Annotated in this window: 44 protein-coding genes and 1 pseudogene; 15 read left to right on the top strand and 30 right to left on the bottom strand. The window is 63.1% G+C overall.

Annotated features, from left to right (window positions below; all coding sequences use genetic code 11):
• Nucleotides 1-221: 221 nt before the first annotated feature.
• The 8 genes from NKH33_RS28685 to hutI form a co-directional block, all read right to left on the bottom strand.
• Nucleotides 222-974, bottom strand: a complete 753-nt coding sequence (locus NKH33_RS28685) for a heme ABC transporter permease (protein ID WP_352449240.1) — start codon at nt 972-974, stop codon at nt 222-224.
• A 347-nt stretch (nt 975-1321) separates the two neighbouring features.
• A complete protein-coding gene (locus NKH33_RS28680) occupies nt 1322-3091 on the bottom strand; it encodes a glucan ABC transporter ATP-binding protein/ permease (RefSeq protein ID WP_352473659.1) in 1770 nt (589 codons plus the stop codon).
• A 363-nt stretch (nt 3092-3454) separates the two neighbouring features.
• Nucleotides 3455-12025 carry a glycoside hydrolase family 94 protein gene (locus NKH33_RS28675; protein ID WP_352922683.1) on the bottom strand — a complete coding sequence of 2857 codons (8571 nt, stop codon included), beginning with the start codon at nt 12023-12025 and terminating at the stop codon, nt 3455-3457.
• Between the two features lie 267 nt (nt 12026-12292).
• Nucleotides 12293-12880, bottom strand: coding sequence for a HutD/Ves family protein (locus NKH33_RS28670; protein ID WP_352922680.1), 588 nt, complete (start codon nt 12878-12880; stop codon nt 12293-12295).
• An 8-nt stretch (nt 12881-12888) separates the two neighbouring features.
• On the bottom strand, nt 12889-14559 hold the full coding sequence (hutU, locus tag NKH33_RS28665) for a urocanate hydratase (protein ID WP_352922678.1): 1671 nt from the start codon (nt 14557-14559) through the stop codon (nt 12889-12891).
• Between the two features lie 32 nt (nt 14560-14591).
• Complete coding sequence (gene hutG, locus NKH33_RS28660) at nt 14592-15410, bottom strand: N-formylglutamate deformylase (RefSeq protein WP_352922675.1); 819 nt, start codon at nt 15408-15410, stop codon at nt 14592-14594.
• 385 nt (nt 15411-15795) lie between these two features.
• Nucleotides 15796-17331 (bottom strand): histidine ammonia-lyase, encoded by a 1536-nt coding sequence (hutH, locus tag NKH33_RS28655; protein WP_352473653.1) that lies wholly within the window; start codon nt 17329-17331, stop codon nt 15796-15798.
• Nucleotides 17328-18563 (bottom strand): imidazolonepropionase, encoded by a 1236-nt coding sequence (gene hutI, locus NKH33_RS28650; protein WP_352922687.1) that lies wholly within the window; start codon nt 18561-18563, stop codon nt 17328-17330. The genes hutH and hutI overlap by 4 nt, the downstream gene beginning before the upstream one ends.
• 98 nt (nt 18564-18661) lie before the next feature.
• Between hutI and NKH33_RS28645 the strand changes: the two genes are divergently transcribed.
• Together NKH33_RS28645 and hutC are read left to right on the top strand one after the other, a co-directional pair.
• Nucleotides 18662-20014 carry a formimidoylglutamate deiminase gene (locus tag NKH33_RS28645; RefSeq protein WP_352922672.1) on the top strand — a complete coding sequence of 451 codons (1353 nt, stop codon included), beginning with the start codon at nt 18662-18664 and terminating at the stop codon, nt 20012-20014.
• Entirely contained in the window at nt 20011-20772 is a 762-nt protein-coding gene (gene hutC, locus NKH33_RS28640) for a histidine utilization transcriptional repressor HutC (protein ID WP_352682124.1), read from the top strand. Before NKH33_RS28645 ends, hutC begins: the two co-directional genes overlap by 4 nt.
• Before the next feature lie 117 nt (nt 20773-20889).
• On the opposite strand, the gene NKH33_RS28635 is transcribed toward hutC, so the two are convergent.
• Entirely contained in the window at nt 20890-21234 is a 345-nt protein-coding gene (locus NKH33_RS28635) for a RidA family protein (protein ID WP_023674415.1), read from the bottom strand.
• A 211-nt stretch (nt 21235-21445) separates the two neighbouring features.
• On the opposite strand from NKH33_RS28635, the gene aztA reads away from it, so the two are divergent.
• The 4 genes from aztA to NKH33_RS28615 all read left to right on the top strand — a co-directional run bounded on the left by aztA (nt 21446) and on the right by NKH33_RS28615 (nt 24559).
• Nucleotides 21446-22258 (top strand): zinc ABC transporter ATP-binding protein AztA, encoded by an 813-nt coding sequence (gene aztA, locus NKH33_RS28630; protein ID WP_352922669.1) that lies wholly within the window; start codon nt 21446-21448, stop codon nt 22256-22258.
• Nucleotides 22258-23133, top strand: a complete 876-nt coding sequence (gene aztB / locus NKH33_RS28625; RefSeq protein ID WP_352922685.1) for a zinc ABC transporter permease AztB — start codon at nt 22258-22260, stop codon at nt 23131-23133. The genes aztA and aztB overlap by 1 nt, the downstream gene beginning before the upstream one ends.
• 22 nt (nt 23134-23155) lie before the next feature.
• Nucleotides 23156-24097 (top strand): zinc ABC transporter substrate-binding protein AztC, encoded by a 942-nt coding sequence (gene aztC / locus NKH33_RS28620; RefSeq protein ID WP_352473647.1) that lies wholly within the window; start codon nt 23156-23158, stop codon nt 24095-24097.
• A gap of 123 nt (nt 24098-24220) precedes the next feature.
• The gene (locus tag NKH33_RS28615) at nt 24221-24559 is read left to right on the top strand and encodes a protein tyrosine phosphatase family protein (RefSeq protein ID WP_352699058.1); all 339 of its coding nucleotides are present in this window, start codon (nt 24221-24223) and stop codon (nt 24557-24559) included.
• A gap of 262 nt (nt 24560-24821) precedes the next feature.
• On the opposite strand, the gene NKH33_RS28610 is transcribed toward NKH33_RS28615, so the two are convergent.
• Nucleotides 24822-25289 (bottom strand): Lrp/AsnC family transcriptional regulator, encoded by a 468-nt coding sequence (locus NKH33_RS28610; RefSeq protein ID WP_352922665.1) that lies wholly within the window; start codon nt 25287-25289, stop codon nt 24822-24824.
• 141 nt (nt 25290-25430) lie between these two features.
• On the opposite strand from NKH33_RS28610, the gene hppD reads away from it, so the two are divergent.
• The 3 genes from hppD (at nt 25431) to NKH33_RS28595 (ending at nt 27214) form a co-directional block, all read left to right on the top strand.
• The gene (hppD, locus tag NKH33_RS28605) at nt 25431-26546 is read left to right on the top strand and encodes a 4-hydroxyphenylpyruvate dioxygenase (protein WP_352922662.1); all 1116 of its coding nucleotides are present in this window, start codon (nt 25431-25433) and stop codon (nt 26544-26546) included.
• 69 nt (nt 26547-26615) lie between these two features.
• Nucleotides 26616-26840 carry a type II toxin-antitoxin system Phd/YefM family antitoxin gene (locus NKH33_RS28600; RefSeq protein WP_352473643.1) on the top strand — a complete coding sequence of 75 codons (225 nt, stop codon included), beginning with the start codon at nt 26616-26618 and terminating at the stop codon, nt 26838-26840.
• Nucleotides 26837-27214 (top strand): type II toxin-antitoxin system VapC family toxin, encoded by a 378-nt coding sequence (locus tag NKH33_RS28595; RefSeq protein WP_352542356.1) that lies wholly within the window; start codon nt 26837-26839, stop codon nt 27212-27214. The genes NKH33_RS28600 and NKH33_RS28595 overlap by 4 nt, the downstream gene beginning before the upstream one ends.
• On the opposite strand, the gene NKH33_RS28590 is transcribed toward NKH33_RS28595, so the two are convergent.
• The 6 genes from NKH33_RS28590 to hmgA are packed head-to-tail and all read right to left on the bottom strand — an operon-like array spanning nt 27215 to nt 31641.
• On the bottom strand, nt 27215-27769 hold the full coding sequence (locus NKH33_RS28590; protein ID WP_352873211.1) for a DinB family protein: 555 nt from the start codon (nt 27767-27769) through the stop codon (nt 27215-27217).
• Between the two features lie 4 nt (nt 27770-27773).
• Complete coding sequence (locus NKH33_RS28585; RefSeq protein ID WP_352922659.1) at nt 27774-28067, bottom strand: hypothetical protein; 294 nt, start codon at nt 28065-28067, stop codon at nt 27774-27776.
• Complete coding sequence (locus NKH33_RS28580; RefSeq protein ID WP_352922656.1) at nt 28064-29086, bottom strand: fumarylacetoacetate hydrolase family protein; 1023 nt, start codon at nt 29084-29086, stop codon at nt 28064-28066. The genes NKH33_RS28585 and NKH33_RS28580 overlap by 4 nt, the downstream gene beginning before the upstream one ends.
• A 17-nt stretch (nt 29087-29103) precedes the next feature.
• On the bottom strand, nt 29104-29457 hold the full coding sequence (locus NKH33_RS28575) for a DUF7660 family protein (RefSeq protein ID WP_352922653.1): 354 nt from the start codon (nt 29455-29457) through the stop codon (nt 29104-29106).
• 2 nt (nt 29458-29459) lie between these two features.
• Complete coding sequence (locus NKH33_RS28570; protein WP_352922650.1) at nt 29460-30317, bottom strand: MBL fold metallo-hydrolase; 858 nt, start codon at nt 30315-30317, stop codon at nt 29460-29462.
• Between the two features lie 10 nt (nt 30318-30327).
• Nucleotides 30328-31641 carry a homogentisate 1,2-dioxygenase gene (gene hmgA, locus NKH33_RS28565; protein WP_352922647.1) on the bottom strand — a complete coding sequence of 438 codons (1314 nt, stop codon included), beginning with the start codon at nt 31639-31641 and terminating at the stop codon, nt 30328-30330.
• 153 nt (nt 31642-31794) lie between these two features.
• On the opposite strand from hmgA, the gene NKH33_RS28560 reads away from it, so the two are divergent.
• Entirely contained in the window at nt 31795-32301 is a 507-nt protein-coding gene (locus NKH33_RS28560; protein ID WP_352922644.1) for a MarR family winged helix-turn-helix transcriptional regulator, read from the top strand.
• Here the strand turns inward: NKH33_RS28560 and NKH33_RS28555 are convergent.
• Genes NKH33_RS28555 through NKH33_RS28545 form a run of 3 tightly spaced genes read right to left on the bottom strand, consistent with a single transcriptional unit; the run spans nt 32262 to nt 35174 of the window.
• The gene (locus NKH33_RS28555; protein ID WP_352922641.1) at nt 32262-32885 is read right to left on the bottom strand and encodes a DUF4304 domain-containing protein; all 624 of its coding nucleotides are present in this window, start codon (nt 32883-32885) and stop codon (nt 32262-32264) included. The two genes, NKH33_RS28560 and NKH33_RS28555, sit on opposite strands and share 40 nt — an antisense overlap.
• An 18-nt stretch (nt 32886-32903) precedes the next feature.
• The gene (tdh, locus tag NKH33_RS28550; protein WP_352922638.1) at nt 32904-33938 is read right to left on the bottom strand and encodes an L-threonine 3-dehydrogenase; all 1035 of its coding nucleotides are present in this window, start codon (nt 33936-33938) and stop codon (nt 32904-32906) included.
• Between the two features lie 48 nt (nt 33939-33986).
• On the bottom strand, nt 33987-35174 hold the full coding sequence (locus tag NKH33_RS28545) for a glycine C-acetyltransferase (protein WP_352922635.1): 1188 nt from the start codon (nt 35172-35174) through the stop codon (nt 33987-33989).
• Between the two features lie 265 nt (nt 35175-35439).
• Here NKH33_RS28545 and NKH33_RS28540 point away from each other — a divergent pair, with 265 nt between their 5' ends.
• Complete coding sequence (locus NKH33_RS28540) at nt 35440-37512, top strand: putative bifunctional diguanylate cyclase/phosphodiesterase (protein WP_352922632.1); 2073 nt, start codon at nt 35440-35442, stop codon at nt 37510-37512.
• A 12-nt stretch (nt 37513-37524) separates the two neighbouring features.
• Here the strand turns inward: NKH33_RS28540 and NKH33_RS28535 are convergent, their stop codons facing one another.
• The 3 genes from NKH33_RS28535 to NKH33_RS28525 form a co-directional block, all read right to left on the bottom strand.
• A complete protein-coding gene (locus NKH33_RS28535) occupies nt 37525-37962 on the bottom strand; it encodes a type II toxin-antitoxin system VapC family toxin (RefSeq protein ID WP_352922629.1) in 438 nt (145 codons plus the stop codon).
• Between the two features lie 17 nt (nt 37963-37979).
• Nucleotides 37980-38222 (bottom strand): type II toxin-antitoxin system Phd/YefM family antitoxin, encoded by a 243-nt coding sequence (locus NKH33_RS28530; RefSeq protein WP_352473667.1) that lies wholly within the window; start codon nt 38220-38222, stop codon nt 37980-37982.
• Between the two features lie 79 nt (nt 38223-38301).
• Complete coding sequence (locus tag NKH33_RS28525) at nt 38302-38727, bottom strand: MarR family winged helix-turn-helix transcriptional regulator (protein WP_352473629.1); 426 nt, start codon at nt 38725-38727, stop codon at nt 38302-38304.
• A 117-nt stretch (nt 38728-38844) separates the two neighbouring features.
• On the opposite strand from NKH33_RS28525, the gene NKH33_RS28520 reads away from it, so the two are divergent.
• The gene (locus NKH33_RS28520; protein WP_023674396.1) at nt 38845-39252 is read left to right on the top strand and encodes a hypothetical protein; all 408 of its coding nucleotides are present in this window, start codon (nt 38845-38847) and stop codon (nt 39250-39252) included.
• A 140-nt stretch (nt 39253-39392) separates the two neighbouring features.
• Here NKH33_RS28520 and NKH33_RS28515 read toward each other — a convergent pair whose 3' ends face one another.
• On the bottom strand, nt 39393-41438 hold the full coding sequence (locus NKH33_RS28515) for an oxidoreductase (protein ID WP_352473628.1): 2046 nt from the start codon (nt 41436-41438) through the stop codon (nt 39393-39395).
• Between the two features lie 113 nt (nt 41439-41551).
• Here NKH33_RS28515 and queF point away from each other — a divergent pair, with 113 nt between their 5' ends.
• On the top strand, nt 41552-42013 hold the full coding sequence (gene queF, locus NKH33_RS28510; protein WP_023674394.1) for a preQ(1) synthase: 462 nt from the start codon (nt 41552-41554) through the stop codon (nt 42011-42013).
• Nucleotides 42014-42027: 14 nt separating this feature from the next.
• Here the strand turns inward: queF and NKH33_RS28505 are convergent, their stop codons facing one another.
• The 6 genes from NKH33_RS28505 to NKH33_RS28480 all read right to left on the bottom strand — a co-directional run bounded on the left by NKH33_RS28505 (nt 42028) and on the right by NKH33_RS28480 (nt 48508).
• A complete protein-coding gene (locus NKH33_RS28505; protein WP_352542346.1) occupies nt 42028-42900 on the bottom strand; it encodes an alpha/beta hydrolase in 873 nt (290 codons plus the stop codon).
• Between the two features lie 23 nt (nt 42901-42923).
• Complete coding sequence (locus NKH33_RS28500; RefSeq protein ID WP_352542345.1) at nt 42924-44108, bottom strand: mandelate racemase/muconate lactonizing enzyme family protein; 1185 nt, start codon at nt 44106-44108, stop codon at nt 42924-42926.
• Between the two features lie 11 nt (nt 44109-44119).
• Nucleotides 44120-44677, bottom strand: coding sequence for a hypothetical protein (locus NKH33_RS28495; RefSeq protein WP_352542344.1), 558 nt, complete (start codon nt 44675-44677; stop codon nt 44120-44122).
• Between the two features lie 4 nt (nt 44678-44681).
• Nucleotides 44682-45161 carry a DUF3828 domain-containing protein gene (locus tag NKH33_RS28490; RefSeq protein ID WP_352542343.1) on the bottom strand — a complete coding sequence of 160 codons (480 nt, stop codon included), beginning with the start codon at nt 45159-45161 and terminating at the stop codon, nt 44682-44684.
• A gap of 105 nt (nt 45162-45266) precedes the next feature.
• A complete protein-coding gene (locus NKH33_RS28485) occupies nt 45267-46916 on the bottom strand; it encodes an ABC transporter substrate-binding protein (RefSeq protein ID WP_352747024.1) in 1650 nt (549 codons plus the stop codon).
• Between the two features lie 41 nt (nt 46917-46957).
• Complete coding sequence (locus NKH33_RS28480) at nt 46958-48508, bottom strand: trimethylamine methyltransferase family protein (RefSeq protein WP_352569798.1); 1551 nt, start codon at nt 48506-48508, stop codon at nt 46958-46960.
• A 91-nt stretch (nt 48509-48599) separates the two neighbouring features.
• Here NKH33_RS28480 and NKH33_RS28475 point away from each other — a divergent pair, with 91 nt between their 5' ends.
• The gene (locus NKH33_RS28475; protein ID WP_352682156.1) at nt 48600-49502 is read left to right on the top strand and encodes a LysR substrate-binding domain-containing protein; all 903 of its coding nucleotides are present in this window, start codon (nt 48600-48602) and stop codon (nt 49500-49502) included.
• A gap of 17 nt (nt 49503-49519) precedes the next feature.
• On the opposite strand, the gene NKH33_RS28470 is transcribed toward NKH33_RS28475, so the two are convergent.
• Nucleotides 49520-50509 (bottom strand): zinc-dependent alcohol dehydrogenase family protein, encoded by a 990-nt coding sequence (locus tag NKH33_RS28470; RefSeq protein WP_352922625.1) that lies wholly within the window; start codon nt 50507-50509, stop codon nt 49520-49522.
• Nucleotides 50510-50612: 103 nt separating this feature from the next.
• Here NKH33_RS28470 and NKH33_RS28465 point away from each other — a divergent pair.
• A pseudogene (locus tag NKH33_RS28465) lies at nt 50613-51516 on the top strand (LysR family transcriptional regulator).
• The last annotated feature ends 262 nt before the right edge of the window (nt 51517-51778 follow it).

Below are 51778 nucleotides of genomic sequence, written 5' to 3'. Positions count from 1 at the left end.
TCGCTCCTTCGCTCAACTGCCTCTCCAAAGAATCCTTTCTCAGCCTAAACTCAACCCCAAAATCGCCATATGCGATTCCCCTGCCTCAAGGGGGGAGATCGGTAGCTTCGCCTCTCTTTCAACATTCGCGATTGGCGAAACGATACGTGACATTCAATCTCCCCCCTTGAGGGGGAGATGTCCGGCAGGACAGAGGGGGGCGCGAAGGAACTCGACGGCGGTCAGTTAGCCTGCCTTGCCGCGACGCGGCGCATCGAAATGACTCGGCGGCGGAGGATTTCCGTGCGCATCGCCGCTAGGTGCAGCGCGAAGAAAAGCACGGTGAAGCCGAGTGCCATCACCAGCAATGGCCACAACAGGCTTGGGTCGATGGTCGGGCCGCCGAGCCGGAACACCGACGCCGGCTGATGCAGCGTGTTCCACCAGTCGACCGAAAATTTGATGATCGGAATGTTGATGAAGCCGACCAGGGTGATGATGGCGGCGGCCCACGCGGCGCGCCCGGCATCGTCGAGCGCGCGGGTCAGCGCGATGATGCCGAGATACATCAGGAACAGGATGAAGACCGAGGTCAACCGCGCGTCCCATACCCACCAGGTGCCCCACATCGGCTTGCCCCAGATCGAACCGGTGATCAGTGCAAGGGCGGTGAAGACGGCGCCGATGGGTGCCGCCGATTTCAGCGCCACGTCGGCCAGCGGATGGCGCCAGACCAGCGTGCCCAGTGCCGAGACCGCCATCAGCGTGTAGCACATCATGGCGAGCCAGGCGAAAGGCACGTGGATATACATGATGCGAACGGTGATGCCTTGCTGGAAGTCCTCGGGCGCCGCGAAGCTCATGTAGAGGCCGACAGCGAGGATGATGGCGGCAACGCTCGCCAGCCACGGCACGACCTTGTCGGCCAGCCCGACGAACCGCGTCGGGTTGGCAAGGTCCATCCAGCCGGAGAGGCGTGAAGTCGTGTCGCTCATGCCGCCTTACATAGACCGCCGGCGGAGTTGCGGCAACCGCAGCGGCGGTACGGCGTCTCCCGTTCTCCCCGTGAACGGCGGGGCAATCGCATTTGGATTCTTACGAAGATGGACCCCCTACCCTAACCCTCCCCACAAGGGGGAGGGAACGCTGCCGCATGCCCTTACTTCCCCTTTTGGCGCCGAAAGGCAGGCAAATTTGCCGAGGTCAGCGCCAACGGAAGTCTCCCTCCCCCTTGTGGGGAGGGGTTAGGGGTGGGGGTACATCGTAGAGCGAAAGCCTCGGCTTTCCACCTGCGATAGCCCGCCTTCCACTGTGGATCTCACAAGGGGAGAAGGGAAAGCGTTCAGGCGGCTTCGTTCACCGGACGGCTGAGGCGGCGGACCTCCTCGTCGTTGAGCAGGCCGCCGGCGCGCAGCAGGCTGGCGAAGCGACCGTTGCGCAGCGACAGTTCGGTGAACCCGCCCATCTCGACCACCCGGCCCTTGTCCATGAACACGACCAGATCGGCGTCGCGAACGGTGGTCAGGCGGTGGGCGATGATGAAGGTGGTGCGGCCGCGCCGCAATTCGTCGATGGCGTCCTTGACGCGGTCTTCCGTCTCGACGTCGAGCGCGCTGGTCGCCTCGTCGAGAACCAGGATGGGCGCGTCCTTCAGCACGGCGCGGGCGATCGCGATGCGCTGGCGCTCGCCACCGGACAGCTGTCCGCCGCGTTCGCCGACGACCGTGTCGTAGCCCTCGCTCTTTGACAGGATGAAATCCTGCGCGGCGGCGGCATTGGCCGCGGCATGGACCTCGTCATAGCTCGCCTCCGCGCGGCCGACGCGGATGTTGTCCTCGATCGAGCGGTTGAGCAGGCCGGCATCCTGGAAGACGGTGGCGATCGAATGGCGCAGCGACTTGCGGGTCACCGTGCGGGTGTCGATGCCGTCGATCAGGATACGGCCGCTGGACGGGGTGAAGACGCGCTGCAGAAGGTTGATGAGCGTCGTCTTGCCGGCGCCCGTCGGGCCGACGATGGCGACGGTCTGGCCGGCCTGGACCTCGAACGACGCGTCGTCGACGCCCTGCCCGGAATTGCCGAACTCGAAGCAGACATTCTCGAAACGCACATGACCGGTGACGTTGACGAGATCGCGCAGCCCATCGGGCTCGGCGGCGTCGGATGCAGAGTCCTCGAGATGATAGAATTCCTCGAGCTTGGCGCGCGCCTCGGAAATCTGGTTGGCGAAGGCCGACATCTGGTCGAGCCGGGCAATCAGCAGCGTGGCAAAGCCGGTAAAGGCGATGACGTCGCCGATGCGCAACTGGCCGTGCGTCACCAGATAGGCGCCGATCAAGAGCACCACCATCATCGAAATCGTCGACGACAGGCGGTGCAGCGCGTTGGCCATCGCCCACCAGTCGAGCACCGGATTCTGTGCGTCGAGCAGGTTCTTGACGTAGCACTTCAGCGCCTCGGTCTCATGGCCGATGCGGTTGTAGCTCTGCAGGACGGCGACGTTGCTGACCGAGTCGGTCACATGCGCAAATACCTTGTGGTAGTGCCGCTCCACGGCCGCCTGGCCTTCCTTGGTGCGCCGCATCACCAGCCGTCCGATGCCGACATAGAGCGCGCCAAGCGCCAGCAGCACCATCGACATGCGGATATCCATGCTGAGCGCGGTGGGCACCAGCAGGACCAACGCAACCGCGGTCGACAGATGCTGCCGCATGAATTCCAGCCAGAGGCTGAACAAGGTCTCGACCGCGCGCAGGAGCGTGTGCAGGGAATTGGAGGTGCCGCGCTGATGATGCCAGGCAAGCGGCATGGTGATCACGCGCTCGAACGACTGGCAAAGAACCTCGCTGCGCCGCTGGTGGGCAAAGCGGTCGGCGCCGCGCGCCACCAGCACGAAGGCGATGATGTTGAACGCGCCGAGGCCGGCCCACATTGCGAGCGTCGCGAATACCGAGCCGCGGTCCGAAATGGCATCGATCACCCGGCCGAACATGATCGGCTCGAGAATGGCGATAATGGCAAGCGCGACATTCGCCCCGCAGATAAACGCAACGCGTTTCCTGTCGGCAGCGAGATAACCAAGGGCTCGCCAGTAGATTTGCAGAAGTGACACTTCAGCTACTCCGCCAATTATTTATGGTGCAGTGCGTCATTTTTTGACTCGTATCGGTTGACGCGTCGCAAAACAATGCTCGTCTAGCTCTTCCGTTCCCATTCCGCGAACAAAAGATGACGACGCTTCGAAATTTGCCGTGATCGTCTAACAGTTTGAGATAAAAGGTGAAATGTCAGCGTTGCGGCAAAATCATGGCAGCTCGAAAGCACTGCCACAATTTTAATCAGCAAGACCCTGGGCACGACGTCTAAAGTCGTGTGCAGGCATTCAGCAAGGTCAAACGCAAATATAACCGGTAGAGGCACTTGGAGCGCCCGTGCGTGCCCTGGGAACGCTAAGCGACGCTCCAAACCCTTGAATCTAGGCCGGTATTCTGACGACCACCTCGGCGCTATCTCCGGCTTTTGGCTCGAAGGACGAAGATTTGGTCTTCGTGCCATTCACTTCAAGTGAGATGGCCCGGGCCTTTTTGTCGCGGACGACGCGTACCTTGATCTCGGCGCCCAGCATCTTCAGAGTTGCCGAATAGCCGTCCCAATGGCTAGGAAGCCTCGGCGTGAACTGGAGGCGCTGTCCGCGGCGCTCTATGCCGAGAATGCTCTCGACCGCGGCGCGATAAAGCCAGCCCGCCGACCCGGTATACCAGGTCCAGCCGCCGCGGCCGCCCTTGTCTTGCCCGGAATAAACATCGGCCGCGACGACATAAGGTTCCACGCGGTAGCGCTCTGCCGCGGCTTCATCGCGCGCATGGTAGACCGGATTGAGCATTGAAAGGCAGCGGTAGGCATCGTCGGTGCGGCCCATTTCGGCGAGCGCAATGACGAACCATGTTGCCGCGTGCGTGTATTGGCCGCCGTTTTCACGGACCCCCGGCGGATAGCTCTTGATGTAGCCCGGGTCCTTTTCCGTCTTCGAGAAGGGCGGGGTGAACAGTTTGATGATGTTGAGGTCGTCGTCGACGAGCGCTTTCATCGCCTGCGCCATTGCCGTGGTCGACCGCGCCGGGTCGCCCTCGCCCGAAAGCACGCTCCAGGACTGGGCGATCGAGTCGATCTTGCACTCGTCCGACTTGCGCGAGCCGAGCGGCGTGCCGTCGTCGAAACTGCCGCGCCGATACCACTCGCCATCCCAGGCGGTGCTTTCCAGCGCCCGTTTCAGCACCTCGGCGTGCTTCGTCCAGGCCTGCACGCGCTTGGCATCGCGCTCAGCCTTGGCGACAGCGGCAAAGTCGCCCAGCGTCTTCAGCAGGAACCAGCCCAGCCACACGCTCTCGCCCTTGCCGTGCTCGCCGACGCGGTTCATGCCGTCGTTCCAGTCGCCGCCGAGGATCAGCGGCAGCCCGGCTGGGCTGCTGCGCTTGACGGCAAGATCGAGCGCCCGCGCGCAATGGTCGTAGAGCGAGGCTGTCTTCTTCGAGATTTCCGGGATGAAGAAAGCATCGTGCTCGCCTTCGCCCAGCGCCTGCCCTTCGATGAAGGGCAGTTGCTCCTTCAGGATCGCGGTGTCGCCGGTCACCAGCAGGTAACGGGCCGTGGCGTGGGCCAGCCAGACCACGTCGTCCGAGATCATGGTGCGGACGCCGGCCTCGGTGCGCGGCAGCCACCAATGCTGCACGTCGCCTTCGGGAAATTGCCGCCGCGCCGCGTTGAGGATCTGATCACGCGCCAGCTTGGGGTCATGCGCCAGCAAGGCCAAGGTATCCTGCAACTGATCGCGGAAGCCGAAGGCACCGCTCGCCTGATAGAACGCAGAGCGGGCACGGATGCGGCAGGCCAGACTCTGATAGGGCAGCCAGTGATTGACCATGGCGTCGAGTGCCTTGTCCGGCGTCTCGACCTGGATGGTGTCGAGAAAGCCGCGCCATGTGCGCTCGTTGTCAGCCAGCCGCTGATCGAAATCCCTGGAGCGATGGGTCTGCACCAGCGCGCTGGCCTCCTCGGGTGAGGCCGCGTCGCCGAGCAGCCAGAGCAGCGTGACGTCGCCGCCGGCAGCGATGTCGATGTCGCGTGCGATGGCCGCGCAGGGATCGTCGCCGGCCTCGACACGGCCGGACAGGCCGGCGCCGCTCAGCACGGCATGCGGAAACTCGCTCGTGCCTTGCCTGCCGATGAACTCGCCGCGGTCGGCGGTGACCGAATGCACAGCACCGTCGGCGGCCAGAAAGGCGATCCGCTCGCCGAAATCGAGCCCATAGGGATTTTGCGTCAGCAATGCGCCGGTTGCGGCATCCCTCGACGGAACGATGCTTGCAGCGGTGCGCGAGCGATGGCCGCCAAGAACCCATTCCGCATAGGCGTAGACGCGCAGCCGCATCGGCACCGAACCCGAATTCTGGATGCGCAGCCGCGATATCTTCACCGGATCGACGGGATCGACGACATGGGTCAGGTCCATCGACAGCGGCCCGCGTTTTGAGCGGAACGTCGAAAAACCCTGCCCGTGCCAGGTTTCGTAGGTCATTGTCGGATCACGCACCACGGCAGCCATTGGCGAGAACGCCCTGCCACTGGCGTGATCGTAGATGTAGATGCCCTCGCCCGGCCGGTTGGTGACCGGATCGTTCGACCATGGCGTCAACTGATAGTCGCGGCTGTTGCGGCTCCAGGTGAAGGCAGCGCCTTCAGCCGAAATGTGGAACCCGAACGATGGGTTGGAGATGACGTTGATCCACGGCTGCGGCGTCGTGCGCCGGCCGGCAAGACGCACGACGTAGTGGCGTCCGCCGCCGTCGAAGCCGCCGAAACCGTTCCATTGGTCGAGCCCGCTGCCGTCGACGCGGCCCTCGATCAGTGCCTGGGCGGCAGATACTTGCGACGTCGGCACCGGCAAGGACGGCTCGCGAAGCGCTGCAAGGTCTGCCGGCTGGAGGGCGGCGTCCCGCGCCTGCAGTGCCGCGGCCTCGGCACGCTCGATCTGGTCGAAGATGGTGCCGTTGCGCGTATGCAGCACCACCCGAGCGACGGCGAGCAAGGTCCTGTAGGTCGTTTCCTCCATCAGATCGCGGCGCACCGCGAAGATGTGCTGGCGGGGTCCGAGCTCCTTGCCGCGCAATCGGCTGTTTTCGCACAGCGTCTCCACCGCGCGCTGCAGGTCCTGCACGTAGGATGACGCCTGCTCGTTGACGACGACAAAATCGATCATCATGCCGCGGGCGCGCATGTATTCCTGGAAGCGAAGCGCCTGGGCGACGATCTCCAGATCGGCGACATCGGCGATCCTGACCAGGAAAATCGGAAAATCGCCGGATATGCTGGTCGGCCACAGGCTGGACTGCCTGCCGAGCCCGGAGACGATGGATTCGCCCGGAAGGCGCAGGAACGGATCGGGATAGATCAGATAGCGCGCCAGCTTCTGCACATTGGCGGCGTCGGACAGGCTGAGGCCAAGGTGCCGGGTCTGCACCTGCGAGCGCGTCCAGGCGAGCATCGCCTGGCGGGCGAAGCTTTCGGGATGGTCGAGCCGTGCGACGGCGGCATCCAATTCGGCGCGATGGGTACCGACGACGGTCCAGAACGTCAGCGAAATCTTCTTGTTGGCCGGCACGCGCACCTGCCGGCGAAGCGATGCAATCGGATCCAGGGTGAAGCCGGAATGGCCGCCAAGCTTGGCGCCGGGATCAAAGGCCGCCGCTTCGGTGATGGTGCGGCCGCGGCCGATGAAGGCGCGCCTGTCGGTTTCCGCCTCGGCGTCTCGCGCCGATCCAGACGGGTCGGTGACGAAATGCACCATGGTGACGTCGGGCTCGTCCTTTTCGCGCTTGCGCCTGGTGGCGAAGATCGCGCCGTTGTTCGGCGCGATCTCGGTTTCCACGAACATCTTCGAAAAAGCCGGATGGGCATTATCCGAGGGCTCGGAGCCCAGCACCAGTTCGGCAAACGAGGTCACTTCGATATGCCGGTCGGCGGGGCCATCATTGTGGAGCGTCACCCGTCGGCCCTCACCATTGCCTTCCGAGATGACTATGCACTCGACTTCCGAACGCAGCGATCCAATCGATTTGACGAAGCTCGCCTTGTCGTCGGAGAACAGCGTCTGCGCACGCTCGCCGGCGGCGCGCTTCGGCTCGGCGGTGGCCGACCACCAGTCGCCGCTGCTGGCGTCGCGCAGGAAAATATAGGAACCAAGGCGGTCCTCGGTCGGATCCGGCTGCCAGCGCGTGACGGCAAGTTCGCCCCAGCGGCTGTAGCCGGAGCCGGTGGCGGTGACCATGACCGAATAGCGGCCATTGGACATGACACTGGTCGAGCGCAGCGCCCTGAGCGGATCGAGCACGATGCGGGTATCCGGGCTTTCCAGCTCGGTCTCGTCCTTCGAGCGCTCGTCGGCCTCGGTCCTGACGGTCGCAGTCGGGATGTCGCGCGGCGCCCTTTCCTGCAGCAGCAATTCGGCCGACTCGATCACCGGATCGCTGTGGAAGCGGTCGCGCAGGCGCCCTTCGAAGATCGCATCGGCAACTGCGGCAATCGACATGCCGGAGTGGTGGGCCATGTAGTTGAGCACGACGGCGTGGTCGGTGCCCTCGGGGACGCGTTGCGGCGTGAAATCCACCGCATCGTAAAAACCGTGCCGGCCCAGTGCGCCCAGCCGCCTCAGCCTGGCCAGGTTCTGCACGGATTCATGCGGCGTGAACTGCGCTGCCAGCACGGTCGCGTAAGGCGCGATCACCGTGTTTTGGCCAAGGCCGCGCTTCAGGCCGAGCCCGGGCACGCCGAAATTGGTGTACTGGTAGGTCAGTTCACGGTCGCGGGCGTTGTAGGCCGCTTCCGAAATCCCCCAGGGAACGTTCTTCGAACGGCCATACTGGATCTGGCGCTTGATGATGAGCTTGCTGGTCTGGTTGAGAATGCTGCCTTGCGGCTCCTTCATCACTAACGGCGGCATCAGATATTCGAACATCGAGCCGGACCAGGACATCAGTGCGCCCTGGAAGCCGATCTCGACGATCGGCCGGCCGAGCCGGAACCAGTGCTCGGTCGGCAAATCGCCCTTGGCGATGGCGAACAGGCTGGTCAGCCGCGCCTCGGACGCCAAAAGGTCGTAGCAGCTTTCGTCGAGCTGATGCTCCTCGACCCGGTAACCGATCGACAGGAGCTTGCGCTCGGGCCGCATCAGGAACGAGAAATCCATCTCGAAGGCGAAGCGGCGCGTGCGCTCGCGCAAGGTCAGAAGCTTGGCCCGCAACGCCGCGACCGCGTTTTCGTCGCTGTGCGCGTCGTGCACATGCGCCTCGCAGGTGGCTTCGAGCCTGGCCGCCCAATCGGCGATGGTGTCGCTCTGGGTCGACGCGGCCTCGGTGTGGATGGCTGTCGCGAGCTTGCGTATCTCGCCGGCCAGGACGGCCAGGTTGATGGTACGGATCGACGCCATCTCCGGCTGCGCCTTGATCAATTCGACCGCCCGCCGCATGCCGTCGAGACGGTCGGCGAGCCGCTGGCGCAAGGGCCGCAATTGACGCCGGTCGTCGGGCAGTTCCTCAAGGCTTTCGTCGAGGATGGTGACGGTGTCGAGGATGCCTTCGAAGTCGCCCTGCACATGCACCGACGGCGCTTCGGCCCATTCGGCGCAGGCAGCGGCCACGGCCACCAGATGGCCGGCGAGATTGCCGCTGTCGACCGCCGAAATGTACAGCGGGTAGAGCGGCTTCAGGGTCGTCGTGTCGTACCAGTTGAAGAGATGGCCGCGGTCGCGCGGCATGCTCTCGATAGTCGACATGGTCGCGTCGATGCGGTTGACGGCGTCGGAGAGGCTGATCCAGCCGAAATCGCGTGCCGAAATCACCGACAGCAGGTAGACGCCGATATTGGTCGGCGAGGTGCGGGGCGCCACCACGGGGGCCGGGCTTTCCTGGAAATTATCCGGCGGCAGATGGTGATGCTCGGCCGTCACGAAGGTCTCGAAATAGTGCCATGTACGCCGCGCCACGGTGCGCAGCGCGTGGATGTCGGCGGCCGATATGCGCAGGCGGTCCTCGGTTTCGGCCGAACGGCTGATCCAGCAGGCGATGGCGGGCGAGCCGATCCAGAACAAGGCAAAGAAGAAGGCGACGAAGGCGCCGGTGGAATCGGCCAGCACCGGCACGGCGAGGCCGACGACGCCGATGATCACCGCGCCGTACATGATGCTGTAATAGGAGCCGAGATCGTTGTCGCCGCCCTTGTGTGCCTGCGAGGCGGTGCGCCATTCGAGCAGGTTCTGGCGGCTGACGAACAGGCGGTAGAGCGTGCGGATGATCGCGTCGCCCATCATCCAGGCAAGATGCGCCATCAGCACGATCTTCAGCGCCACCAGGGCGGTGCCGAAGGCAACGTCGCGTGCCAGTGCCGAGAAATGGCCGCGCGGCGTCTGATCGCCGCTCTTCGGCAGGATGGCGTTGACGATGTCGAAAGTGGGCGCCATGAACAGCGTAAGGATCAGCAGCGCCTGCCATTGCGCGGCCTGCGTGAAGGGCAGCAGCGTCCAGCCGGCGATCGCGGCCATCACCCAGAAGATCGGCGTCACCGAGCGGCGCAGATTGTCCACCATCTTCCAGCGCGACAGCGCCGGCACGTTTGAGCGCGGGCCAAGAATGAAGCCCAGAAGCTGCCAGTCGCCGCGTGCCCAGCGATGGTGGCGCGACGCGTCGACCGAATAGCGGGTCGGATAGTCCTCGACCAGTTCGACGTCGGTGACCAAAGCCGATCGCGCCAGCGCGCCTTCGAGCAGATCGTGGCTGAGGATGGTGTTTTCCTCGATGCGGCCCTTCAGCGCCGCCTCGAAGGCGTCGACATGGTAGAGACCCTTACCGGTGAAGGAACCGTCGCCGAAGATGTCCTGGTAGAGGTCCGACACGGCAAAGACGTACGGATCGAGCCCGCGATTGGCGGAAAAGACACGCTGAAAGAACGACGCCTCGTCGCCACTGGTCAGCGACGCGGTGATGCGCGGCTGCAGGATGGAATAACCTGCCGTAACCTCGCGCCGTGCGACATCGAAATGCGGACGGTTGAGCGGGTGGCAAAGCTTGCCGGCCAGCGCAGCGACGGCGTCGCGGGTGGTGCGGGTGTCGGCGTCCAGCGTCATCACGTGGACGACGCTCTCCGGCAATGGCACTTCCAACGGCAGGAAGGTGGTGTCGCTGTCGCCGCGCAGCAGAAGGTTCAATTCGTGCAGCTTGCCGCGCTTGCGCTCCCAGCCCATCCAGACGCCTTGCGACGCGTTGTAGAGCCGGCGCCGATGCAGCAGATAAAAGCGTGGCGCCCCTTCCGAGGGATAGCGGGCGTTCAGCCTGGCGATTTCGGCGCGGGCGAATTCGAGGATTTCGACATCCGCCGTATCGATCTCGGTCTTGGAGTCCGGCCAGTCGGAAAGCAGCGCGAAATAGACTTCGCCCGCCGTGTTGGCGAGGTGATGCACCTCGATGTTGCGGATGTTCTCCTCGACATCGTCGCGCGAGCCGATCAGCGACGGCACCACCACCAGCGTGCGCGCCTCGGGCGGCACACCGTGCCTGAAATCATAGCCGATGAGACGCGTCGGCTTCAAAAACAGCGAGACGACGGTGTTGAAGAACGCGAGCGCGCCTTCGCTGGCCGGCACCGCGAACAGGGCCAGCATCAGGACGATCGACGGCACCGACAGGCCGAGATTGGCAAGCGCATTGCCGGAAACGACCAGAAGCAGGACCGTCAGCGCAAACACCGGCACGACAATGCCCAGCCATCCGGTCTTGCGGAAGGTCCGGTTGAGCGTCTTGCCGATGGTCGGCCGGTAGCCGATCGACCGCTCGAGCTCCTGCCGGCGCGGGCCGACCAGAAAGAAGCCGACGTCGGTGTGAGCGATCGGACCGGTTTCGGAGCCCGGTGCAGCGGCAGCATGGCCGGCGAGCTCGATCGCCCTTTCGGCAACGCGAAATTCGGAGAGATCGGAACGGCGCGCCAGCTCCTCGATCGCAGTCCGGTACTGGTCGCGGGAAAAGAAATCGAGCGCGGCGAAATCGGTGCGTTCGCGCAGCAAGGTGTCGATGCGACTGACGCCCTCGAACCACACCGTCCAGTCGATGTCGTTGATCAGGCGCAGGCCGCGGATGATGTTGCCGGTGGTCACGTTGCCGCTGGACAGCGTGTGGTGCTCGCTGAGGATGATCTCCTCGGCGTCGGAGCCGGTCCGTTCCAGCTCGCCCTCCAGCCATTCCAGCGCCCTGCCGGCATTTTGCGAGCCGTCACGCAGCCGGTAGAGCAACTGGGTGGCGAAGGTGGTGTCCTGCGCATGGGCGCTGTAGTGGGAAAGTATCGCCTGCCGGTCGGCGCTGTCGTCCGTCGCCAGCACACGGTCGGCGACCTCGTTGGCGATCTGGCGCAGTTCCCGCGTGCGATTGACGCGGACCGCGATCCGGCGAAGGTTCTCGATCAGGACGAAGCGCAGCAGCGACGGCAGCGCCCATAATTCGCCGATCTTCAGCGGCTCGACGGACTGGAAGCCTTCGACGATCGCCTTGAACATGGCCGACGAGACGGAACTGTCGGAATGCGCGACATAGGTCCACGCGACCGCCAGGGCGCGCGGCACGCTGGATCCATCCGACAGTTTCAGCGTCGGCAACTGACGATAGAAGCGGCGCGGCAGGTCGCGCTTGACCTGAAAAATGGTCTCCTCGACCAGGTAGTTGTTATCGAGCAGCCACTGCGCCGCGGGCGTGATCGTTTCGCCCCTCGCCTGGGCAGCGTTCGTGGAACGGTAGACATCGAGAATTTTCCTGGCGCTGTCGCGGATGCGCGCCTGAAAATCGAAAGGCGTCAGACCGAACAAATCCTTGGCATCGCCATTGGCAAGGGCTGCGCCCAAAGCGCGCAGGCGATCCTCCGGCAGGAAATTGGAGCGTATCGGCTCGTCGGTGACAGCCGGGAAGCTGGCGCTCGTCTTTTCGATCTGTGCGAGATTGGTCTGGATATTCATCTAAGGTTCCGTGTTGGGGACGCAGTGCGGCGTCACCGCCACGGCAATGTCCCTAAAACCGGTCCAAATGCAATTGGTTGCATCGCAACACTTGGCCGAAAGTTTGTTTCCGCACCACGACAAGATGCCGTCTTTCGACAACTTCCAGGCGAGCACTATGAGCATCGTTTCGGCTTCTGATCGGCGGAAGATTCAGGCTTTTTCGTGATGCAGCGACCAGCTTACGCGATATTTGGCCGGCGTCACGATCATGTTTGGAAACAGACGTTAATCGTTGCCGGCAATGCGGTCGATGCGGATCACGAACAGCATGGCCGGCCGGACCGGATCGAGGCGCAGTTCCGGCGCTTGCGCCCCAAGCAACAGCGCATCGAGCCGCCCCAGTTGCATGGGCGCCGCGCCGGCCACGCTGAGTTCGCCGTCGACGCAGAGGATGAGTGTTTCATCGGCTTCGGCCGGGATCTTCGTCGGAGCCGAAATCAGCAGGCTCTCGACCGTGTGGATCGCCCGGGCGCGGCGGGTCATAACGTTGAGGTCGGTGATCGGACCGGCGATCAGCGTGGCTTGCGTCGGCACGTCGGCCGGAAAGGCAAGCGGTGCGGAAGCCTTGGTGATTTCGACCGGTAGCCGGCCGGCGATGTCGAGGATCATGCCCTCGCCTTCCAGCAACGCCAAGGTCCGGTCGACGCCGGCAAATCCGGAAAATGGGCCGCTGCTCTCGACGCGCGCCATCGAGACGCGCCAGTCGAAATCGTCGAGCCCGGCACCTGGCGGCGAGACGGCAATCTCCGTCGTCATCCCGCCGCCGTTCTTCCACGGCATCGAGCGGTATTCGGCTGCCCGAAGGATGTGCAAGGCGCGGCTCAACCCAAAATGCCGGGCAGGTTGAGCTGGTTCTCCCGGGCGCACTCTATCGCGATCTCATAGCCGGCATCGGCGTGGCGCATGACGCCGGTCGCCGGATCGTTCCACAGAACCCGCTCCAGGCGCTTGGCCGCCTCGGGCGTGCCGTCGGCGACGATGACCATGCCGGCATGCTGCGAAAAGCCCATGCCGACGCCGCCGCCATGGTGCAGCGACACCCAGGTGGCGCCGGACGCGGTGTTGAGCAAGGCATTGAGCAACGGCCAGTCGGAAACGGCATCGGAGCCGTCCTTCATCGCCTCCGTCTCGCGGTTCGGCGAGGCGACCGAGCCGGAATCGAGGTGATCGCGGCCGATGACCACCGGCGCTTTCAGTTCGCCCCTGGCGACCATCTTGTTGAAGGCGAGGCCGAGCCGGTGGCGATCGCCAAGCCCAACCCAGCAGATGCGCGCCGGCAGGCCCTGGAAGGCGATGCGCTCACGCGCCATGTCGAGCCAGTTGTGCAGATGGGTGTTGCCGGGGGTCAGCTCGCGCACCTTGGCGTCGGTCTTGTAGATATCCTCGGGATCGCCGGAAAGCGCTGCCCAGCGGAACGGGCCGATGCCGCGGCAAAACAGCGGACGGATGTAAGCCGGCACGAAACCCGGGAAGGCAAAAGCATTCTCGAACCCCTCCTCCTTCGCCACCTGGCGGATGTTGTTGCCGTAGTCGAGCGTCGGCACGCCGGCGTTCCAGAACGCCACCATCGCCTCGACATGCTCGCGCATCGACGCGCGGGCAGCTTTTTCGACGGCCTTCGGATCGGAGGTGCGTTTCTCGCGCCACTCGGCCAGCGACCAGCCCTTGGGCAGATAGCCATTGAGCGGGTCATGCGCCGAGGTCTGGTCGGTGACGATGTCGGGGCGCACGCCGCGCCGCACCAGTTCCGGCACGATGTCGGCGGTGTTGCCGACAAGACCGACCGATTTCGCTTCACCGGCTTTGGTCCAGCGCTCGATCTTTTCGAGAGCCTCGTCGAGCGTGTCGGCGCGCTCATCGACATAGCGGGTGCGCAGCCGGAAATCGATGCGGTCGGGATCGCATTCGACGGCCAGGCAGCAGGCGCCGGCCATCACCGCGGCGAGCGGCTGGGCACCGCCCATGCCGCCGAGGCCGCCGGTCAGGATCCATTTGCCCCTGAGATTGCCGCCATAATGCTGGCGGCCGGCCTCGACGAAGGTCTCGTAGGTGCCCTGCACGATGCCTTGCGTGCCGATGTAGATCCACGAGCCGGCCGTCATCTGGCCGTACATCATCAGGCCCTTTCTATCGAGCTCGTTGAATTTCTCCCATGTCGCCCAGTGCGGCACGAGATTCGAGTTGGCGATCAGCACACGCGGGGCGTCAGGATGAGTGCGGAACACGCCGACCGGCTTGCCCGATTGCACCAACAGCGTCTCGTCGTCGCCAAGCGTCTTCAGCGAGGCGACGATGCGGTCGAAATCGTTCCAGGTGCGCGCCGCCCGGCCGATGCCGCCATAGACCACCAACTCGTTGGGGTTTTCGGCGACGTCTGGGTCGAGATTGTTCATCAGCATGCGCAACGGCGCTTCCGTCAGCCAGGTGCGGGCGTTGAGCTCGCTGCCGCGCGGGCTGCGCACTTCACGGATGTTGTGGCGAGGATCGGTCATGATTGTCCCTTTCGAGTGAGGTGCACCGCGCGTCAGCGTTCGGCCCAGGCGATCGCGGTTTCCAGGATCTTCTTCAGCGTGACGCGGATCGGCGCCGCGAATTCGGCCTCGTAAGGCACCGGCCAGTTAGCCGGTTCGCCCTTGCCTTCGGGCTCGCGCATATAGCCGCGGTTGGAGAGTTCCATCTGCAGCGCGTGGACGCCGGCTTGCGGCTGGCCGAAATGGCGCGTGATCCAGCCGCCCTTGAAGCGGCCGTTGACGACGTAACTCTCGCGGGTTTCGGCGAGGATCTGGCCAACCGTCGCTTGCAGCGTCGGATCGGCGCTCTTGCCGTCATTGGTGCCGAGATTGAAGACCGGCAATTTGCCTTCGAAAAGGCGCGGCAGCACCGAGCGGATCGAATGGCAGTCATAGACGACGACCTTCCCATGCAAAGCGTGCAGCCTGTCGATCTCAGCCTGCAGGGCGGCATGATAGGGTACGAAGAACTTCTCGCGGCGCTCGTCGATCTCAGACGGCCCCGGCTCTTCACCCTTGCGGTAGAGCTGATCGCCGTCAAAGGTCTCTGTCGGGCAGAGCCCGGTCGTCGTCTGGCCGGGATAGAGCGAAACGCCGGACGGATCACGGTTGACGTCGATAACGGTGCGCGAAATCGCCGTATGCACGACCGTCGCGCCGAGGCTCTCGGCGAAGTCATAAAGCTTGTCGATCCACCAGTCGGCGTCACGGCGGCCGAGCCAGGGCGAGACCAGCCGGCTGTCGAGGCCGGCGAGATCGATGCCGGTATGCGGGATCGAAACCAGCAGGGGTGCTGTGCCTTGGGTGACGGTGAGCCAGGAGGGTGAGGTCATCGGAAGTCTCCGCGCGAAGGAACGCGACTTTGCAATCGTCCTTGAACACCGACTTCGGTTTTTATCGCTCGCAACGCATTTTGTTCTTGCTTTGTGCCGGCAGCTATGCTACTAAATTCGGTATGGTGCTGATTCGGCCCGACGACCCGCCTTTGAGGCGGGTTTTTTGTTGCCGGGCTGAGGTTGGCGGGACAGCGCCCCACTCTGTCCTGCCGGACATCTCCCCCACGAGGGGGGAGATCGGTAGCTTCGCCGCTTCGCTCAATCCTGCAACGTTGGAGATTGGCGAAAGACTCGATGATGGCCAATCTCCCCCCTTGTGGGGGAGATGTCCGGCAGGACAGAGGGGGGCGCGACAGAACGCGGCCTGTGACGGTACACCGCCTCATGACGCAACGCCCGGCAGTTTCACCGCACCCGCGGCCTTCACCGCCGCGCCGCTGCGTATCATGGCGATGGCCTTCTCCATGTCGGGGTGGAAGTGCCGGTCGTTGTCGAGATGCGGCACCTCTGCCCTGACCAGCCGGCGCACCGCCTCCAGTGCCGCGCTCGAGGCCAGCGGTGCGTGGAAATCGCAGCCTTGCGCGGCGGCCAGCAATTCGATGCCGATGACGGCCGTCGCATTCTCGACCATGCCGATGAGGCGGCGCGCGCCATGCGCCGCCATCGAGACGTGGTCTTCCTGGTTGGCCGAGGTCGGGATCGAATCGACGCTGGCCGGATAGGCCTTTTGCTTGTTTTCAGAAACCAGTGCTGCCGCCGTGACCTGAGGGATCATGAAACCGGAATTCAGACCCGGCTTGGGCGTGAGAAAGGCCGGCATGCCCGACAGCGCCGGATCGACCAGCATGGCGATGCGCCGCTCCGACAGCGAGCCGATCTCGCAGACGGCGAGTGCGATCATGTCGGCGGCGAAGGCGACCGGCTCGGCATGGAAATTGCCGCCCGAAAGTGCGGAGTCGTCCTCGGCAAAGATCAACGGATTGTCGGTGACGCCGTTGGCCTCGGTGCCGAGCGTCTCGGCGGCCTTGCGGAGCACGTCGAGTGCTGCGCCCATCACCTGCGGCTGGCAGCGCAGGCAATACGGATCCTGCACACGCTCGTCGCCGACGCGGTGCGATTCACGGATGGCGCTGCCGGCCATCAAATTGCGCAACGCCTCGGCCGTCTCGATCTGGCCGCGATGTTTCCTGAGCAGATGGATGCGTGGATCGAACGGAGCGTCGGAGCCCTTGGCGGCATCGGTCGACAGCGCGCCGGCGACCAGTGCCGACTGGTAGAGCACTTCCGCCTCGAACAAAGCGGCAAGCGCATAGGCGGTCGAAAACTGGGTGCCGTTGAGCAGTGCCAGGCCTTCCTTGGCGCCCAGTGTCACCGGCTCCAGGCCGTGCGAAACGAAGGCGACCTTGGCGGGAAAGCGGCCGTGCGGGGTAAAGCACTCGCCGACGCCGATCATCACGGCGGTCATGTGCGACAGCGGCGCAAGGTCGCCGGAAGCGCCGACCGAGCCTTGCGCCGGCACCACGGGGATAACGTCGTTGGCCAGCATCGCCTCGAGCAGTTCGATCGTCCGCGGCCGCACGCCGGAGGCGCCCTGTGCCAGGCTGGCCAGCTTCAGCGCCATCATCAGCCGGCAGATTGCGACGGGCATCGGCTCGCCGACGCCGGCGGCATGGGACAGCACGATGTTTCGCTGCAACGTTTCCAGGTCGGCGGCGGGGATGCGGACGCTGGCCAGCTTGCCGAAGCCGGTATTGATGCCATAGACCGGCTCGCCCTTGGCAACGATCCTGGCGACGGCCTCGGCGCTGGCCTTGATCTTCGGCCGGCAGGCATCGTCGAGCCTCAGTGCGGCGCCGCGATAGATGGCGCGCCAATCGGCCAGCGTGGCATTGCCCGGCCTTAGCTTGAGTTCGGTCATTGTCCCCTCCAGATGCGGGCATGCAGCGGGTTGAAGCCCATGCGGTAGACGAGTTCGGCCGGGCGCTCGACGTTCCAGATCGCCAGATCGGCGGATTTTCCGGCCTCCAGCGTACCGGTCTGTCCAAGCAGCCCGAGTGCGCGGGCAGCCTCGCGGGTAACGCCGGCAAGGCACTCATCGACGGTCAGGCCGAACAACGTCGCGGCCATGTTCATGGTCAGCAGCAGCGAGGTCAGCGGCGACGTGCCGGGATTGTTGTCGGTGGCAACGGCCATCCTGACGCCATGCTGGCGAAACAAGGCGATCGGCGGCTTCTTGGTCTCGCGGATGAAGTAGTAGGCGCCGGGCAGGATGGTCGCCACGGTTCCGGCCTTCGCCATCGCCGCCGCACCGGCCTCGTCGGTGTATTCGAGGTGGTCGGCCGATAGCGCACCATAGCGCGCCGCAAGTTCGGCGCCGTGCAGATTGGACAGCTGGTCCGCATGGAGCTTGACCGGCAGGCCCGCCGCCTTTGCGGCATCGAACACGCGGGCGATCTGCTCCGGCCAAAAGGCAATGCCTTCGCAAAAACCGTCGACGGCATCGGCCAGGCCCTCAGCAACGACGGCCGGCAAAATCTCGTTGGCGACAAGATCGATAAAGGCGTCCTTGTCGCCTTTTGCTTCGGGCGGCAGTGCATGAGCGCCGAGGAAAGTGGTCCTGACCGTCACCGGCCGCTCACCGCCGAGCCGTCGTGCGGCGCGCAGCGACTTCTTCTCGTTTTGGAGGTCGAGACCGTAGCCGGATTTGATCTCCACGGTGGTGACGCCTTCGGCGATCAGCGCGTCGAGGCGCGGCTGCGACTGGCCGACCAGTTCGTCCTCACTCGCCGCGCGCAATGCCTTGACCGAGGAAACGATGCCGCCGCCGGCCTTGGCAACCTCCTCATAGCTGGCGCCGGCCAGCCGCATCTCGAATTCATTGGCACGGTTGCCGGCGTGAACCAGATGGGTGTGGCAGTCGATCAGGCCGGGCGTAATCCAGCGGCCTTCGCAGTCGGTCGCCTCGGCGCCCTCGCGGAGAGCCGCCGGCATGTCGGCTTCCGGCCCGGCATAGACGATCCGGCCGTTGCGCACGGCGATTGCACCGTGCTCGACAACGCCTGACCCGGGGCTGCTTTCGGCCATGGTCGCGAGGCGCGCATTGCGCCAGAGGCGAACCTCCCCTGCCCGGCTTTTGCTCTCTGCAGCCATCATCTTTTCCGTTTCAATAGGTGACGATTATGTATATACATATGAAAAGGCACTGCAAGCGCTATCATGGCACGGCAGACCGGGATTTGGAGAAAAACGTGACAGCAATCTTTGCAGAACAGGCGCTTCTGCCCGACGGCTGGCACAGCAATGTGCGGATCGTCATCTCCGACGGCAGGATCGCCACGGTCGAGGCGAATACCTCGCTCCTGCCCGGCGACGAGCGCCGTGCCATCCTTTTGTCCGGCATGCCGAACCTGCACAGCCATGCCTTCCAGCGCGGCATGGCCGGCCTTGCTGAATTGCGCGGCCCTTCCGCCGACAGTTTCTGGAGCTGGCGCGAGGTGATGTACCGTTTCGCGCTGTCGATGACGCCGGACCAGGTCGAGGCGGTCGCGGCCCAGCTCTATGTCGAGATGCTGGAGGCCGGGTTCTCGCGCGTCGGCGAGTTTCACTATCTCCACCACGACCGTGACGGCCGGCACTATGCTGACATCGCCGAGATGGCGCAGCGCATCGTTGCCGCAGCGTCCGAGACAGGCATCGGGCTGACTTTGCTGCCCGTGTTCTACGCGCATTCCTCTTTCGGCGGCGCTGCGCCAAATGAAGGCCAGCGCCGGTTCATCAACGATGTGAACCAGTTCTCGCGGCTTGTTGAGAAATGCCGAGAATCCATTCGCGCGCTGAATCAAGGCGTCGTCGGCGTCGCCCCGCACAGCCTGCGTGCCGTGACACCGGAGGAACTGGAAGACATCACGGTGATGGCGCCGGAGGGGCCTATCCACATCCACATCGCCGAGCAGATGAAGGAGGTCGAGGACTGCCTTGCCTGGTCCGGGGCGCGGCCGGTCGAATGGCTGCTTGCCAACGCCAAGGTCGACCGGCGCTGGTGTCTCATCCACGCCACCCACATGACCGAGACCGAGACGGTGCAAATGACGAAAAGCGGCGCCGTTGCCGGCCTCTGCCCGATCACCGAGGCCAATCTCGGCGACGGCACCTTTGCCGCGTCCTTGTTCATGCAGCATGGCGGCCGCTTCGGCATCGGCTCGGATTCAAACGTACTGATCGGCCTGCCGGACGAGTTGCGGCAGCTCGAATATTCGCAGCGCCTCGCCCACCGCGCCCGCAACGTGCTGGCGGTGGCCGGCGGCTCGACCGGCCGTGCTTTGTTCGATGCCGCGCTCGATGGTGGCAGTGCCGCGCTGGGCGCCGGCCTCTCGCAGATCGCAGCAGGTGCCTCGGCCGATTTCGTCTCGCTCGACGGCAAGCATCCATCGCTGGCCGGCAAGACGGGCGATGCAATCCTTGATGCCTGGATTTTTGCCAACGGCACCAAGGTCGATTGCGTCTGGGTGCATGGCAAGAAACTGGTCAGCGGCGGCATGCATGCCAGGCGCGATGCCATCGCCGAGCGCTTCCGCAAGGTGATGACGGCGCTTTCGGCATGAGCATGATCGGGACAATAAGCGCGGATTCCGGAAGCGCGGACGGCGGCGAGGTTCTTTCGCTGCACCAGCGCATCCTGTCGGACATCAGCGAACGGATCCTGTCGGGTGCCTGGGCGCCCGGCCACCGCATCCCGTTCGAGCATGAACTGACGGCCGAATACAGATGTTCGCGCATGACAGTGAACAAGGCACTGTCGCAACTGGCCAAGGCCGGGCTGATCGAGCGCCGGCGTCGCTCCGGCAGTTTTGTCCGCCAGCCGCAGTCGCAGGCAGCCGTTCTCGAAATCCACGACATCCGGATCGAGGTCGAGGCACTTGGCCTGCCCTACCGCTATGAGCGCATGGCGCGAAACAGAAGGCGCAGCAGCGCCGACGACCGCGCCCTGCTGGAACTCGACGTCGCCGGGCCGGTGCTGGTGCTGGAATGCCGGCATTTCGCCGGCAAGCGGCCGTTCGCCCACGAGCAGCGGCTGATCAATCTGGCCGCCGTGCCGGAGGCTGTCGAAGAGGCGTTTTTCGACACGGCGCCCGGTCCGTGGCTGATCGGGCGCGTGCCGTGGAGTGCCGCCGAGCATCGGATTCGCGCCGTTGCCGCCGAAAAGCACATCGCGGCGGCGCTCGACATCCAGACCGGTGCGCCGTGCCTGGTGATCGAGCGGCGGACATGGAGCGCCGAGCACCCCGTCACCCATGTCCGGTTCACCTATGCGGCAGAGAACCACACGCTGGTGGCGCGGTTCACGCCGTCAAGGGGGTAACCCTCCCCCTCGAGGGGAGGGTCGCGGAGCAAATTGCCGCATGGCGGCATTTTGTGACGCGGGGTGGGGTCGGTGCAACCTCGCCGACCCTACCCTCGAGGGGGAGGGTAAAGACCCTCAAATCGCCGCGGTAACAATAATCTCGACCAGATATTCCGGTCCGGCAAGCTTGGCTTCGCCGGTGGCGCGGGCCGGCGTGTTGCCTTGCGGCACCCATTTGTCCCACTCCGCGTTCATCTCGGCAAAGGTGCTCATGTCGGCCAGCCAGATGATCGCCTGCAGGATCTTGGTTTTGTCGGTGCCGGCCTTGGCCAGCAATTCGTCGATCGCCGCCAGAATGTCCCTGGTCTGGGCACCGACGTTTCCGCCCGGCTTGCCGACCTGACCGGCCAGATAGACGGTGTTGCCGTGGATGACGATCTGGCTCATGCGCGGGCCTACATCGATACGACGAATGCTCATTGGATATTCCTTCTCCTCTTGTCGCTGCGCCTGTTTAGGGGCCGGGTTCGCCGGGGGCAAGGCCGCTCGAGCGGAACTTCTTGAGCCAAGCCAAAGCACACAACAAGACGGCCCGGCCGCAATTCCGCCCGATTGGCTTGTTGACTAATGTAATAACATCACATATCGAATCCGCCCCTGCAGCACCGATCATCGCCCCATGGATCGTCACATGAGCCAAACCTGCCTGACCTTCCGCGACCTGACGCTGGGCTACAATAGCCATCCTGCGGTCCACCACCTCAATGGAACAATCCGCAAGGGATCGCTGACGGCGGTCGTCGGCGCCAACGGCTCCGGCAAGTCGACGCTGATGAAGGGCATTGTCGGCGTCCTGAAGCCGATGGCCGGCACGGTGATCCGGGCGCCCGGCGTACGCGCCGCCTATCTGCCGCAGCAATCGGAGCTCGACCGCTCCTTTCCGGCCCGGGTCGTCGACCTGGTTTCGCTTGGCCTGTGGCCGCGGCGCGGCATGCTCGGCCGCTATACAAGGGAAGACCGCGACTCGGTCAGCAAGGCGCTGATGGCCGTCGGCCTAGGCGGTTTCGAGAAGCGGCCGATCGACACACTGTCGGGCGGCCAGCTGCAGCGCACGCTGTTTGCCCGCGTGCTGTTGCAGGATGCCGAGCTCATCCTGCTCGACGAGCCGTTCAACGCTGTCGATGCCAAGACGGTCGGCGACCTGATCGCGCTGATCAAGCGCTGGCACGGCGAGGAACGCACGATCATGGTTGTGGTCCACGATCTCGATCTGGTGCGGCAGAATTTCCCCGAAACACTGCTCCTGGCGCGCCAGCCGATCGCCTGGGGCGAGACCAGGGAGACGCTGCAGCCGGAGAATCTGTTGCGCGCGCGCCGCTTCCACGAAGCCTGGGAGGACAACGCGCCATGGTGTGAGCCCGGCGAGCATGATCACGAGCACAGTGGCCACGAGCACGGCCATGACCACGACCATTATCACGGCTCCGGGCCGAGGGCGGCATGATGGAGGTGCTTTACGGTCTGTTCGTCGCTCCTTTCGCCGACTACGCCTTCATGCAGCGGGCGCTTGCCGGTTCGATGATGCTGTCGCTCGGCGCCTGCCCGGTCGGCGTGTTCCTGATGCTGCGGCGCATGAGCCTGTCCGGCGACGCCATGGCGCATGCCATCCTGCCGGGTGCTGCCGCCGGCTTCCTGTTCTATGGCCTGGAGATCCTGCCGATGACGATCGGCGGACTGATCGCCGGCATCATCGTGGCGCTCGGCGCCGGCGCCGTCTCGCGCTTCACCATCCAGCGCGAGGACGCCTCCATGGCGGCCTTCTATCTGATTTCGCTGGCCATCGGCGTGCTCATGGTGTCGATCCGCGGCTCCAGCGTCGATCTCATGCATGTGCTCTTCGGCACCGTGCTGGCGCTCAACAACGAGGCGCTGACGCTGATCGGCGGCATCGTCGTGGTGACGCTGGTCAGCCTCGCCATCTTCTGGCGGGCGCTGATCGCCGAATGCCTCGACCCTTTGTTCCTGCGCTCGGTCAGCCGGATGGGCAGCCCGGTGCATTTCATCTTTCTCGGCCTCGTCGTGCTCAACCTCGTCGGCGGCTTCCAGGCGCTCGGCACCTTGCTGTCGGTCGGGCTGATGATGCTGCCGGCAGCGGCGGCCCGCTTCTGGACCTCGCGCGTCGAGCCGATGTGCGTGCTGGCCACAGTAATCGGCTTTGCCTCCTGCATCGCCGGGCTGCTGTTGTCCTACCATGCGTCATTGCCCTCCGGCCCGGCCATCATCCTGTCCGCCGGCGTCGTCTATTTCGCCTCGATCCTGTTCGGCACGCGCGGCATCCTGCGCGCCCGCATCGTCCATCACCGCCACAGAACTGCCTGATCCCAACAAGGAGAAACTGTCCATGCTGAAATCGATCCGCGCCGCTTTGGCCGTGAGCGTTATAACATTAACCGCCTTTGGCGCATCTTCGGCCTTCGCAGAGCCGTTGAAAGTGGTCGCCAGCTTCACGATCATCGCCGATTTCGCCAAGAATGTCGGCGGCGACCGCATCGATCTGACCACCATCGTCGGGCCGGACGGCGACGCCCACGTCTACGAGCCGAGCCCCGCCGATGCTGTGACGATGGCCAAGGCCGACATCGTGCTGGTCAACGGCCTGCATTTCGAAGGTTTTCTGCAGCGCCTGGTCGACGCCAGCGCCACCAAGGCTTCGATTGCCGTGCTGACCAAGGGGGTCACGCCGATCAATTTCAAACCCGAATTCGCCGAGGCCGATGCCGCCGAAGGCGCGGAAACCGATGGCGGCAAGACGGTCACCGATCCGCATGCCTTCCAGTCGATCGCCAATGCCAAGATCTATGTGAAGAACATCGCCGACGCCTTTTGCACGGCCGACGCTGCGGGTTGCGACAGCTACAAGGCCAATGCAGCCGCCTATACGCAAAAGCTCGAGGCGCTTGAGGGCGAAGTGCAGGCGGCGATCCAGTCGATCCCGCAGGAGAAGCGCGTCGTCATCACCTCGCATGACGCCTTCGGCTATTTCGAGCAGGCCTACGGCTTGACGTTCCTGGCCCCGGAAGGCGTGTCGACCGAGTCGGAGCCCTCCGCCGCCGACGTCGCCAAGCTGGTCAGCCAGGTGAAGCAGGACAAGGCGGCGGCGATCTTCGTCGAGAACATCACCAACCCGCGGCTGATCGAGCAGATCGCCAGCGAGACCGGCATCAAGGTGGGCGGCACGCTCTATTCCGATGCGTTGTCGCAGCCCGACGGCCCGGCCGCGACCTATATCGACCTGATGCACAACAACATCGCCCAGATCAAAGGCGCGATCCTCGGCAGCTGAGCTGTCTAGTCACTCCATCCGGTCGGGCTGAAATTGCCCGGCCGGATTTCTATCTAATGGCGGTTGCCGACCGGGTCCGGGAGTGGCAAGACTGCCGCTAGCCAGATTGTGAGGACCCCAGCCATGGAATACCGTCAGATCAGCGAGGACTATTCGGTCTCCGGCCAGATCCAGCCCGAAGATGTCGCGACCATCAAGGCCGCCGGCTTCAAGAGCGTGATCTGCAACCGGCCAGACGACGAGCAGCCCGGCCAGCCATCGGCCGACACCGTCAAAGCGGCAGTCGAGGGCGCCGGGCTCGCCTTCCGCTACATCCCTGTCATCAGCGGCCAGATCACCGCCGAGAATGTCGAAGACCAGGCCGAGGCACTGGATGAGCTTGATGGCCCGGTCTTCGCCTATTGCCGTTCCGGCGCCCGCTGCACCAATCTCTATGGGCTGATCAAGCAGTCGAAGGGGTGAGAGGCCTCACGTTCCGAGCGGAGGAAGTCAAGTTCCGCACTGTGGCGATCCTTCACACCCCCCTCTGTCCTGCCGGACATCTCCCCCTCAAGTGGGGAGATTGGATGTCGCGTTGGCTTTCGCCAATTTTCAGCGTTGCGGAGTGGGCAGCGAGGTCAGAGCTGCCAATCTCCCCACTTGAGGGGGAGATGGCCGGCAGGCCAGAGGGGGGCGCTGTCCTGGGTGCTGTCCCTCCGCCATATCTAACGAAAAGCCGTCTGGGCTAAATCGGCAGCGCGCCGGTTTCCTTCAATGTCTCAAGCACGATCGCCGTCTTCACGTGCTGCACCGATTCGTGCGGCAGCAGCACGCCGTTGACGAACTCCGACAATGATTTGAGATCGGGCGTCACCACTTTCAATATATAATCCATCTCGCCGGTCAGCGCGTGCGCTTCCTGCACTTGCGGCAGCCGCGCCACCAATTCGCCGAAGCGCCGCGCATTGTCGCGGTTGTGGGTGGCGAGCGTCACCGAGATGACATTGACCAGGGAAAAACCGAGCTTGTCGCGGTCGAGCACCGCCCGGTAGCCCTTGATATAACCGCCCTCCTCCAGCCGCTGGCGACGGCGCGAGCATTGCGACGCCGACAGGTTCACCCGTTCCGACAGATCGTTGTTGGTCAGCCGTGCATCGCTCTGCAGCAGAGCCATTATCTTGCGGTCAAACCGGTCGATGCGCGCGTCATCCATGGATTTTTCCAAACATATGCACAATTCACGCATTATCTGATCATTTCAAGCGTTTGAATGCAAGCACCATGCACCGCGTCCGCGTTATCATTGTGTTGAGATGGCCTTTCCCGGCCAACAACAGCTTTGGAGGACACTGCCATGGGTCCCTTCCCGCACGACGCACCGCCCGCCACGATCAGCAAAACCAATCCCGCCGGTACCGACGGCTTCGAGTTCGTCGAATTCGCGCATGCCGAGCCGGAAAAGCTCGCCGAGTTGTTCACCCGCATGGGCTATGTGCCGGTGGCCAAGCACCGCAGCAAGGACATCACCGTCTGGCGGCAGGGCGACATCAACTATGTCGTCAATGCCGAACCCGGCTCGCATGCCATGAAATTCGTCGACAAGCACGGCCCTTGCGCCGCCTCGATGGCGTGGCGGGTGGTCGATGCAAGGCATGCCTTCGATCACGCGGTGGCCAAGGGCGCGACGCCCTATGAAGGCAACGACAAGACGCTCGATGTGCCGGCGATCGTCGGTATCGGCGGATCGCTGCTCTATTTCATCGAAACCTACGGCGAGAAGGGCTCGGCCTATGATGCCGAGTTCGACTGGCTGGGCGAGCGTGACCCGAAGCCGGAAGGGGTCGGCTTCTATTACCTCGACCACCTCACCCACAATGTCTATCGCGGCCAGATGGACAAGTGGTGGGATTTCTATCGCGACCTGTTCGGTTTCAAGCAGATCCATTTCTTCGACATCGACGGCAAGATCACCGGCCTGGTCAGCCGCGCCATCACCTCGCCGTGCGGTAAGATCCGCATTCCGCTCAACGAGTCCAAGGACGAGACCAGCCAGATCGCCGAATATCTGAAGAAGTATAATGGCGAGGGCATCCAGCACATCGCCGTCGGCACCGACGACATCTACGGCGCCACCGACAGGCTGGCCGCCAACGGCCTGAAGTTCATGCCGGGCCCGCCGGAGACCTATTACGACATGTCTTATGCCCGCGTGAACGGCCATGAAGAGCCGATCGAACGTATGAAAAAGCACGGCATCCTGATCGACGGCGAAGGCGTCGTCGACGGCGGCACCACCAAGATCCTGCTGCAGATCTTTTCCAAGACGGTGATCGGCCCGATCTTCTTCGAGTTCATCCAGAGGAAGGGCGACGAAGGTTTTGGCGAGGGCAATTTCCGCGCTTTGTTCGAATCGATCGAGCAGGACCAGATCAAGCGCGGCGTGCTGAAGGTGGACGGCAAGGCAGCGTAGCCAACTCGGCCGAGGTGCCTTGTGGTTTGATCAATTATGACCTAAATTCTGGTCATAAAGGATCGAGTCATGAATGTTTCAATTGCCGAAGCCAAGGCCAAATTGTCGGAACTCGTCAGCCGCGCGGAAGCCGGCGAGGAGATCGTGCTCACACGCCACGGCAAGGCGGCGGCGCGTATCGTACCTCCGGCAGTGGCCGAACCCCTGCCGCGTATAGGCGCGTTGAAGGGCAAGATCTGGATTGCGGACGATTTTGATGAACTCGGTCCCGAGTGGGATGAGTACGTGAAATGACGGTCGGCCCGTTTCTCGCCGACACACACATCATCCTCTGGTCGATTTCGGACGATCGACGTCTTAGCGAGCACCACCGCGTCATTCTGGCTTCGGAAGCGGTGGTGTTCGCGAGCGCGGCAAGCGTCTGGGAAATTGCCATCAAACGTTCGATCAGAAAACTTAATGCGCCGGACGATCTGCCAGCGCTGCTTCCAAGGATGCAATTTCAGCCGCTCGCCGTAACCTTCCAGCACGCGAACGCCGTCGGCGGCCTACCCCACCACCATGGTGATCCGTTCGACAGACTTCTGATTGCGCAGGCGCAAGTGGAGAACCTCACCATCCTGACATCCGACCCGCATTTCGCCCGTTACGATGTGGCTTTGGCATGATTATCCAAGCAGTTGGTCTCGCAAGCCCAACCTCTCGACCTCGGCTTTCCTGAGTGTCAGATCATAATCGAGGAAAAACTCGTCGAGTTGCGGCGGTTTCACCGAGGTGCCGGACTGCATCGCGTGCACCTGGCCGCGATGATGGATGTCGTGGATGAAGAGATGGGCGAGCAGATCGCCGATCCGTTCCGGTATCATGCCGTCCTCGCGCCGGTCGGTGAGAACGCGGCGCTCGAGATCGTCCGCCGACAGGCGGCCGCAAAAGGCGATCAGCCGCCGATCGGCCTCCGCCTGTGCAACAAAAAGCGCCTTGGCATCATTGAACGGCACAAAATCGTCATGGGCGGCGGCGCCGACGCCGCCCTCTTCGAGAAAATCGAGATAGAGGTGATCGACCGCCAGGATGTGATTGAGCGTTGCCTTGATCGAGGGGAAGAAGCTTATCCTTTCAGCCTCGAATTCGTCGGGCTCAAGCTGCAGCACGGCACGATAGAGCCGGTCGTTCGACCAGAGATTGTTGGCTGCCATGCGCCGAAAATGGTTCAGCAGGTCCATGACTTCACGGCGCGACCCGGAATAGCGACACACCCGCCCATAGAAGCGCAAACCCAGCCAAAACAATCAGCAGCAGCCTGATCATGCGCCGCCGCATGGCTTGCGTTTCCTGGTCCAGCGCGACATTCGTGTTGGTGACGGTGTGAAACATCATCGCCTTGCGCGGAAAGCCGCTGCGGTTGGTCAGGCCGGGCGAGCGCGCCTCGATGCAATAGCTCAGGCGGATCGCCCGGATGAAGATCGCCAGCATGACAAGGGCCCAGACACCGCACAGCAGATAGAATGTCTCGCCCGTCATGCTCTTGCCCCCTCGTACCGCTCGACCTTCTGCTCGATGGCGCCGAAGATCGAATGCCCGCCCCTGTCCTTCATCTCGATGCGCACGCTATCGCCAAAGCGCAGGAACGGCGTTTTCGGTTCGCCGGCTTCGATGGTCTCGATCATGCGCAACTCGGCGATGCAAGAGTAGCCGGCGCCGCCCGCCGAGGCAGGCTTGCCCGGCCCGCCGTCGAGCTTGTTGGAGACGGTGCCCGAACCGACGATGGTGCCGGCGGCCAGCGGCCGCGTTTTTGCGGCATGGACAATCAGCGCCGGAAAGTCGAAGGTCATGTCGATGCCGGCGTTCGCCCGGCCGAACGGCTTGCCGTTGAGATCGACCAGCAGCGGCAGGCTGACCTTGCCGCCGTCCCAAGCATCGCCCAGCTCGTCCGGCGTCACCGCAACCGGCGAAAAGGCCGATGACGGTTTCGACTGGTAGAAGCCGAACCCCTTGGCGAGCTCGGGTCCGGTCAGGCCGCGCAGCGTTACATCGTTGACCAGCATGACGAGCCGGATCGCCGCCCGCGCCTCATCGAGGCTTGCGCCTATCGACACATCGTCGACGATGACGGCGACCTCTCCTTCCATATCGATGCCCAAGGCCTCGTCGGCCATCCGGATCGGGTCGCGCGGTGCGAGAAAGGAGTCTGAGCCGCCCTGGTAGATCAGCGGGTCGGTCCAGAAGCTTGGCGGCATCTCGACGCCGCGCGCCTTTCGCACCAGCTCGACATGGTTCACATAGGCCGAGCCGTCGGCCCATTGATAGGCGCGCGGCAGCGGCGAATGGGCGTCATGCTCGTGAAAGCGGACAGACGGCACCGCATTATTCTCAAGCGATTCGGCCATGGCAGCGAGATGCGGCGCGATGCGATGCCAGTCGTCGAGTGCGGCCTGCAGCGTCCGCACCAGGAACGAAGCGTCGGTAAACCGCGTCAGGTCGCGCGAGACGACGACGAGCTTTCCATCGCGCGTCCCGTCCTTCAATGTGGCAAGCTTCATGCGTCCTCCCTATGCGTTTATTCGTAGTATTTGCCGGCATAGATAATTCTGGCCGCGGCTCTCCAGGGATTGTCATTTGCCAGCAACGCCGGGTCGCCGCGCCGACTGTCTTTGCTCCAGGTGACGGCCCAAGCGACAGCCGACTCAAGAAAAGTGGCTAACGAATTGTTTTCCCAGCCATTCCAGCTGATGTCAGGTCCTGCCGACCGCAACGCCTCCTTACGGTCGGCGTCCTCACGGTCGTTTCGCAGCGCATCGAGGAACCGGACGAAAGACGGCAGGTCTTCCACCCTGTCGAGAAACAAGGAGAGCTGCGCCCAGGATGTCTCCTCGGATTTTCGCACCTCTTCCGAAAGCTTGTCGTTGGCCATCTTCACTCCCCAAGCCCCACAACAAGGCCGTCGCGGGCGATCGTCAAGTCGCCGGCCCATGTTTTCCTGACGGCGGCAATCCAGTCGGCCTCGCCGATCTCGGGATCGTCGGCCGGAATGAGGTGGTTGACGACTAGCCTTTTGACTTTGGCATCACTAGCAATGCGGCCCGCCTCTTCGGCAAAGCTATGGCTGGCAAGCAGGTGTTCCCTCAGCCTTGCGCCGTTGCCGGTCTTCGCGACCAGCCGCTCGATACCCTTTTCCAGCATGGCCTCGTGGACCAGGACGTCGGCGCCCTCGGCGAAATCCGCCAATGGCGGAAAGAACGCCGTATCCGACGAAAAGACGGCGCCTTGCCCCGCATGATCGAAGCGCAGCGCAAAGCAATCCGTCACCGGCGGGTGGTCGACGCGCAGCGCCGATATTTTGAGACCGCGCTCTTCGGCCACCTGGCCTTCACCAAATTCGACGATCGAAACCTGGTCGCGGAGATCCGGCCTGCCTTCATCGGCGATGCGGATCTCGATGTCGAATTCCATTGCCTGGCAAAAGCGCTGCCAATAATGGCCGATGCCGGGCGGGCCGAACAAAGTGACGGGCGCCGCCAGGCCGGCGGTCCAGGCGGTGTGGATGAGAGGTCCGAGTTCCAGAACATGGTCGGAGTGCAAATGCGTGATGAAGATCAGGTCGAGCGCCTTCAGGCTGATGCCGGCATCGGTCAGCCCGCGCGTTACGCCCAGCCCGCAATCGACGACGATGGTGCGGCCGCCAATCTCCAGCAGCGACGAACTCGGCCACGGGCCGCCGGGCCGCAGCGCCGGGCCACCCTTCGAACCCAGAAGCACCAGACGATCCGTCACGCGACGGCGCTCAAGACCAGTCGCCCTCTGGCGTGCCGTTGAAGCGCTTCTTCAGGCCGGCCCAGCAGTCGATGTAATTGTCCTGCCGGGTTTCGAGCTCGGCGCCATAGCGGGTCACCATTTGCGGAAAGCGCGTCTCGAACATGAAGGCCATGGTGTTGTCGAGCTTGACCGGTTTCAGCTCCGCGCGCGAGGCTTTTTCGAAACCAGACGCATCGGGTCCGTGAGCCAGCATCATGTTGTGCAGGCTGATGCCGCCGGGCACGAAGCCCTCTTCCTTGGCATCGTACTGACCATGAATCAGGCCCATGAACTCGCTCATGATGTTGCGGTGATACCAGGGCGGGCGGAACGTATCTTCGGCGACCAGCCAGCGCGGCGGGAAGATGACGAAATCGATATTGGCGGTGCCTTCCTCGCCGCTCGGCGCGGTCAGCACGGTGAAGATCGACGGATCGGGGTGGTCGAACAGGATCGCACCGACCGGCGAAAAGGTCGCAAGATCATATTTGTAGGGCGAATAATTGCCGTGCCACGCCACCACATCCAGCGGCGAATGGTCGATTTCGGTGACATGGAACTGGCCACACCATTTCGCGATCAGCCGACAGGGCGTGTCCTTGTCCTCGAACCAGGCGCAGGGCGTCTTGAAATCGCGCGGATTGGCCAGGCAATTGGCGCCGATCGGGCCGCGATCCGGCAGCGTCAGCTTGGCGCCGTAATTTTCGCAGACATAGCCGCGCACTTGCGGATCGACCAGTTCGACCTTGAACACCAGGCCGCGCGGCAGCACGGCAATCTCGCCCGGCCTGAGTTCGATAACACCCATCTCGGTGACGAAGCGCAAGGCTCCAACCTGGGGCACGACCAGCAACTCGCCGTCGGCGTTGAAGAAATGATCGTCGACCATCGAGCGATTGGCGACATAGACGTGTGCCGCCATGCCGGTCTGGCCGAGCACGTCGCCGGCGGTGGTGATCGAGCGCATGCCGGCGATGAAATCGGTCGGTTCCTTCGGCATCGGCACGGGGCTCCAGCGATACTGGCCGAGTGCGAGCTGATGGTCGCCGACGTTCGGCGCGCTTTTCCAAAGCGGATAATTCGCCGCTTTGAAGCGACCGGTGTGCCTGACGCTCGGCCTTATCCGATAAAGCCAGGAGCGCTCATTGGTGCCGCGCGGCGCGGTGAAAGGAGAGCCCGAAAGCTGCTCGGCATAGAGGCCGTAGGCCGGCCGCTGCGGCGAGTTTCGCCCTTGCGGCAGCGAGCCCGGCAGAGTCTCGGTCTCGAAGTCGTTGCCGAAACCCGGCATGTAGGAATAGGCCATGGAATCCTCCCGAATTCATGGTCTCGGAGCATCGTTTGCGCATCCGCAAGGATGCTCCGAGTTGACCATACCGGTTTCATTTGTAACCATTGAAAATGTAACCATCAACGGTGATTTCGGCATGAGCCGCCAGCATGCCAGTCAGGGCCAACCATGGAAATCCTCGAGCTGGAATCCTTCCTGCCTTACCGGCTCTATCGGCTTGCCGATGCCGTCAGCCGCGAATTCTCAAGGATATACAAGGACCGCCACGGCCTGACCCGGCCCGAATGGCGCACGCTTGCGGGACTTGGACAGCACGGCACGATGACGGCGACGGCGCTCGGCGAGCAATCGGCCATGCACAAGACCAAGGTTTCGCGCGCGGTCGCCGAACTCGAGCGGCGCCGCTGGCTGACCCGCACGCCAGACGAGAAAGACCGTCGCGTCGAGCATCTGACGCTGACCAAAGCGGGGCTTGCCGCCTATCGCGAAATGGTGCCGCTGGCGAAGGAGTTCGAGCGGGAGCTGCTGGAGAGGCTTGGTGCGGAAGAGCGGGCGGCGATTGTCAGTGGGGTAGCGGCGCTGGAGGCAAAACTCACAGTGGTTGAAATCCTCCATGGGTTTGACCGTCGTAGAAATCAGATCGCTATTGCGGCAGGTAACGCTCCTAGACCGTAGTAGGCGCGTTCGGCTACAATGAAGCCTCTGACACGGCTTCGAAATGCTATCGGATCATCGATGTAGCCCAAGAGAAGCTGCGCCTGCGAAGCCGCATGTCTCTGAGCGCTTTCAAACAGCCGCCTTGCCGTTTCAAAATCACCAGCCAAACCGGCCGCCACCCCGGCGTGGAAGGCCGCCCACTCGCCGTAGGCGCCCGGCTGCAATTCATTCACGAGGATTGTCGCTGTCGCCTGCACGGAAGGGAACATTGATCGGTGAACCCGATCGATTTCGACGGCCTTCTTGGCCATTTGATCAACCGCGAGCAGAAACTGTGCCGGGCTCTCGAACGGAACGAACTGTCCAATGCGCTGAGGACGATCGAAGGTAACTGTTTCAGGGAGCGAACCCCAGAGCCAGTGGACTGCTACGTTAAGGTAAGTGCCTTTGGACCAAGAGCTGGGCTGGAACTCGACTACACTTAGCCAGAAGCCGCGATCGGCGATCCAGATTCGAGACTTCCCTTTGCGTTGAAATCCGGCGGGCTTCAGTACGATCTTTGCCTGCGAGGCAATGATGCGACCGTGCTCACTATCCGCCATCTTGCACCCCTATATGCCTCACCAATCCATCACCACCTTGCCGGAATTGCCACTCTTCATCGCCTCAAATCCCGAAATATAGTCGTCGATGCCGATGCGGTGGGTGATCAGGCCGCTGACATCGAGAGGACCCTGCACCAGCGCGATCATCTTGTACCAGGTCTCGAACATCTCGCGGCCGTAGATGCCTTTCAGATGCAGCATCTTGAAGATGACCTTGTTCCAGTCGATCTCGAAGCCGGTCGGCGCGATGCCGAGAATGGCAATCTTGCCGCCATTGTTCATGGTGTCGATCATGTCGCGGAAGGCAGGTGCGGCACCCGACATTTCGAGGCCGACGTCAAAACCCTCGGTCATGCCGAGCGCCGGCATGACGTCGCGCAGCTTTTCCTTCGACGCATCGACGACATGCTGGACGCCGAGCTTTTTCGCCAGTGCCACGCGCACCGGGTTGATGTCGGTGATGACCACTTTTCGCGCGCCGACGCACTGCGCCACCAGTGCACCCATGATGCCGATCGGCCCGGCGCCGGTGACCAGCACGTCCTCGCCGACCAGATCGAAAGACAAGGCCGTGTGGACGGCATTGCCCAGGGGATCGAAGATGGCGGCGATCTCGTCCGGCACATCGTCGGGGATGGGCACGACATTGTGCTGCGGGATCGCAAGGTATTCGCCAAAGGCGCCCGGCCGGTTGACGCCGACGCCGAGCGTGTTGCGGCACAGATGCCCCCTGCCCGCCCGGCAGTTGCGGCAATGGCCGCAGACGATATGGCCTTCTCCGGAAACCCGCTGGCCGAGTTTGTACTCGGTCACCGCCGTGCCGAAATCGGCGACGGTTCCGACAAATTCATGGCCGGTTACCATCGGCACCGGCACGGTCTTTTGCGCCCACTGGTCCCAATTGTAGATGTGTACGTCGGTGCCGCAGATCGCCGTCTTCCTGATCTTGATCAGCACGTCGTTCGGACCGATTTCCGGCACCGGCACTTCTTCCATCCAGATGCCCGGCTCGGCCTTGGCCTTGACCAGCGCCTTCATCATGTTCGACATTCTTTTGTCCCCAGAACCTTAGTCGCTTGAATCTCTTGATCCGGCCGCTCAGGAAATCACGCCGAGTTCGCGACCGACTGCGGCGAACACCCCAACCGCGCGTTCGATGTCGGCGCCGGAATGGGCGGCCGACATCTGCGTGCGGATGCGCGCCTGGCCCTTCGGCACCACCGGGAACGAGAAGCCGATGACATAGATGCCGCGCTTCAGCATCCGCGCCGCCACTTCCTGCGCCAGCGTCGCGTCGCCCAGCATCACCGGGATGATCGGATGGTCGGCGCCGGCCAGAGTAAAACCGAGCTTGCCCATCTCGGAGCGAAACCGCGCCGCATTGGCATATAGGCGCTGGCGCAACGCATCGCCATTGCGGATCATCTCGAAAACCCGGATCGAAGCGCCAGCGATCGCCGGCATCAGCGTGTTGGAAAACAGATAGGGGCGCGAGCGCTGGCGCAGCCAGTCGACCACCTGCTTCCTGCCCGACGTGTAGCCGCCGGACGCGCCACCCAATGCCTTGCCCAGCGTACCGGTGATGATGTCCACCCTGCCCTCGACGCCGCAATGTTCGGCCGAGCCACGGCCGTTCCTGCCGACGAAGCCAACAGCATGGCTGTCGTCGACCATGACCATCGCATCGTATTTGTCGGCGAGGTCGCAGACGCCTTTCAGATTGGCGATGATGCCATCCATCGAGAACACGCCGTCGGTGGCGATCAGCCGGAACCGACAGTCGCGCGCCTCTTTCAACCGCGCTTCCAGATCGGCCATGTCGTTGTTGGCGTAGCGGAAGCGCTTTGCCTTCGACAGCCGTACCCCGTCGATGATCGAGGCGTGGTTCAGCGCATCGGAGATGACCGCATCCTCCTCGCCGAGCAGCGTCTCGAACAGGCCGCCATTGGCGTCGAAGCAGGAGCCGTAGAGGATGGTGTCCTCCATGCCGAGGAAGTCAGAAATGGTCGCCTCGAGCTGCTTGTGTTCTTCCTGCGTGCCGCAGATGAAGCGCACGGATGCCATGCCGTAGCCGTACCGGTCGAGCGCCTGCTTGGCCGCCTCGCGCAGTTCGGCGCTGTCGGCGAGGCCGAGATAATTGTTGGCGCAGAAATTCAGCACCTTCTCGCCGCCGACCTCGATCTCGGCCGATTGGGTCGAGGTTATCACCCGTTCCGATTTGTAAAGGCCGGCCGATTTCAGTCCTTCAAGCTCGCTGTCGATGTGGGAAAGGAATGCTTCGGTCATGATCAGGCCCTGTTGAGATCGATGAGGACTGTCGCGCCGCGCGGACGAAAAATCCATCGCAAAAGCGACCGCTTCGGTGGCGGCAATGGCACGGCAGAGGCCACGATGTTCAAATGCGGAGGCGCCGCGAAAGATTGCAATAACCACTTTGCGGGTTTCTCGCCACGGTCGCCGCCGCCGGCATGCTGCCGTCCCAAACCTGTTAACACTTTGAAGCCAAAGGTTGTCGCACAAGAATTCGTTGGCGAGAGGGCCGCCTCAGAAAATGTCACAGCAGCCGGTGCACGCCGTTTCGGGCAGGCTCATACTCCTGATCAAATCCGGCTACTGGCTGGCTCTGCTGATCATCGCCGCCATGGTCGTGGCCTCCTTCATCCTGCTGCAGCAGATGATGGCGGCCCAGCAGCACAACCAGGCACTGCTCGATGTGGTCAGCACACAAAAAGCCCTATCGCAGCGCATCGTCTTCCTTGCCGGCGCCACCGGTACCGCCTCACGCGACCAGCAGCCGGCCCTGGTTAGCGCGCTCAAGCAAGCGACGGTGGAGTTCGAGGAGAACTACGATCTGCTGCTCGAACGGACCGCCGCCGATCCGGCGTCGCCGGCAAGGTTCGATCCGAGATCGATCGAGAGCGTACTTTTCGCCAAGCCGTACCATCTCGACTATTTCTCGGTCGGGCTTATCGCCAACGGCGAACGCCTGATCTCGTCATTCGAATCGCGGCTCAACATGGCCGGCAATGGTGGCTACAAGGGCGGAGAGGAGCGCGTCAACCTGAACGCTTCCGTTGCCAACGCCACATTGTCGGGCTATGCCGCACTTGGCCAGCGCATCAGCGCCTTTGCAGGCCAGCGATCCGAAACACTTCTCGATCTTAATCGCACATTGTTCTACTCGACCATCGGCGTCATCGTGCTGGTGGCGCTTTTCATTTTCAGGCCAATGTCGAATGCCATCCTGCGCCGGACGCGCGAGCTGGTCGATGCGCGCAATTCCATGGCCTTTATCGCCGTGCATGACGGGCTGACCGGCCTGCACAACCGCACCTTTTTGACCGAGCATTTCGATACGCTGATCAATGCCGCGCAGCGACGGCGTGAGCGGGTTGCCGTGGTGCAGTTCGATCTCGACCGGTTCAAGCAGATCAACGACACGTTCGGCCACGCCGCCGGCGATTATGTGCTGGTGGCGGCTGCGCAGCGCATGCGTGATTCGTGCCGTACGTCGGATCTCAACGTGCGTCTCGGCGGCGACGAATTCGTTGTGGTCCTCAACGACGCCGGCAGCACCGAGGACATCGATATCGTCGCCAGGCGCATGCTGGCCAAACTCAATGAGCCGATCATTTTCCGGGGAACGACGATCCATCCGGGCGTAAGTGCCGGGATTGCGGTCTACCCGATCGATGCCGACAATGCTCAGGACCTGCTCGTCCATGCCGATCTGGCGCTGTATTCCGCCAAGAAGCAGGGCGGCGGCAGCTTGTCGTTCTTCTCCGAGGAGCTGAGACGCGAACTCGATTATCGCAAGCAGCTCGAGCTCGACATCAGGACCGCCATCTCCGAGAAGGCGTTCGAAGTCTATTTCCAGCCGCAGGTGTCGCTGTCGAACGGCGCCATCAGCGGCATCGAGGCTCTGGTTCGCTGGAGACACGCCGAGCGCGGCATGATCGCGCCGGGCGAGTTCATTCCGATCGCGGAAAAATGCGGCTTGATGTCCGAGATCGGCCGCATCGTCATTGCCAAGGCGATCACCGAAGCAGCCGAATGGAACCGCGCAGGCATCGCCTTCGGACGGATCGCCGTCAATGTATCCGGCTCGGAGCTGCGCGAGACAGATTTCGAAGTCTTCCTGTTCGACATGCTGGAGAGGGCTGGCCTGCCAGCGCACAAACTATCGCTGGAGATCGTCGAATCCGTCATTCTCGACGATGAGAAGACCGGTATCGCGGCAAAGCTGCGGCACATTCGCGCCGCCGGCATCCATCTTGAGCTCGATGATTTCGGCACCGGCTACGCATCGCTCAGCCATGTCAATCCAAACGAGATCGATCGGCTGAAGATCGACCGCCGGTTCGTCCAGAACATCAACGAGAACAGCGGCAACACCAAGATCGTTCGTGCCCTCACCGAGCTCGCCCGCGGTCTCGGCATCTCGATCGTCGCCGAGGGCGCCGAAACCGAAGCCGAGCTCGACTCGCTGATGGCGATCGGCTGCGACCAGGTGCAAGGCTATTCCATCGCTTTCCCGATGCCGCCGGACGGCCTGCGCGAATGGCTGGTGGCGCGAGCACCGAAGAAGGCCAGGCTGACGGTTCTGCAAGGCCGCCTGGCGTAGAGAAAGTCGGAACTACTGCAATGGCGGTAGGTTTCTCAGCGGATTGAGCATCGGCACCCCAAGTGGTGCGAAATGACGCTCGTTATCCGTCAGTATCACCAGGCCGTGAACTTCGGCCGTAGCAGCAATCGCTATGTCTTCAAATCCCGGCCGATGAGCCCTTGCGCGATCAAGAATAGAACCCGCGGCATGCGCGGCTCGCAAATCGAAGGGCAGAACCCTTGCCCCGTAAAGGTGCTCGACTGCCTGCCACCAGTCGCGTAGCAGCGCGGCCTTTGTGGTCGCGCCGTCGCGCTCCGCCTTCGCTATCCCCGCCGCGATTTCGGACGCAGTCACAACGGATAGGAACAGGTATTCGCTCGCCATATCGAGCCATGCCATCAGCGCCGCCCGATCAACCTTCCTGGCTGGAGCCATTGCCGAGATGATGTTGGTGTCCAGCAGAAACATCAGGGCTGGTCGCCGCGCTACAACGCAACCTTGCGAGCCGGCTTACGGGAACGAGGCGGAATGTCGTCCTTGTCCCCGGGAAAAGCCGCCAGCAGCCGCCCGAAGCTCGGCACCCGAGACAGCCGCTGATAATCTTCGAACGACAGGATGACGGCCTGCTTCCGACCGTGGCGTGTGATAATGGCAGGCTCTCCTGCAACTGCCTGATCGACGACTGCCGAAAGCGTCGCCTTGGCGTCTTTCAACTGAATTTCGCGCATGTTGCCACCCTCGCATATGACTACCATGGTCATATAACATTGCAGACGGCTTGGAACAAGGGTTGCGGTCCAATCGGTATCAACTGACATTGGCCCGCAACGCGGCCAGCACCTGTGCAAACTCTGCCAGCCTGTCGTCGGACAGTCCTTTCCGCAGCCGCTTGTCGAAGGCTAACGCGGCGGTGCGCAATTGCAGGAACAGCGCTTCTCCGGCTTGGGTCAGCTCCACCTGGTGAACCCGGCGGTTCTCGGGATCGCGGCGGCGCATCAGCAGGCCTTGCGTCTCCATGGCGTTGAGGTGGTGGGTCAGCGTTGCGCCCCGGATGCCGATCATGCCGGCGAGCTCGCGTTGATTGGCCAGCTCCCGCGACTTGACCGACAGCAACGTGACCCAGACCGGCAGCGTGCCGCCTGCCTCGACCAAGGCAGCGTCGAAAGCCTGCGCAACCAGCTTGGCGGTGCGCGCGAGATTCATCCCGATCGGCGGGCGGTCAAAGGGCGTCATGATCCGACACTAGAACAAGGGCAAAGCCTATGGAACCGGCTCGAGCTTATGCGTTGACATCTAATCATTTGATATCTATCGATATGCCTGGCGGTGGGCAAGAGAGGAAATGCGGTCATGCAATATGTCTACATCATCGTCCTCGGCCTTCACGTCATGGCGGGCGTGTTCTGGGCCGGCACCACCATCGCGGTCGCCCGCGAACCGGAGATCAGGGCGGAACGTTTCTTCCGGCCGCAAATGGGCGCAGCCGGCGTGGTTTTCCTCACCGGCTTGCTGCTGTGGTATTTCTTCCACAACGGCTCTTTCGGCTCGATGGAGAAGGTCTTGGCGCTCGGCATCTTGACGGCGTTAATCGCCGCCGGGGTTCAGGGCGCGCTGGTGGGTTCCGCCAGCAGGCAGTTGGCCGGCGCTGATGCGGCGAAGCAAACCCAGTTGCGCGCCAAGATGACAAAGGGCGAACGCATCGCCGGCGGCCTGCTGGTCATCACCGTGTTCTGCATGGCCACCGCCAGGATGTTTTGAACGTCCTGCCGCAATCGCAAGATCGTACGGTGCCCGGCGATGGCCGGCGGCGTGCGCGGCGCGCAGACCGGACCGACGTACCGTGGTGGCTCTCCGTACGGAGGTTCGGCTGCGCGCCACCAATCAATCCAAAATATTCCTCAGATTCGCAAGCCGAACCTGATGCCGTCATAGATCGCAGCGTGGATATTGCGTGAAGCTACCGCGTCGCCGATGCGAAAGACGACGAAACCGCCTTGCGGATTGCGCGCAGGAAAGATGTCGCCGCCATTGATCAGTTTTTCGTAATCGATCGCGCCGGCGTTCTTCGACAGCGGCTTCAGCGCCAGGTAGAGATCGTCGAGCGGCAGCGTGCCGTGCTCGACCACCACCTGGTCGACCCGCCGCTCGCCGCGCCAGCCATCGGCGAAGTCGGAGGCGAGCTCGGCGATCAGCTGGTTGCCTTCACGCCGCACAGAACGTAGCCGTGTGTTGATGGTCACCGTGACACCCTTTTCCTGGAAGGCGCGCATGTAGGGCACATGATTCATGCCGCCCATTTCCGGGGCGAAGAAGCGCTCTGGTGAAACCAGCTCCAGCCTGGCGCCGCTATTGGCGATCAGTTCGGCGGCACCCATGCCCTGATGGCCGCCATTGTCGTCATAGAGCAGCACGTTCTCGGCCGGCTTGACGCTGCCGGCCATGATGTCCCAGCTCGAGGTGACGAGATCGTCGCCCGCCGTCAGAGGCGGGTTCTGCGGCAGGCCGCCGGTGGCGACCACCACCACGTCCGGCGACAGCGCCAGCACGTCGTCCGTCTCCGCCCATTTGTCGTAGCGGATCTCGACGCCCAGCCGGTCGAGTTCGGCCAGGCGCCAGTCGATGATGCCGATCAATTCCTTGCGGCGCGGGTTTTGCGTTGCCAGCCGCACCTGGCCGCCGGCCTGGCTCGATGCTTCCAGCACCGTCACCTGGTGCCCGCGCTCGGCGGCGACGCGCGCCGCCTCCAGCCCGCCGGCGCCGGCACCGACGACGACCACCTTCCGCTTCGGTCCCTCGGTTTTCGGAATAATATGGGGGATATCAGCCTCGCGGCCCGTCGCCGCATTGTGGATGCACAGCGCCTCGCCGCCCTCATAGATGCGGTCGAGGCAATAGGTGGCGCCGACGCAAGGGCGGATCTCGTGCTCGCGGCCCTCCATCACTTTTTTGACGATATGCGGGTCGGCAATGTGGGCGCGCGTCATGCCGACCATGTCCAGCTTGCCGGTGGCGATGGCGTGACGCGCGGTGGCGACGTCGGAAATCCGCGCCGCATGGAAGGTCGGGAATTTCGTCGCTGCCCTGATCTCGCCGGCAAAGTCGAGATGCGGCGACGACCGCATGCCGGTCACCGGGATGACCTTGGTCAGCGCCGCATCGGTCTCGATCGAGCCACGGATGATGTTGAGGAAATCGACCTTGCCGGAGCCGGCCAGCCGCCTGGCGATTTCGACGCCCTCCTGTTTCGACAGGCCTTTCTCGAAATCCTCGTCGGCGACCATGCGGATGCCGACGACGAACTTTTCGCCGACCGCGGCACGCACCGCGTCGAGCACCATTCCGGTGAAGCGCAGCCGGTTGTCGAGCGAGCCGCCGAAATCGTCGTCGCGCTGGTTGGTGGCCGGCGACCAGAAACCGTCCATCAGATGGCCGTAGGCTTCGAACTCGATGCCGTCGAGGCCGGCAGCCTGGCAGCGCTGCGCGGCCGCCGCATAGTCGGCTACGATGCGCTCGATATCCCAGTCCTCGATAGTCTTGGGAAAGGCGCGATGGGCCGGTTCGCGCACCGGCGAAGCCGACAGCACGGGCAGCCAGTCGGCCTTGTTCCAACCGGTGCGGCGGCCGAGATGGGTGATCTGTATCATCACCTTGCAATCGTGCTCGTGGCAGGCATCGGTAAGCTCGGCGAGCCACGGCACGATGCGGTCGTCATAGACATGCAGATTGCCAAAAGCGGCCGGGCTGTCGCGCGAGACGATCGCCGAACCGGCGGTCATGGTCAGCGCCATGCCGCCCTTGGCCTTTTCGGCATGGTAGAGCCGGTAGCGTTCCTTCGGCATGCCGTCCTCGGAATAGGCCGGCTCATGGCTGGTCGACATCACCCGGTTCTTCAGCATCAGATGCTTGAGCTGATAGGGCTGGAGGAGCGGGTCGTTGCTGGTCATCGTCTTCCTGCTGTTTCAAATTGTGCTAATGAGCGGCAAATTTTGTTTTTACGCATGTCGCTGTCCCAAAATCGCTGCGCAGTTTTGGGCGACATGCAGCAAGGAACCTGCTCATGACCGATACGAAAAACCTCACCCAGCTCGGCACCAACGTCGAGGCGCCACAGAGCCCTGAAGCGGCAGTCCTGGAAACCGTGCCGTTTTCGCGCGGCGACGGCCCGCCGGCCATCGTTCGCTTCACCTGCCCGGAATTCACTTCGCTCTGCCCGGTCACCGGCCAGCCGGACTTCGCCCATATCGTCATCGACTACGCACCCGATGCGCTGCTGGTGGAATCGAAGTCGCTCAAGCTGTTCATGACCTCGTTTCGCAACCATGGCGCCTTCCACGAAGAATGCACCGTCATGATCGGCCGCCGCATCATCGCCGCGACCAAGCCATTGTGGTTGCGCATCGGCGGCTACTGGTATCCGCGCGGTGGCATTCCGATCGACGTGTTCTGGCAAACCGGCGCGCCGCCGGAAGGTGTGTGGCTGCCCGACACCGGCGTCGCCCCCTATCGCGGGCGCGGCTGATCGGACGGAGCGGCTCACCTGATCCCGGTCCGGCACAGGTTGGTCTCCAGGAAAGGCATCACCGCGTCGCGGTACCGCTGTTGGTCATAGCGATAGAGATCAACATGCCGCGCGCCGTCGAACCAGACCAGCTTTGCGTCAGCGCCTGCCGCATCTTTCAACGCCAGTGTCTGGCTGCGAGCGACAAACGGATCCGAATTGCCTGCTAGCAGCAATATCGGCCGATCAATCGCGCCGATGCGATCGACCGGCCTGACATCATCTACCCCGAAGCCAAGGCGGAGCTGCATCTGCGCCAAGAGGATGGTCGCCTGTACGTCGCGCAACATAGGCAAGGGCGCTCGCAACGCCGTGGTTTCCAGCAAAGTCGCGTAGAGCTGCTCCAGGACATAGGCGTCGGCATGCTCCTGCTGAGCGCCAAATACAAAAGCAGCCGCACCGAGCGACGAGCCGATGGCCGCCACCTTGCGACCGGCGAAGCGTTGCCGCGCAAAGGCGAGGATGCGGCTGGCGTCCTGCCGTTCGATGTAACCAAAGCCTCTGATATCGCCGCCGCTTTCGCCATGTCCCGACAGATCGAACAGCACGATCGAGTAGCCGCTTTCGAAAAGCAGCTTCGCTCTTGGAACCATGGCCAGCTTGTTTGAACCACGTCCGTGTAACAGCACGATTGTTCCGCAACTGTCCTGCCGATCCGCCACCCAACCGGCAAGGTCGGGCGCGCCCTCCCGCTTCAGAACGATGCGCTCCACCGGTAACCCCACAGGCAGCGTGAAGCTTTGCTGAGGCACGCGGGCCACCGCGTGGCTTCCTGCCTCCCAGGTGACAGCGCAGGCCAGGACGCAAACCGCCGCGAATAAAGCAACCACGACAGGACCTCTTCTCATCGATCGGTCACGTGCACTTCGCATCAGTTGAGCGGCAGCCGCCGGTAGCGGCTGGGGCTGTTCGGGTCGCTGAAATGGTGCATCGGCCCGTGTTCGGCAAAGTGCGCTGACCAGCGTTTCATTGCCGCCGGATCGAGTTCGACGCCCAGCCCGTCACCCTCCGGCACGCGCACCGTATTGCCCGTCTGGCGAAAAGGACCGTCCTTGATGACATCGCCGATCTGCCAGCGAAACAACGACTGCGACGCCTCGGTGATCCACGGTGTCGCCGCCACGACGTGCAGATAAGCCGATGTCATGATGCCGAGATCGTTCGAATAGCACCAGAACCCCTTGCCCATCGCCTCACAGGCGGCGATGAATTTCAGAGTTTTCGACAATCCGCCGAGTGCTGCGAAATTGCAGACGAAGTAATCCGGCGCACCGAGCGCGACTGCCCGTCTGAGATCCGGGATGTGCGTCGAGAACGGAATGCGCGAATGCTGGCGCAGCGCAGCCATCTCCTCGAAGGTCGCGACCGGATCCTCGTAGTTGCGGATGTTGAACGGCTCGATCTCGCGCAGCACCCAGCGCGCTGTGGTCAGCGACCACTGCATGTTGGAATCGAGTTTGATCTGCGCTTTATCGCCAAGCGCCTCGCGCAGCATGCGCACTGTCCTGATCTCGAGCTCGGGATCGCCCATGATCAGCTTGCCCTCGAAAATCGTCGAGCCGTGCTGTTCTCGCATGCCGAGACAGTAGTCGACGATCGCTTCGGCGGTCATCTCGCCGCCGGCTCCGCCGTGAGCGGGGCGAAAGGCGAAATATTCCGAAAACGGAATGTCCTTGCGCACCGCGCCGCCGAGCAGCTTGTAGAGCGGCATGCCGAAGACCTTGCCTCTTATATCCCACAGCGCCAGTTCGACGGCGCCGAACGCCACCGTGGCTGCATTCTCGCCGGTGTTGGCGGTAATCTGCCAGGGCGGCACGCAGCGCGCCTCGCAGTCGGCGATGTCGAGCGGATCGGCGCCAATCAGCGCCGGCGCGATCTCGGCCTTGATCACCTCGCCGAAATGCCACCATGGCGCCTCGCCCAGTCCGACCACGCCTTCGTCCGTCTCGACCTCGATGATCGATTTCGAGGCGCCGCCGTAGAGACCAGCCGTCCACCAGAACGGAGCATCGAGCGGGACGTTGACGTGGGTGACGCGGATGTTGGTGATCTTCATCGGTTCCGTTCTCACTCACACTGGTATTGGCTTAGCGCCCATTCGCCGGTCACCGAGAGCAGGTCCGATATCTTCCAGTCGCCATCGATCTTTTTGAACTTCCATTCCAGCCGGTGCGGATTGCCGTAGACGACAAAAGCGACGACGACCTTGGCCTCGTCGCCCTTGATCGCTTCGATGGTCTTCAGGCTCTTGTCGATCTCCGCCTTTTCGTATTCGGAATTGTCGAGCGCCATGTTGGGATCGAGGCACTCGCCCTGCCCCGACTTCCGCAGCGCGTCGCTCTTGTCCAGCACCGACTTTGCCGGGTCGGTGAAATGGCCCCGCTGAGCCGGATCGACCTCGAGCCCGGCATGCTCGTAGAACGGCTTCACTACCGCGGTCGGCGAGCCCGGCTGCACGGGTGCGGCCGGCGCGTTTTCTGCCGGCGGCAAAACTGCCGGCGGAGGTGCCGCACTGTCGGCCGGCGCGTTTGCGGGCGGCGCGCCGAATAGGCCCTGAGCGGCGGCGCTGCTCAATCCGGCCAGCAGGCACGCAGTCGCCAAAATCCAGGGACGGCAGCGAAGCACGGCATCACTCCGGCGACTGTCCGGCCAGGCATTCGAGCGCACTCAGGGTCCAGCCGCTGGTCTTCGAGGTAATGTCGGCGACCTTCCACTGGCCGTCGATCTTCTTCAACGACCAGACCATTTCGCGTTTGGAACCATCGCCTTCCGGAAAAAGGTTGAACGTCGCCGTCACCTCGGCGCTGTCGCCATCCAGCGTTTCGGCCAGCGTCAGCGTCTTGGCCACGGTCTTCTCGTCATAGTCCTGCGCATCGAGACCAGGGGCGAAGTCGATGCAGGGAACTTCATCCGGATGGTTCTTTGCGGCATTGTCGTTCAGTTCGAACAGTTTCGTCACCGGTGCGGTGAAGCGGTCGCGATATTGCGCATCGGCCTCGAATTTGACCGACGGGACATAAAAGAACTTCACGGCGTTGGCAGCAGGGCCGGCAAACGCGGCCGCCGGCACGGCCATCGAAAGCGCGGCAACAAAAAGTGGCAGTTTCATGGGTGTCCCCGATTGTTCACTGACGGAAGCTATCAGTACCACGCATCTTGCCCGTCGGCTTTCTTGCGGTCCATGAAATCCTGCAACGTCTCGTCTGCTGGCAACTCAGGCGTTCAGCCAGACATCCTGGAGATCCATCTCGAAGGTTTGGTGGACACCGTAGTTCTTCACCTTCTCATTCATGTGGCTGAACAGCTTCTGCCAAAACGGCTGAATGATGACGCCCGAATCCTGCAGGATCTGCTCGATGTCCTTCATGACCTCGCGGCGCTTTTCCACGTCGATGAGCGAAAGAGCCTGCTTGAGCTTGGCGTCGAAATCAGGGTTCGAGTAGCCGGTTTCGTTCCAGGCCTCGCCGGTGCGATAGCCGAGCGCCAACACCTGTACGCCAAGCGGGCGCATGTACCAGATGGTCATCGAATAGGGGTATTTCGTCCAGTCGTTCCAGAAGGTCGACCCCGGCAGCACGGTGCGCTTCACCTTGATCCCGGCATCGCGCAACTGGCCGGCAATAGCGTCGCCGGTGTTCTTTTGCCAATCGTCCTCGACGGTGATCAGTTCATGCTCGAAGTCGTCCTGCCCGGCATCGGCCATAAGCTTCCTGGCGCCCGCGGCGTCGCGTGTCTTCTTGGGCAGCGCGTAGTATTCCGGATGAATCGGGCTGACGTGGTGGTTTTCACCAACAGTGCCTCGCCCGGCGTAGCCAAGTTCGAGCACCGCTTTGTTGTCGACGGCCATCTGGAGGGCGTTGCGAACCCGCTTGTCGTCATAGGGCTTGTTCGTGATGTTGGTCCGGGCGACGAGCGTGGTCGCTGTCGCGACCTCCGATTTGACCAGCCCCATCTTGTCGAGGATGTCTATGAAGTCGGCCGGCGTCTCGAAGTTGAGGTCGATTTCGCCGGAGTCGAATGCATTTATCGAGGCGTTGAAATCGGTTCCGTAGTCGATGAATTCGACGCCGTCGAGAAGCGCTTCACCGCCCCACCATTTGCCATTCTCACGACGCTTGACGACCGCTTTCTGGCCGACCGCATAAGACACCAGTTCGAACGGCCCGGTGCCAATCGGCTTCTCAATCGGATTGGCGCCGTCGGCGTCGAAGTTGCGATGGACCACCAGCGCCGGATAGTCGGTGAAGTTCGGGATCAGCGAGATGTCCGGTTCGTTCAGCTTCAGCTTCACCGTGTTGTCGTCGACCTTGGTGATCGCCCCTTCCCTGGCCTTGCCGGTCTTTGCATCGATCAGCGCACCGACGCGCGCGGCCATCGAATTGCCGGCGGCAGCCTTCTCGCACCAGCGCGTCAGATTGTAGGCCACGTCATCGGCGTTGAAAGCATCGCCGTTGTTCCAGGCGATGCCCTTGCGCACATGCAGCACGTATTCGGTGGCGTCGTCGTTGACCTCCCAGCCTTCGAGCAGAACCGGCTCGAATGTGAACTGGCGGGTGTAGCGGACAAGCGGCTCGAGCCAGCAGCGTGAAATGTTCGCAAGTTCCACCCAGTCGTAGGTGCGCGTGTCCTTTTGCGCCTTCACCGACATCGAAACGTGCAGCGTTCCGCCTTTCTTCGGCTCTTCAGCCAAAGCCCGCTCCGGCACGGCAAGTCCAATCATGCCGTAGGCAAGGGCCGTTGATGCGCCGAAAGCGCTTGCCAGGGCCAGAAACTCCCGCCGGTCGACGCGACCGGCGCGCGCCTCGCTGGCCATTGCTTCGATGGCGCTCGGTACGCGATCGCCGTTGCTTCTGAAGAGTGTCATTTTTTCCTCCCTTATGGTTCGCATCGGGTCTTCGCCCGTGATCAACTAACGCTGTCCGGCAGTTTCTCCTCGCGCCGCGCAATCAAATCTTTGAGACCATCGGCGATGCCCTCATCGAGCTTCGGCTCCTCATAATCGGCGAGCATGTTGCGCGCTTTCTCGCGGCCGCGGGTGTCGTGGTCCTTTGCTCCTTCCGCCTTCCACTGTTCGAACGAATTGAAGTCCATGATGCTCGGTATGAAGAAGGCGGACTCGAAATGTTCAAGCGTGTGCTGGGTGCCGAGGAAATGGCCCTGTGGTCCGACCTCGCGGATAGCCGCCATAGCCTCCTTGAAATCGTCGAATGGCAGCCCGCCAGCATATTTGTACCAGCCGACAAGCTGCTCGCAGTCGGTGGCAAATTTCGAATAGCCGCAGGTCAGGCCGGCCTCGAGCCAACCGGCAGAGTGCCAGATGTAGTTGGCGCCGGCAAGGATGGCGGCATGCATCAGCATGTTCGCCTCGTAGCCCGCCTGGGCGTCGTTCAGCTTCGAGCCGACATGGAAACCGGACGTGCGCCACGGCAGACGATACTTCCGCGCCAGCGCGCCCATGAGATACATCATCTGGGCCGCCTCCGGCGTGCCGCCCATGGGAGCGCCGGTCTTCATGTCGACCGTCACCATGAACTGTCCGTAGATCTGCGGCGAACCCGGACGCAGGAGCTGTGTGAACGCGACGCCCGCCAGCGCTTCGGCATTGACCTGCGCGACCGCACCGACGGCAGAGGCCGAAGTCGAGGCGCCGCAAAGGGCGAAGGGGGCGAGGATCAGCGGCTGGTTGTGGCGCGCATAGACTTTCATCGCGTCCAGCATGGTGGCGTCCCACACCAGCGGCGAATTGCAGTTGGTGATCGACACCAGGACCGGGTTGTCGCGGACAAAATCCTCGCCGAACACGATGCCTGCCATCGCCATCGTGTCTTCGGCTCGATCCCTGGAGGTCACGATGCCCATGAACGGCTTGTCGGAGTGCTTAAGCGCCGAATGGATGATGTGGAGGTGACGCTTCGGCACCGCAATTTCCATCGGCTCGCAGATGATCGAGCTCGACGAATGCAGCGCCGGCGCCATGTAGGCGAGCTTGTGGAAATTGTTGAGGTCGGCGAGTGTGCCGTAGCGCCTGTTGTTGTCGAGGTCGCGCACGTAAGGCGCTCCGTACATCGGCACGAAGATGGAGTTGTTTCCACCCACACGTACGGAACGCTGGGGATTCCTCGCATTGAGCGTGAACTCCGACGGGACCTTCGAGATGAGCTCCATCAGCAGGGCGCGGTCGATCCGGACCCTTGTCTCCGAGACATCGGCGCCCGCCGCCTTCCACATTGCGATCGCCTCGTCGTCGCGGAACTCGCATCCGACTTCTTCGAGGATGGAGAGCGACTCCTGGTGGATCAGCTCAACCGCCTCGTCCGGAACCATCTGATAGACGGGAATCTGGCGGACCAGGGTTGGAAACGACGCTATGGGTGCGCCCCGCAGCGCCTTGCGCCCCAGGCGGCCACCGCTGCGGCGGTTGGTGTGTTCGCTCACTTCAACGGCCGGTGCGTTCATGGAGGCTCCATCTTCCTGTCTCGACCAATCTAGCCAGACAAAATGCGGCTGTGACGCTGGAAAATCCTGATCTCTTGTATAAGCTCAGTTTATGCGAAGCTTGCGCCACCTGCTGCCGTCGGCCGGCAGCCTGATCGTTTTCGAGGCCGCCGGGCGGCTGTCGAGCTTTACCGCCGCCGGACGCGAGCTCGGCATGACGCAGGCTGCCGTCTCCTATGCGATCCGTGGGCTCGAAGAGCAGCTCGGCGCCAAACTCTTCCAGCGCCGCCACCGGCAGGTCAGCCTGACCGAGGCCGGCGACCGCTTCCATGCCGACGTCTCGCTCGGCCTGTCGCACATTCGCAAGTCGGCGGAGGATCTGCGCCAGATCGCCGTCGGCGCGCATGTGACGCTCGCCGCCTCGACCGCCTTCGCCTCGTTCTGGATGATGCCGCGCCTGCAGCAGTTTCGCGACGAATTGCCGGGCATCGACCTGCGCATCCAGACCGCCGACCGCGATCTCGACATCATCGCCGAAGACATCCCGCTCGGCGTCCGCGGCGGCGAGCCCAGGGAATGGACGGATTATCATTCGCTGCCGCTGGCCGATGAGGTGATATTCCCCGTTGCCGGCGTTAGTTATGTGGCACGGTTCGGGCTGCCGGAGCGTGTCGCGGACCTTCAATCGCACCGCCTTATTCATCTTGAAGAGCCGTTTCGCGAGGCCGCGAGCTGGGACGAATGGTTCGCCTCAGCCGGTGTCGACATCGCCGATGCCGGACGCGGCTTGCGCATCAACGACTATGCGCTGGTGATCCAGGCCGTCATGGAAGGACAAGGCATCGCGCTCGGCTGGGGTCACCTCGCGGAGCGGCTGCTGGCATCAGGGCTGCTGGTGCGCGTCACCGGCCACACGATGACGACCGGCAAGGGCTTTCATGTCATCTGGTCGAGGAACCGCGAACTCAGCGACAACGCCCGCAAGGTGCGGGACTGGCTGGCGGCGCAGGCGTGAGGCCGATAAATGCCCGGTCAAACGGTCACGACGATCTTGCCGAACTGTTCGTTCGATTCGAGATAGCGGTGCGCCTCGACGATCTGGTCGAACGGAAAGGTTCTGGCGATTGCCGGCTTCAGCGAACCCGAGCTCAGTCCGTCGAGGATGAACGCCTTGGCGGCCTGCAGCCGGACCGGATCGCGCACGATCTCATGGACGAGATAACCGCGCAGCGTCAGTGTCTTTGCCAGCACTGCAGGTAGCGGAAAGGGTGTCGGGTCGAGGCTCAAGCCGCCATATTCGATGAGAATGCCACCCGGTGCCATCGCTGCCGTCAGAGGCTTGAAAATCGGGCCGCTGACGGCATCGAACACCACGCGCACGCCGTCCGGGCCGGCGATTCGCTTCAGCCTGGCTTCCAGGTCCTCCTCTGCCGAGGCGATGACGTGGGCCGCACCGAACTCAAGCAAAGCCCGCTTCTTGGCGGACGTCCGTGTGACCGCGATCGGGGTCGCGCCAATCATGTTGGCGATCTGGATCGCGGCAAGTCCGACGCTGCTCGAGGCCGCGGTAATGACAACAAAGTCCTCGCTTTGGAGGTTGGCAATGTCGATCAGCGCACCGTAGGCGGTGAGATATTGCATCCACGCTGCGGCGGCTTCTTCCCAGCTCAGCGATGGTGGATGCTTGACGACGAGCTCGGCCGGATATGTGGCAATCTCACCATAGGCAGGCCAGCGGGCCATCGATAATGGCGGCACGATGCTGACGGCATCGCCAGGCGCAAACCCGTCCACGCCTTCGCCGACCATCTCGACTATACCCGCGGCCTCGAGCCCAAGACCGGAAGGCAACGGCGCGGTCTGGATGTAGGTCCCCGAACGCAGCAGCGCCTCGGCGCGGTTTATACCCAACGCCTTGACGCGGATCTGAATCTCACCGCTCGCGGGCGCAGGCGTGTCAACATTCTCGATGCGCAGGACCTCGGGACCACCGAGTTCATGAAAGCGAACGACACGTGCCATCGGTCAAAACTCCAAAATATTTGAACTGAATCAGCTATGCCAGCGCTCATCAGGCGGATAAATAGCCACTTGAGTAGATCAGCAGAAACTGCAGGTTTTGAATATGGATCGCCTTACGAGCATGGCCGTGTTCGTCAAAGCCGTCGACCTGGGCTCGTTCGCAGCCGCGGCGGCGGCTCTCGATCTGTCCGGGCCGATGGTCGGCAAGCATGTCCGGTTTCTCGAGGAGCGCCTGAGCGTGCGCCTCATCAACCGGACCACGCGCCGCCAAAGCCTGACCGATTTCGGGCGCGCCTATTATGAACGCTGCCGGCTGGTGCTTGCCGAAGCGGAGGCCGCGGATGCACTCGCCGCCGACCAGCTTGCCGAACCGCGCGGAAAGCTGCGTGTCCTGATGCCGGTGCATTTCGGCCGGCGCTGCGTTGCCCCGATCCTGTTCGGGTTTGCGCAGCAATATCCGGCGCTGGAACTTGACCTGTCGTTCAGCGATGCCATCGCCGACCTCGCCGAGGACGGCTGCGATCTTGCCATTAGAACGGGCGACCTGGAGGACCAGGCCGGGGTGATGGCGCGTCGCATCGCGCGCCAGCACATGAGTCGTCTGCGCGTCGCCGTCCTATCTCGACCGGCACGGCCAGCCGCAGGAAATAGATGACCTTGGCAGCCGTCACGCGATCATCTACCGCCGTTCCGGGCGTGCCGTTCAGCCGTGGCTGTTTCCGCGCAATGGCCACCCCGCGATTGAGGTCAGGCCAGTCAGCAGATTGCGGCTCGACGACCTCGATGCCATCGCCGATGCCGCGGCCGCCGGCATGGGGCTCGCCTGGCTGCCATACTGGCTGGTTCGCCAGCGCATTCAAGCCGGCGTACTTGTCCCGCTGTTGTCGGAACAATCCTGGTTTCTCTACGACGTTCATGCCCTGTGGTTGCAGACGCCTCATCTGCCGATGAAAGTCCGCCTTGCCGTCGATGCACTGTCGGCAGCGCTGCCCAAGCTCATGACTTGAATGCACGGTCGCGGTTATCTGCGTGGATTTCCTCGACAACGACTCGACGCAAGCACAAGCCGTTCGAGGCGAGGCTTCGTCGATCGGCTCGGCAGCGCCGCTATCGATCCGCTCGCGCCTCGCATTGGGCGACAGTAGTTGTGTGCGTCAAGTTCTGCAAAATGGCGTGGCATTGCAGTGACGTCGGCGTGTCCGCCGCGCAGCCCCCGTGTTTAGCGGAGCGGCGGACACATGACGGTGCTCAGGCGGCCAAGGCCCTCAG

The organism is Mesorhizobium sp. M1182 (genome assembly GCF_040318335.1).
Classification (GTDB): domain Bacteria; phylum Pseudomonadota; class Alphaproteobacteria; order Rhizobiales; family Rhizobiaceae; genus Mesorhizobium.
Note: the sequence above shows the minus strand (reverse complement) of the source record. Positions and strands in the feature narration are given on the sequence as shown.

Coding starts and splice junctions, on each gene's coding strand:
- NKH33_RS28580 (WP_352922656.1), bottom strand. CDS start 29,086: ATGAAGCTTGCCACATTGAAGGACGGGACGCGCGATGGAAAGCTCGTC.
- NKH33_RS28540 (WP_352922632.1), top strand. CDS start 35,440: ATGTCACAGCAGCCGGTGCACGCCGTTTCGGGCAGGCTCATACTCCTG.
- NKH33_RS28535 (WP_352922629.1), bottom strand. CDS start 37,962: ATGTTTCTGCTGGACACCAACATCATCTCGGCAATGGCTCCAGCCAGG.
- aztB (WP_352922685.1), top strand. CDS start 22,258: ATGGAGGTGCTTTACGGTCTGTTCGTCGCTCCTTTCGCCGACTACGCC.
- NKH33_RS28505 (WP_352542346.1), bottom strand. CDS start 42,900: ATGAGAAGAGGTCCTGTCGTGGTTGCTTTATTCGCGGCGGTTTGCGTC.
- hutU (WP_352922678.1), bottom strand. CDS start 14,559: ATGACCGATCCTCGCCACAACATCCGTGAAGTGCGCAGCCCGCGCGGC.
- NKH33_RS28615 (WP_352699058.1), top strand. CDS start 24,221: ATGGAATACCGTCAGATCAGCGAGGACTATTCGGTCTCCGGCCAGATC.
- NKH33_RS28675 (WP_352922683.1), bottom strand. CDS start 12,025: ATGAATATCCAGACCAATCTCGCACAGATCGAAAAGACGAGCGCCAGC.
- hmgA (WP_352922647.1), bottom strand. CDS start 31,641: ATGGCCTATTCCTACATGCCGGGTTTCGGCAACGACTTCGAGACCGAG.
- NKH33_RS28520 (WP_023674396.1), top strand. CDS start 38,845: ATGCAATATGTCTACATCATCGTCCTCGGCCTTCACGTCATGGCGGGC.
- NKH33_RS28470 (WP_352922625.1), bottom strand. CDS start 50,509: ATGGCACGTGTCGTTCGCTTTCATGAACTCGGTGGTCCCGAGGTCCTG.
- NKH33_RS28610 (WP_352922665.1), bottom strand. CDS start 25,289: ATGGATGACGCGCGCATCGACCGGTTTGACCGCAAGATAATGGCTCTG.
- NKH33_RS28490 (WP_352542343.1), bottom strand. CDS start 45,161: ATGAAACTGCCACTTTTTGTTGCCGCGCTTTCGATGGCCGTGCCGGCG.
- NKH33_RS28685 (WP_352449240.1), bottom strand. CDS start 974: ATGAGCGACACGACTTCACGCCTCTCCGGCTGGATGGACCTTGCCAAC.
- aztA (WP_352922669.1), top strand. CDS start 21,446: ATGAGCCAAACCTGCCTGACCTTCCGCGACCTGACGCTGGGCTACAAT.
- NKH33_RS28590 (WP_352873211.1), bottom strand. CDS start 27,769: ATGGACCTGCTGAACCATTTTCGGCGCATGGCAGCCAACAATCTCTGG.
- NKH33_RS28575 (WP_352922653.1), bottom strand. CDS start 29,457: ATGGCCAACGACAAGCTTTCGGAAGAGGTGCGAAAATCCGAGGAGACA.
- NKH33_RS28525 (WP_352473629.1), bottom strand. CDS start 38,727: ATGACGCCCTTTGACCGCCCGCCGATCGGGATGAATCTCGCGCGCACC.
- NKH33_RS28560 (WP_352922644.1), top strand. CDS start 31,795: ATGGAAATCCTCGAGCTGGAATCCTTCCTGCCTTACCGGCTCTATCGG.
- NKH33_RS28585 (WP_352922659.1), bottom strand. CDS start 28,067: ATGACGGGCGAGACATTCTATCTGCTGTGCGGTGTCTGGGCCCTTGTC.
- hutI (WP_352922687.1), bottom strand. CDS start 18,563: ATGGCTGCAGAGAGCAAAAGCCGGGCAGGGGAGGTTCGCCTCTGGCGC.
- NKH33_RS28500 (WP_352542345.1), bottom strand. CDS start 44,108: ATGAAGATCACCAACATCCGCGTCACCCACGTCAACGTCCCGCTCGAT.
- NKH33_RS28515 (WP_352473628.1), bottom strand. CDS start 41,438: ATGACCAGCAACGACCCGCTCCTCCAGCCCTATCAGCTCAAGCATCTG.
- aztC (WP_352473647.1), top strand. CDS start 23,156: ATGCTGAAATCGATCCGCGCCGCTTTGGCCGTGAGCGTTATAACATTA.
- queF (WP_023674394.1), top strand. CDS start 41,552: ATGACCGATACGAAAAACCTCACCCAGCTCGGCACCAACGTCGAGGCG.
- NKH33_RS28480 (WP_352569798.1), bottom strand. CDS start 48,508: ATGAACGCACCGGCCGTTGAAGTGAGCGAACACACCAACCGCCGCAGC.
- NKH33_RS28530 (WP_352473667.1), bottom strand. CDS start 38,222: ATGCGCGAAATTCAGTTGAAAGACGCCAAGGCGACGCTTTCGGCAGTC.
- tdh (WP_352922638.1), bottom strand. CDS start 33,938: ATGTCGAACATGATGAAGGCGCTGGTCAAGGCCAAGGCCGAGCCGGGC.
- NKH33_RS28595 (WP_352542356.1), top strand. CDS start 26,837: ATGACGGTCGGCCCGTTTCTCGCCGACACACACATCATCCTCTGGTCG.
- NKH33_RS28600 (WP_352473643.1), top strand. CDS start 26,616: ATGAATGTTTCAATTGCCGAAGCCAAGGCCAAATTGTCGGAACTCGTC.
- hppD (WP_352922662.1), top strand. CDS start 25,431: ATGGGTCCCTTCCCGCACGACGCACCGCCCGCCACGATCAGCAAAACC.
- NKH33_RS28475 (WP_352682156.1), top strand. CDS start 48,600: ATGCGAAGCTTGCGCCACCTGCTGCCGTCGGCCGGCAGCCTGATCGTT.
- hutH (WP_352473653.1), bottom strand. CDS start 17,331: ATGACCGAACTCAAGCTAAGGCCGGGCAATGCCACGCTGGCCGATTGG.
- hutC (WP_352682124.1), top strand. CDS start 20,011: ATGAGCATGATCGGGACAATAAGCGCGGATTCCGGAAGCGCGGACGGC.
- NKH33_RS28545 (WP_352922635.1), bottom strand. CDS start 35,174: ATGACCGAAGCATTCCTTTCCCACATCGACAGCGAGCTTGAAGGACTG.
- NKH33_RS28635 (WP_023674415.1), bottom strand. CDS start 21,234: ATGAGCATTCGTCGTATCGATGTAGGCCCGCGCATGAGCCAGATCGTC.
- hutG (WP_352922675.1), bottom strand. CDS start 15,410: ATGACCTCACCCTCCTGGCTCACCGTCACCCAAGGCACAGCACCCCTG.
- NKH33_RS28555 (WP_352922641.1), bottom strand. CDS start 32,885: ATGGCGGATAGTGAGCACGGTCGCATCATTGCCTCGCAGGCAAAGATC.
- NKH33_RS28485 (WP_352747024.1), bottom strand. CDS start 46,916: ATGACACTCTTCAGAAGCAACGGCGATCGCGTACCGAGCGCCATCGAA.